This is a genomic window from Paenibacillus sp. GYB003, from assembly GCF_036577625.1.
Lineage (GTDB): Bacteria > Bacillota > Bacilli > Paenibacillales > NBRC-103111 > Paenibacillus_AB.
Map to the genome: position 1 here is coordinate 1 of NZ_JARBDC010000058.1, position 47859 is coordinate 47859.

The following is a 47859-nucleotide window of genomic DNA, read 5'->3' on the forward strand; positions in this document are numbered from 1 at the left end:
CTGGGCGCCGCCGACTTGGCCGGCCGCGGGCTCGCGGCGGGCGACGTCGTCGTCGGCATCGCGGCGAGCGGCCGCACGCCGTACGTCGTCGGCGCGCTCGAGTACGCCCGCTCGGCGGGAGCGGCGACGATCGCCCTGGCGTGCAGCCGCGGCTCTGTCATCGGCGCGCTCGCCGACCGGGCGATCGAGGTGGCGGTCGGGCCGGAGGCGCTGACCGGGTCGACACGCCTGAAGGCCGGGACCGCGCAGAAGCTCGTGCTGAACATGATCAGCACGGCGACGATGGTTCGGCTCGGCAAGGCGTACGGCAACTTCATGGTCGACATGCAGCCGAGCAACGGCAAGCTGCGCCAGCGGGCGCGGAGCATCGTCGCGATGGCGACCGGGGCCGACGAGGCGGCGGTCGAAGCGGCGATGAGCGCGACGGGCGAGCAGATGAAGGCGAGCATCGTCATGCTGCTCGCGGGCGTCTCCGCCGAGGAGGCGTTCCGCCGGCTGGAGCGCGCGGGCGGTATCGTGCGCGAGGCGCTGCGCGACTAGCTCGAAACCTTGGCGAACGTTATTTCGAGAGTAACGGCCTTCGGGGCCTCTTATTCGGTGCCGGTAGCGTTGTTTTGGCCGACCTGCTCGGAAATCAGAGTCCCGAACATCCGCTAAATGTCCGTAACACCCGATTTCCGGTAAAATAAGGGGCAGGAAGGGCCGTTATCGGCAGACGCACGAATCATCACCTTACACGTCCGTCGAACCGGACGAAACGGAGGCGTTCAATATGGCGCTCATGCGCATCACGGGATCGTGGTTCGATTTTTATCACCCGAATCCGTACGAAGGGGACTGCTGGAACTCGACGACGCAGCGGTTTACCGAAGCCGACTGGGAGCTCAAGCTGACGGAGATGGCCGAGATCGGGCTCGACACGCTCGTGCTGCTGAACGTCGCATTGCACGGGAAGGCGTTTTACCCGTCGGACATTTGGTCGTACCGGTGGGACACGGTTTGCCCGGATCCGCTGGAAGCGGTGCTGAAGGCGGGCGATAAGCTCGGGCTGACGATCTATGTCGGGAACGGCTTTTATACGACGCCGATCATGGGAAGCTTGTCGACGAGCGGCGAGACGACGGCGCTCCGGTTCGATTTCGCCAAGGAGCTGGCCGAGCGGTACGGGCACCACGCTTCGTTCGCCGGCTGGTATTTGCCGGTCGAGGCGGCGATTTTCACCCATTTTCCCGATCACTATATCGCCTACGCCAACGAAATGTGCGGCTTCCTGCGCAAGCTCGGGCCGGAGAAAGTGCTGATCGCTCCGTACGGAACCCGCTCGATTACGGGCGACGCCCGGTTCGTCGATCAGCTTCGCTCGCTGGAGGTCGACTATATCGCCTATCAGGACGAAATCGGCGTCGACCGGACGACGTTCGAGGCGGTGGACGCGACGTTCGCCAAGCTGCGGGAAGCGCACGACAAAGCCGGCAAGCCGCTGTGGTCCGACCTGGAGCTGTTCCGCTTCGCGGGCAAAGTGCTCCATCCCGGGCCGTTCGAGCGGGTGAAGCGGCAGCTCGACATTTTGTCGAAGTATTCGGACAAAGTGCTCTGCTATCAATATTTGGGCATGATGAACAAGCCGGGCAGCCCGGTGCACGCCGGACACGAAACGTCGGTGCGGCTGTACGAAGATTACACGGCTTTCCTGCGCGACAACGGGCTGTGGGACGCCGCGGGGGAAACGGGAGGCGAGCGGAGCCGATGAAGCGGCAAGTCGTATTCGGAATCGACATCGGAGGAACGAACATCAAGTCGGGCATCGTCGACAATGAGGGAACAATCCTGCACGCCGACAATACGCCGACGGACGCGCAAGCCGGGCGCGATTCGCTGATCGGCAAGCTGTACGCGATCGCCGGACGGTACAAGGAGCTGGCCGCCGCCGAAGGCTGGGAGCCGCGCGGCATGGGCGTCGCGACGGCCGGCTACGTGAATGCGCGGGAAGGACGGATCGGCTACGCGACGTCGAATTTGCCGGGCTGGACCGGCGTGCCGCTGCGGGACAATATGTCGCGGGAAACCGGCCTGCCCGTGGCGCTCGTCAACGACGCCCACGCCTTCGCCATCGGCGAAGCGTGGATCGGCACGGGCAAGCCGCTCGAAGGCTTTCTGTGCGTGACGCTCGGCACGGGCGTAGGCGGCAGCTGGGTGACGAAGCATGGCGGGACGTACTTCGGCCGCGACGGCTATGCGGGCGGCTACGGCCATATCGTCATCCGTCACGGCGGCCAGCCGTGCAACTGCGGCTTGAGCGGCTGCTGGGAGCAGTACGCCTCGGTGCGGGCGCTTATGCGCCAGGCGGCGGAAGCGGGCCTGGACGAATCGGCGACCGGCGGCTCGGCGAAGAAGCTGTTCGAGCTCGCCCGCGAAGGGCACGAGACGGCGCTCGGCGTGATCGACCGGTACGCCGAATATGTGGCGCTCGGCATGACCAACTTGATCCACATTTTGAACCCCGAATCGATCGTCGTCGGCGGCGCGATTACGGCGCAGGGCGACTTTTTGTTCGACCGGATTCGCGGCAAGGTGAAGGAGCAGATCATGCCGGCTTACGATCCGGTGCGGATCGTGGCGGCGGCGCTCGGCGAGCAGGCCGGCCTCGCCGGCGCGGCGAAGCTGGCGTGGCAGGCCGCGGACGGCCGCTGAGCCTTGCATGGTTTGCATGAGGCCGGTAACCGCAACGCCGAATGGAGCGGGCGGATTTCCCGGCTGGCCCATAAGTGAAGACGCCCGATAACCGCTGTGCGAGCGGGAATCGGGCGTTCGTTTTAACGGGGCCGGGAAATAGCGGACGTTTGGGCCCCTTATTTTCGGCTGAGTTCCGGAAACTCTTATCGCTCGGTGTAGGGGAGGGGGAGGAGCTCTTTGTACGGAAGCAGGGCTCGCGTAAACAACGAACGCGACCGGGCGGCAGCGGTTGCGGATATGGGCCTGCGCAAGAAAAACCGTCAGGGCGTCAAATTCCTTCCCCCTGACGGTCTCGCTGACCTCACCCGCTCAGAAGCGCATACTCGTCCGGCTTGATGCCTTCGTACCGGACGAACGCGCGTTTGAACGAATACGCGTTTTCGTAGCCGACCAGTTGGGCGATGCGCGGCACTTCGCCTTTGCGCTCCCGCAGCAGCTCCTTGGCCCGTTCCATCCGCAGCCGGCACAAATAGTCGTAGAAATTGATCCCCGTCACTTCCTTGAACGTTTTGGAGACGCCGGACACCGACATCTGGAACTGCTCCGCCAGCTTTTTGAGCGACATGTCGGCGTTCGTATAGTTGCGGTTGACGTACAGCAGCAAGTCGTTGCCGAGCTCCATCGCAGATTGGGAGTTGGAGTAGCGGATCCGCTCGCAGATCAGCGTGCCGACCTCGTACACATAGCCCCATAAAGCTTCGACGTTGCGCTCCCGCGCCTTGCTGGCGTACTGTCTCGCGTAAATGTCCGCATCGATGTTCAGCTCGCCGAGCACGCGCAGCATCGTCTCCATGAGCGAGGCGATCAGCTTGGAGACGCTGGACTCCGAAAGCCGCCGGCTTTCGTTTTCCGCCCGCACTTCGTCGACGATCTGCGTCCACGTGTCCAAGTTGCCGATCTTCAAATTGTTGATCAGCTGCACTTCCCAGTCGGTCGGATAATAATAGTCGATCGCGGGCGTCGGGTCGTCGGCGTCGCGCATGCCGCGCCGTACGAACAGCTTGTATTGCAGCTGCTCGCTGGCCGTGTAATACGATTTGCTGATGCCGAGCAGTCCCTGCTCGACGGTGCCGAGCAAAATGTCGAGCCGGCCGCCGCAGCACGCCCGCAGCTCCTCCTCGACCTCCGCGGCGGCCGCCCGGATCGCCCGTTCGTCGAGCGGCGCGTCGGACGACGCGATGATCGCTTTCTCCGCGTTCGTCACCTCGAACAGCTGATACTCGATCCGATGGCGGCCCATGCTTTTTTCCACGGCCATGAACGTCAAAATCTCGATGTTTTTGATCGCTTCCATGTCGGAAATCCCGTCGTACACCGCATGAAAATCGAGCAGCAGCGTGCAAAAAAAAGTGTCGTCCGTATAGCGGAGACCGAACTGCAGCAGCCGGCTCGCCTGCTGCTCCTCCTTGAAGCAGCCTTTCAGCAGCCGCAGCAGCATATTCGACCGGGCCGCGCTTTTGTAGTCGCGGACGGACTGCTGCAAAGACTCGTTCTCGCCGAGCAGACGGTCGATCGACGTTTCGATCAGGTTGTATTCCGAGACGGGGCCGCCGCCCTGCCGCGGCGGCTCGACCCGCGACATGTGGGCCAGCTTGTGGAGCAGGGCGCCGAGCGGCCGGTAGCTCAGCCGGGCGAGCGCGTAGGCGGCGGCCGCGCCGACGACGATCGAAGCGGCGGCGGCAAGCAGCGACGCCAGCATATTGGGGATGCCGATCAATCGCTCGCCGGAATAGGCGACGGCGTACGTCCATTCGCTCACCTGGGAAGGGAGGACGAACGTTTCCGCTTTCTCGCCCCGCGTCGCCGGGCCGCCGTTCCCTCCGGCGAAAACGGGCGCCCCTCCGTCCGTTACGGTTAAGGAGACGGGGCCCGTTCCGCCGACGTACTGACGGAGGTAGGACGCCATATACGAGCTGTCGATGAACAGCAGCAGCACGGCCCGGGGATTGCTCACCACCTCCAGGCTTTGAAGTACGGGGACGACCCGCTTCTCCTCGCCCCAAAGCTTCATCGCCGCCGGCGGAAGCAGCTTCATGATGTGATAGTCCGCGGCCGTCTCGGACAAAGCGCGGCGCGTCTCGGGATCGAAGGCGGCGACGGAGCCGAAAAAGTAATCGGCGCCATAAATGCCCCAAGGCGACACGACGCGCTCCTTGCCGGGATACCAGACGGCGCCGAACGTCAAAATGCCCGATCCGTACGCGGCGTTTTGAAGGTCCTTGCGGATGTCCAGCTCTTTCAGCAGGTCGAACTCGCCATCGTACACGTTCTCGTCCGGCATATACTTTTTCACCCAGGCTTCGTCCGCGAAAATTTCCCCGAGCCGCTTCAGCTCCCTCAGCTTGGCGTCCGCGCCGTCCGCGATCCGTCTCGCGTCCTCCTCGTGCCTCTCGTGCATCCGGCGCTGCTCCTCCGCGGCGCTTTTCGCCAAATTGATCGCGCAAAAAATCAAGATCGGAATGATCAAAATCGCGGTATAGGACCAAAACGTTCGGCGAAACGTGCGGCTGCCGAACCGGTTACGGGACACTGAAACTGACACTGACACTGGATCGCACCTACCTTACCCCCGGCATTCGGTTAATTGACGCTGTTGTATCGGTCGTGAAGCTGCTGGTCGATTTGGATCAGCTGGTCGAGTCCGAGCTTTTTCAGCTCGGCGATGTAGGAATCCCAGCCGTCGAGCGACTTTTGCCCGAGCGCCAGCTTCGTCGCCAGCTCGCTCGAATACGTTGTCAAGTTCGTCAAAATTTTCGTCTTCGTTTCCAGCTGCTTGTCGTCGGGAATGGCCAAATAGTTTTGATTCATGTTGACGAAATACGGCTTGTATTTCAACATGTTCAGCTCGTGCTCCGCTTTGTACGGCGGCACCTGATTCAGCTCGAATTCCAGATTGGCGAACTGCACCCGCGGAAAAACGGTATCGCCGAACAGCCGGCTACCGTTGGTCGTGCCTTTTTTGGCGATTTCCTCGTCCGTCCCCTGGTTGATAAACAGCTTCGCGCCGTTCGCGTCTTTTTTGTACGTCAGACCTTCAATGCCCCAGTATAGCAGATCGGCGTATTTCTCGGAGTAAATGATGTCGAAAAATTTGATCGCCGCCTCGGGATTTTTGGCGTCCTTCGTAATCGCATATTTTTGCCAAACGAGATGCGGCGGCTCGAGCTGCGCGGCCGGGGTAATGCCGTCGACCGCCTTGAGCGGCATCAGCGGCAAATATTCGCCGCCGCCCTTGATCGTCGGCTCCCGCGACATGCCGAGATTGTATTCGTGCGAGGAGGCGACTTTGTTTTCCGTCACCTTCTGCTGAATTTGCTCGCTCTTCGCGCCGATCAGGCTCGTATCGAGAACGCCGGCCTTGATAAGCTGCTGGATGTAGGCGAAATACTCCTTCACGCCGGGCTGGTACCAGGGGGAGACGACTTTTTTGTTTTCCACGTCGACGGCCGTAATGTCCGTGCCGAGGCCGAACCATTGGGCGATCGCCCCGCCGAAGTTGGACGGATCGTAGACGAGCACCTCGTCCGCCTGTCCGTTGCCGTTCGCGTCCCGGTCGCGGAACGCCTTCAGCGTCTCCAAATATTCCTTCGCCGTCGTCGGAACCGGCAAGTTCAGCTTTTCCAGCCAGTCTTTGCGGATCGTCATCGTGAGCGCGACCGGGGCCAGCTCCTTGTCCTTGTACGTTTTGATATGCAGGTTGCTGAACCAGTACATTTTGCCGTCCGGGGACGTCGTCGATTTTTTGGCGAACGGGAACAATTTCGTATACATGTTTTTGATGTTGCCGTTGCCGTACTTGTCGATGAGCGCGTTCAAGTCCATAAGGACGCCCTGCTTCGCCAAATTGAGCAGCGTCGTATTGTCGAGCGCCGACACGTTGACGATGTCGGGAAGCTTGCTGCCGGACGCCATCCGCGTTTTGATGACGACGTTGTACTGCTCGTTCGGCACGAGCTCGTAATCGAGCTGCAAATTCGCCTCGTTGAGCATCTTCTGCACTTCTTTCCACACCGGGTACTTCTCCCGGTCCTCGAACTTGATATATTTGTTCGCGCCGGACGGGCCGAGCATGCGCAGCTTCATCGGCTCCGCGGCGTTCGCGCCTCCGCCTTCGCCGGATTTGGCGTCTTTGTCGTTGCAGGCGGCCAGCGGCAGTATCGCGAGCGCGGCGGCTAGCGCGGCGGCGCACCATTTTTTGGTCATGGGCATAGCGGACGTTCCTCCTAAACGTGTCGTCGGCCGGAGCTATTCCTTCAGCGAGCCGAGCAAAGCTCCTTTGACGAAATATTTTTGAAAAAACGGGTACGTAAACAGCACCGGCAGCGTCGTAAATACGATGATCGCGTATTTCAGCTGAATGTTCGTCAGCATGTTGGACGCCGCGTTCCGGGCGTCTTCCATCGACAGCATTTTCAAGTCGACGGTTTGCTGCACGATGACGCGGTACAAATACATTTGCAGCGGATGCAGCTTTTCGTTCGGCAAATAGACGAGGGCGTCGAACCAGCTGTTCCAGATGCCGACGATCGTGTAAATGGCGACGACCGCCATGATCGGCTTTGAAACCGGTATCATAATTTTGAAAAGAAGCTGCAGATGGGAAGCGCCGTCCACGAACGCCGATTCCTTGAGCGATTCCGGTATCGTCTGGAAGTAAGTCCGGACGAGAATGATGTTCCAAATGCCGACGGCGCCGGGGATGATGATCGCTCCCATCGTGTTGTACAGCCCGAGCTTGTTCACGAGCAGGTAAGCCGGAATCAAGCCCCCTCCGAAGTACATCGGGACGAGCAAATAGCGGACGACCCACCGGCGCCCCGCCAAATTGCGCACCGTCAGCGGATAGGCGCCCAGCACGGCCATCAGGCAGTTGAGCGCGGTGCCGCACGATACGTAGATGATCGTGTTCAAGTACGCCCGCCACATTTTCGCGTCGCCGACGATCAGCTCGTAAGAGCCGAGGAAAAAGCCTTTCGGATACCAAAACACGTTCATCGCCGCCACCTCCATCGGCGAGCTGATCGACATGATGACGACGAAGTAGAACGGATACAGCGTAATCAAACAGATGAGGAGGGCGAGAATGTAAAAGACGGCGTCCGCTATCCGCGAGCCTTGCCGGATCGCGTTTCTCGGCTGCGGATGGCGCTGGCGCCGTAGCGCGGGAAACATAGGTTGGCGTCCTCCTTACCATAGCGCATAGTCGGTAAATTTGCGGCTTAAATAGTTCGCCCCGTACATGAGCGAGAAGTTGATGACGGCCGTGAACAGGCCGATCGCCGCGCCCGAGCTGAAATTGCCGCCGAGCAAGCCGTCGCGGTACAAATACGTGCCGATAACGTCCGCCGTCTCGTACAGCGACGGATTGTAGATGAGCATAATGAATTCGCTGTTGGCCGAAAACAGCCCCCCGATCGCGAAAATGAGCAAAATGAACACGGTCGGGCGGATCGAAGGCAGCGTAATATGAAGCATTTGCTTGAACCGGCCCGCGCCGTCCATTTTGGCCGCTTCGTACAGATGCGGATCGATCGACGACATCGACGCCAAGTACAGGATGCTGCTCCAGCCGAACGACTTCCAGATCGTCGAGATCGTATAGACGGCGGGGAAATAGTTCGGCTCGGTGTTGAACGGGATCGCCGTTCCGCCGAACCATTTGATGAAGGCGTTTACGATTCCGTCCGCGTCGATGAACGACAGCACCATGCCCGCCACGACGACGTTCGAGATGAAATGGGGCAAGTAGCTGGACGTCTGCACGAATTTTTTGAAAAAGCCGGCCCTCAGCTCGTTCAGCAGCAGTGCGAACAAAATCGGCACCCAGAAGCCGAAAATGAAATAATAGAAGCTGAGCACGAACGTATTGCGCAGCAGTCTCCCCGCATACGGCCCGTTGAAAAAGTCGATAAAATGTTTGAAGCCGACCCAGTCGACGGCTCCGTCGAACGACAGAAACGGCCGGCCGGGGAAATAGTTTTGGAAGGCGATGACGATGCCGTACATCGGAATGTAAGAGAAAATAAAAATGTGCAGCAGCACGGGCAGCATGATGAGATACAGCTGCACGTTGTCGCGCCTTCGCCTGCTCTTAAGCTTCATCGCTCCGGCGGTAGCTTTCATGATTCTCCCCTTTGCACTCGGATTTGCGGCGGCCGCCTGCATGTTCTTTCAGCATAAAAGCTGCCCGCCGCACAGGCAACAAACAAAATTTGAAGGGCGCCGCAATTTTTGCGGCCGCGTCGGACAAGCTAGCGGAAGCGCCTGTGAACCGGGGATCGCTGCCTGGAGCGCGGGCTGGCGAGGGAATAGCCGTGTTTTCCAGTCGGAGCCCTATACGTTATGATAGAAGAGAGGCTTTTCGCCGGGCGAACGAGCCGATGGACGCAAGTGGAAAGGATGACGGAACGAATGGCTAACATTGCGCAAAATTTAACCGAATTGATCGGCAATACGCCGCTGCTGGAGCTGCGCGGCTTCGCCGCCAAAGAACGGCTTTCGGCCAGGCTGCTGGCGAAGCTCGAATATTTCAATCCGGCCGGCAGCGTCAAAGACCGGACCGGCTACGCGATGATCAAGGATGCGGAAGCGAAAGGGCTGCTGCGCCCGGGCTCGGTCATCATCGAGCCGACGAGCGGCAATACCGGCATCGCGCTCGCTTTCGTGGCGGCCGCTCTCGGCTACCGGCTGATCATTACGCTGCCGGAGGCGTTCAGCGTCGAACGGAGGAAGCTGCTGAAGGCGCTCGGCGCCGAGCTCGTGCTGACGCCGGCCTCCGAAGGGATGCAGGGGGCGATCCGCAAGGCGGAGGAGCTGGCGGCCGAGCTGCCGAACGCGTTCATTCCGCAGCAGTTCGCCAATCCGGCGAACCCGGACGTGCATCGGCGGACGACGGCGGAGGAAATATGGCGCGACACGGACGGGGAAGTCGACATTTTCGTCGGCGGCGTCGGGACCGGCGGCACGATCAGCGGCGTCGGCCGGGCGCTGAAGGCGAAGAAGGCGTCCGTCCGCATCGTTGCGGTCGAGCCTTACGATTCGCCGGTGCTGTCGGGCGGGAAGCCGGGCTTCCATAAAATCCAGGGCATCGGCGCGGGCTTCGTGCCGGACGTGTACGACGCTTCGGTCGTCGACGAGATCGCGAAGGTGTACAACGAGGACGCGTTCGAGACGGCGCGCAGGCTGGCCAAGACGGAAGGGCTGCTCGTCGGCATTTCGTCCGGCGCGGCCGTTCATGCGGCCGCCGAGCTGGCGGGGCGGCCCGAGAACGCGGGCAAGACGATCGTGGCGCTGCTCCCGGACACGGGAGAGCGGTACTTGTCGACGTCGCTGTTTCAGGACGAGTAGGGCGGGGAGGCCGCCGAAGGAGTCCAACACCAAAACCTCCAACCCGAATGCGGCGTTGGAGGTTTTGGTTTGGAGCGCTAACGTTCAAAAGCACACTATCCGCCGGGCGCGAGCGCCGTTTTGGCGGAATAGTGTGCGAAAGAACGTTAACGCGCCGATCAGCAGGCCGAGCCCGCCTTAAACCGGCTCGACGACCGGCCAATCCAGCTCGATGCCGGCGCCAGCGAGCCGGTTTTGGAAGTCGCGCAGGTGCGTCTCCGTATTGCGCACGTCTCGCGGCCTGAGGCCGGTGTCGAGGCAATACGCGGCCAAATAGCCGGCCGCCTCGCCGACGTTCCATTCGACCGGATGCAGCCGGTAGCAGCCGTTCGTCAAATGCGTCACCCCGATGTTTTTGCACGCGGGAAGCAAGTTGTCGACCCGGACCGGGATCAAGCTGCCGAGCGGAATTTGGAACGGACTGACGGGAATATAGAAGCCTTCCCGCCCGCCCGTCGTCGGATGAAGGTCGATCCGGTAGCAGCCGACGCCGACCGAATCGGCGAACTTGACCGCTTCCTTCCGTCCGTGAACGGCCGGATTGACGTGCTGCTCCAAAACGGTGAATTCCGCGCGAATGCGGCGCGATTCGCGAATATACGGAGCCTTCGCCAGTCCGTCCTCCGTGCCGACGACGTCCTTGCGCAGGCGCAAGCCCGGGTAGCCTTTCCCGCCGTCCGGCCGCGGCGCCTCCGTCTGCAGCCAGTACAGCAGGCTGAGGCTCAAATTTTTGGCCCGCCGAAGGTGACGCTCCCGTTCTTCGTCGTCGACATCGATAATGTTGCCGAGCCAATAGTCGTTTTGCGGCCAGTTGACGAGCGTAATGTCGCTGGCGAACGTGCCCGGGACGAAATTCGTCTTGTCGATCGAGCGGCGGTAATCCCACAGCGGGAATACGCCCTTCTCCGGCACCCTGAACAGGCTGAACGACTTGAACGGGCTCAAGTTCGACGTCGCCCAGCTCAGCATGACGTCTTTCATGAACGGTGCGCGATACGTTTTCCAAAACTCGTAGTCGTCCGGCTTCGCGATCGTATGATCTTCGCCTTCCCGGTAATCCATCGCGAAGACGATCGTGAACGACTGCACGTCGTCCGGCTCCGAGTCGCCGTCCAGCGCGTTCGGCTCGCCGGTTTCGGCTTTCGATTCCGCGCCGGACACGTACTCGACTCCGGCGAGCGGCAGCAAATCGCCGCATTCCGTCGCGTCCAGCACGTAGGGCGCCCGAAGCAGCTCCTCTTCGCCGCTCGGCGTATGGCGAACCGTTACGCTCGTCACCCGATCGCCTTCGGACGCCGCCGCGACCGGCTTGCGGTTCAGCAAAATCGTGACGGCTCCGCTGTGCACATAAGGCGCCAGCATATCCTCCAGCACGGCCAGCGCCGCGCGAGGCTCGACGCACAGACGGCTGACGATCGCGTTGCCCGGGTTCAGCCGCGGGTTCGCCGCCGCCTCCGGCGTCAGCGGGAAATTCCGCTTGTAATACTCTCTCACCTTATCGCGGAACGTCCGGTACGTCCGCGTGCAGCCGAACTGCTCGATCCAGCGGTGCTCGTCGGGCGGGACGGCCTGACTCGTCACCTGGCCGCCGATCCAATCCGTTTCCTCGGTCAAAACGACCGATTTGCCCGATTTCGCCGCGGCGAGTGCGGCCGCGCAGCCGCCCAACCCTCCGCCGACGATCAGGATGTCGCATTCCTTAACAGTCGTCATCCGGTTTCACATCCTATTTCGTTACGGATTGCTCCAGCCACTTGCCGATCCGATCCGCGTATTTTTTCGTAATGTATTGGGGCCGGGTAATGGCGCCGCCGACGACGACGTATGCCGCTCCCGCCTCAAGCGCTTCCTCCGCCTCGGCCGGGCTCCAGATGCGCCCTTCGGCGACGAGCGTCGCCTTCGTCAGCCGCTTCGCCAGCTCGCGCACGAGCTCGAGATCGGGCCCTTCCTGCTGCGGGCTGTACGGCGTATAGCCGGACATCGTCGTCGAGACGAAGTCGGCTCCGAGCGATTCGGCGAGCAGCCCTTCCTCCAGCGTCGAAATGTCGGCCATCACCGCCACGCCCGCTTCATGGCAGTGCCGGATGAGCGGCACGACGCGCTCCATGCGGTCTTCCCGGTTCGTCATATCCATGGCGACGACGTCCGCGCCCGCTTCGATAATCGCCTGCACGTCGACGAGCTCCGGCGTGATGTAAATGTCCGAGCCGGGAATGTCGCGCTTCAGCAGCCCGATGACCGGCAAGCCGACGGCCGCCTTGATGTCGCGAATATCGTCCGGCCCGTTCGCGCGGATGCCGATCGCTCCGCCTTGCTGCGCGGCCTGCGCCATGCGGGCCATCGTCCCTTGCCAGTACAGCGGTTCGCCGGGCAGCGCCTGGCACGACACGATCAATCCTCTACGTTCGAATATCGGTTTCATGCGCAATGAACACTCCTTGTTTGTTCTAAGATGAGCGAACGGCCTCAGCTCGTCGTTCCGTCCAAATAAATGGCGCTAAGCAGCGCGGCAAACGTGGCCGCCTTGCGGAACGTCGTCGTAACCGGCGACCGCTCGGGGTCGTCGTGCTTCACTTTCGGCCGGAAATAGGCGGCGCCTTCCCGCTCCATGCCGTCCCCGATTTCCCGCAGCCGTCCCGCGACGTAAGCTTGCGCTTCGCCGATATGAGGGACGCGCGACAGGGCGAGCACGATTTCCGGCACGTTCGGCCAATCGCGGCACCACCACGGCGCCTCGTTGTCGTCGTTCGGTCCGTCCCGCAGCGCCTGCAGCACCGTATGGACGGCCTCCTCCTCGATGCGCTTCCAGCGCTCGCGAAGCGGCTCCTCCAACAGCGGCAGCAGCGTGTGGGCGAACGCGACGATCGTCACTTGGTACGCGACGCTGTTGCCCATGCCGACCGAACCGTCCCACAGCTCCGTATACGGCCACCAGCCGGGACTATGCCGCCCGAACCGGTCGGCCACGTGGGCGACGGTGCGCCGGATTTGGCTCAAATAGGCCGGATTGCCGGTTAGCTCGTAAGCCCGGCCGAGCGTATGCGCCGCGTAAATGTCGCCGTTCAGCACGTCGTGCATGCGGGCGTTCGGATTTTTATAAATGGCGCAGGGATTTTCCTCCGCCACCTGCGTCAGCAAATAATCGGCGGAACGGATCAGGCTCGTTTTCGCGGATTCGTTCCGCGTCGCCTTGTAGACGTGATAAAGGCTGTTCGCCGAAGCTCCGATTTCGGCGATGTCGACGGTACCCTGCTCGCCTTTCTTGACGTAATACGGCTGACCGAACGCTCCGCTCGGCAGCTGCCGGCGCAGCACGTCGTCGATCAGCGCGGCCGCGGTTTCCGTATCGGCTTCGCTGCCCGACGCGCCGCCCAGCATGGCGTACAGGCAGGCGGTTTCCGCCGTCGTGCAGCAGCTGGCCCGATCGCCGAGCTCATCGTCCAGCACGTACAGGTTGCCCGACTCGTCGCGGCGCAGCAAGCCGTCCATATACGATTTCAATGTCGCGGCAAGCGATAAAATAGGCTCCATCGGATACATTCTCCTCGCACGGTAGTATGGGAAAATAGAACGGCATACTACAGATTATAGCACAAGATGGAGAAAAGTTTCCTTTGAAAATCATATTGTGAAGAAAATATTCATTCGAGACAATGCCCGTAAGCACGGCGGCGGCATCCGGCCGGCGCCCGCTCCGAAGGCCTATGAATTTGGCTCCAAGCTTGAATTGCGGCGGCGAAAAAACTACAATGGATAGTAACGATGGATTGGATACAAAATCCTTTTCGACAAAATAATTTGGAATCGGATTCCATTATTGATCATGAATGGCGCAAGGACAACGCCTCCCGGTTATTGACATTGACACTGCAACCGGGCATCGGATACAATTTCGACAAGAAACGACGCAGTTCTGCTCGGCAACGAACGGAGACTGCTTCTTTTCGCGTTATCCCGTTTTTCGGGTCCGATTGCAAACGTTTCATTTTTTTCATTTACATAAGGGGGTGGGGAAGGTGGCGACCAAGCTTGCGCGGCTGTTTCAAAAAACGACGTTCAAACGGAAGCTGTACCTATACTCGCTCCTATTGTGCATTGCGCCCGTGCTGCTGCTGGGCGCCGTTTCTTCCGTCATCGCCTCCCGGATGGTGCAGGAGGAAGTCGATCACAATCATCAAATCATTTTGCGGCAAATCCAGCTGCAGGTCGATCATTTCCTGCAAGCGCTCGATAAAGCTTCGATCGATCTGGCGAACAATTCGATCATCGAGAAATCGGTCCAGCTGGGGGCCTCGATGCAGCATTTGGATACGACGCTCGACATGATCGACCTGCTGCAGCGGCAGCGCAACTTTTCCGACATTCCGTTCCACATCTCGATCCTGTACGGCAACTACGGGCAAGTCTATTCGAACCGCGACGGCCTGATGAGCCAAAACGACTTCGTCTACGCGGAAATCGCCCGCCAATTGAACGCGAAATATACCGGCCCCGTCGTCATAGCGCCCCGGACGTACCCGAATCAGGACGAGCTGCTCGTCATCCGGTCCGTGCCGCTGTTCGTCACCGACAAAGCCGACGGCTTCGTCATGCTGCACGTTCCGTCCGGCCAGCTCAGCTCGTTCGTGCAGAGCGTCCGTCTCGGCGACGGGCGGAAGCTGCTCGTCATGGACGACAAAGGCACGGTCGTGGCGAGCCACGATCCGGCGGAAATCGGCACGCGCATCAATGCATCCGGGCTGTACCGGTATTGGACCGATCCGTCTTCGGCGAACGAGGTCGAGCTGGACGGCGTTTCGTACCAAGTGTCGATGGAGCGGTCGGCGTTCAACGACTGGACTTATTTGGCGCTGACCGAGAGCTCCTTGCTGACCGGCAAAGCGAGGCGGATCGAAACGGTAACGTGGTCGTTCGCCGCCGCGCTGCTGGCGATCTGGATCGGCATCGCTTTGTTCGGCACGAACCGGCTGTACAATCCGATCCAGCGGCTGGCGAGCAAATTTTCCGGCGAAGGACGCGGCGCGCCGAACGGCCGCGACGGCTTGGAGGCGCTCGATTCGTACATCCATCATATGGCGCTGACGAACGACCGGCTGCAGCACCGGCTCGACGAGCAGCTTCCTTATATGAAGGAAACGGTATATCAGCAGCTGCTGCGCGGCGAGATGGACGACCGCGACATTCGCGAGAAAACGGAGCATTACGGCTTCCCGCTGAAGGGGAACTGGTTTTTCGTCTGCCTCGTCGATCTCGACGAGTTCGGCCGTTTCCGCGAAAGGTACAAGGACAACGACCGGTCGCTGCTCTTTTACGCCCTTCGCAAAATGTGCGAGGAGCTGTGCGAGCAGGAGCCGGAATTATCGTGCGTGACGGCGTCGCCGCTTCCCGGCCAGGTCGCGATCGTTCTCGGCGCGGACCGGGCGGACGAGGCGATCGAGCGCAAGGTGACGGAGCTGGCCGCCCAGATCAACGACAAAGTGAGACAATACTTCCCGTTTACCGTAACCGTCGCGCTCAGCCGGCCGGGCAAGGAATACCGCAGCATCGCCGAGTCGTACCAGCAGTCGCTCGAGCTGCTCAGCTACCGGCTGCTGCTCGGCCATAACCAGTTCATCACGCCGGCCGATTTGAAGCCGGCCGTTCAGCAGTCCCGCCTCGCGATCGTCAGACGGCAAAAAAAGATCGTCTCGAACATTACCCAGGGCGATCTGGAAGGAGCGGCGGCCGAGCTCCGGGAGCTCGTGCGGGACGTGCCGCAATATGTGCAAAACTCCGAGACGGTGCTCGGGCTGTTCGCCTATTTGATCGGCGAGCTGGACATGCTGCTGCAGGACATCGGGCTCGATCCGAAAGCGTTTTTCCCCGACGATCCGTATAAGGAGCTGTACGCCAAAACGAGCCTGAACGAGGTAACCTCGTGGCTGACGGACGTCATCTTCCCGTCCGTCGCGGGCCATATGGGCAGCCTGCGGATGTCGAAGCAGAAAACGACGATTCGGCAGGTACTCGCTTACATCCACGAGCGGTACGACACCGATTTGTCGCTGCAGCACGTCGCCGACCGGTTCGACCTGTCGCCGTCCCAGCTCAGCCGCCTGTTCAAGGAGGAGACCGGGATTCATTTCGGCGACTACTTGATCGAATACCGGATGGAGAAAGCGAAAGAGTTTCTCGTCCATACCGATATGCCGATCAAAGACATTTCGGAAAAGCTTTGCTACACGTCCGTGCAAAATTTCACGCGCATTTTCAAGCAAATCGTCGAAGTTCCGCCGGGCCAATACCGGAAACGGTACCGGGATGCCGAGCCGGCCGAGGCGGAGCATGCATCCTCCGACGCGTAGGAGGACAGAACCGAAAAAAGGATGAAAGAAACGTTGACGCTTCGCTTCGGAGCGTCTTTTTTCTTAACAAAATCTTTATCTTTCGATGCGTTTTGTTTATCTTTTGCGTCCCCGCAACTGATAATTGCGCTTAAAAACCGGGTGCGGGTATGCTACGGACATGGACAGGCACAGATGGGACTCGCGAAAGGGGACGAAACAACCAGATGAAAACGCACTCAGCGGTGTCGCCGCCGACCGGATCGGGCCCTTCGGCATGGTCGCGGACGAGGACCCGCATTTGGAAAGACCGCTATTTGCTGCTGCTGGGCCTGCCGGGGCTCGCCTATTTTCTCGTTTATAAGTATGCCCCGATGTTCGGCCTTTACTTGGCCTTTATCGATTTTAACCCGTTTCAGGGCATTTTCGGCAGCGATTTCGTCGGCATGGCGCATTTCAAGCGCATTTTCTCGGACAGCGAAGTGCTGCGCGTGCTGTGGAACACGCTGTACATGTCGTTTTTGCAAATCGTGTTCGCGTTTCCGATGCCGATCGTGCTGGCGCTCATGCTGAACGAGATTCGCAACCAGGTGTACAAGCGCCTCGTGCAGTCGATCATTTACTTGCCGCACTTTTTGTCGTGGGTCGTCGTCGTCGGCATCTGGATCATCTTTTTCCGCGGCGAAGGGCTCGTCAACGTCTTTTTGCGCGAGACGTTCGGCTGGCAATCGATTCCGTTCCTGACCGATCCGTCGTTTTTCAAGCCGATGATCGTTACGCAGGTCATTTGGAAGGAAGCGGGCTGGGGCACGATCATCTTCCTCGCGGCGCTCGCCGGCGTCAATCCGAGCTTGTACGAGGCGGCGGTCGTGGACGGCGCAAGCCGCTTGCGCCAAATTTGGCACATTACGCTGCCGGCGATCCGGTCGACGATCGTCATCATGCTCATTTTGCGGCTCGGTACCGTTATGGACAGCGGCTTCGAGCAGGTGTTCCTCATGCTGAACCCGTTCAACGAGGATACGCAAAACGTGCTCGATACGTTCGTTTTCTACAAAGGCATCGAGCAATCCGACTACAGCTTCGCCACCGCCGTCGGCTTGTTTAAAGGGTTCGTCGGGCTCGTGCTTGTCATGTCGGCGAACCGGCTGGCCAAAAAATTCGGCGAGGACGGCGTCTATTGACGCCGGAAGGAAAGGGGCTGCACCTGCAACCATGAAAGACAAATCGTTATCGAGCCGCGTCCTCGACGTGTTCAACTATACGTTGCTGGCGGTCATCGCGGCGCTCATGCTGTTTCCGTTTCTGTACGTAATCGCCGTATCGTTCTCGTCCTACAAAGATTACATGCAAAGCGACTTTATGCTCATTCCGAAGGAATGGGTACTGGACGCCTACCAATACATTTTCGCGTCGAAATCGTTTTTGCGCTCGCTGTGGGTGACCGCGCTCATTACGGTCATCGGCACGTTCGTCAACCTGGCGTTTACGTCGTCGTTCGCATACACGCTGTCGCGGCCCGTCTTCGGCCAAAGGCCCGTAACGTTTCTCGTTCTGTTTACGATGCTGTTCAATGCGGGCATGATTCCGACTTACCTGGTCGTCAAAGAGACCGGGCTGATGAACACGATTTGGGCGATGATCTTGCCCGTGGCGATCGCGCCGTTCAACCTGATCGTCATGCGGCAGTTTTTCCAAAGCATTCCGAGCGAGCTGCACGAGGCGGCGACGATCGACGGAGCGAACGATCTCCAGTCGTTCTGGAAAATCATTTTGCCGTTGTCCAAGCCGTCTCTGGCCGCGTTCGGCCTGTTTTACGCGGTGATGCACTGGAACAACTACTTCAGCGCCATTTTGTACATGAACGATCAGAAATGGTGGCCGATCCAAACGATTTTGCGGCAAATCGTCGTCGTCAACGAAGCGCAAAACTCGCTGGCGAACGGACAAATTTTGCTCGAAAACGCGCCGCCGGCGGAAACGATCCAGATGGCCGCGATCATCGTCGCCACGGTGCCGATTTTGATCGTGTACCCGTTTCTGCAAAAGCATTTCGCCAAGGGGGTGATGCTCGGCTCGGTGAAAGGGTAAGCTGATGCGTAAGATAAGCAGGGGAAACGTATTCGTACGACTGCAAGCGACTTATTTAACTGAAGCGAGAGGGGATCTGACCAAATGGCTATGAAGAAACTGCTGGCGGCCGGTCTTGTCGTAGCGTTGTCGGCTACGGCCGCGGCGTGCGGTTCGGCGAAACAAGAGGAGAAGCCGGCGGACGGCGCTGCGAGCGGCGGTCAATCGAATTCGGCGAAAAAACATACGATCACGATGATCGATTACCGCTACGGGGCGCTGCCTCCTTCGGACGGCAAAGGCATTCAAATGATCAACGAGAAGTTCAACGTGGACTTCAAGCCGCAATACGTCGTCCGCTCCGATTATACGCAGAAGCTGAGCGCCGTCGTCGCGTCGGGCGACATTCCGGATATCATCATTCTCGAAGCGCCGGACGCGAACTTCTACAAGTGGGCGAAGCAAGGGGCGTTCCTGCCGCTTGACGAATACATGAGCAAGTACGAATCGTTCAAGCTCATTCCGGAAAACGTGCGCAAGGCGGTCATGGTCGGCGGCAAAACGTACGCGATCCAAAAATATTTGACCGAAAACTACGACCTGACGCCGATGATCCGCACCGACTGGCTCGACAAGCTCGGCCTGAAAATGCCGACGACGTACGAAGAGCTGAAGCAAGTGGCGATCGCCTTCACGAAAAACGACCCGGACGGCAACGGCAAAGCCGACACGTACGGTCTCGCCATGGCGGAAAACATCAACCCGCAGTACGCGATGGGCACGTATTGGGATCTCAACGCCTGGTATCATAAAAACGAGCAAGGCCAGCTCATCCCGGGCTTCATCTCGAACGCCCGCAAAGATCACGTGCAATGGCTCGCCGACTTGTACAAGGAAGGCGCCATCACGAAAGACTTCGCGCTCACGAACTGGAGCAACGTCAATACGAAAGAGTTTTACGCGGGCAAAGCGGGCATTTTCATCGGTACGCCGCGCGGCATGAACCCGTCCTGGATGCAGGGGCTCGTCGACGTGAATCCGAACGCCAAGCTGGCGCCGATTCCGGCGTTCAAAGCTCCGGACGGCAGCCAAGGCTTTACGTCCTCCTCGGGCTACTACGGTCTCGTTATGCTGAGCGCCAAGCTGAAGGACGATCCGGACAAAGTGAAACGGATCATGGAAATGATCGACTTCGGCCGGAAGTTTTATCCGCTCGAGCAGCGCAACGCCGGCAACAAAGATTTCGACTGGCTGAACGGGCTCGAAAACCAAGGCTACAAAATCGTAAACGGTTCGGTGCAGCGCGAACTTGAAGAAAAAGGCATGGCTCCGATGAACTATTTGCCTGACAGCCGCATGTGGGCGCCGAGCGACGACGCGAACGGCTATTCCAAAGAATATACGGTGCCGCTGCTGCGCGACGTGGCCGCCCAATTCGAAGCGATGCACAAAAACTTGAAGCATTACGTCAACCCGGTCAACGCTGTCTTCTCCGAAACGAGAGCGACGAAAGATTCCGAGCTGAGCAAATTCCTGTACACCGAGCAAACGAAAATGATTTTCGGCGAAAAACCGATTTCCGACTGGGACAAAATGGTGAAAGAATGGATGGATAAGGGCGGCGCGCAAGTGATCAAAGAAGTGAACGACGCCCTGAAAGAATCCGGCTTCACCGGACCTCAGTGGAAGTAAGACGGTACTAGGGAAAATATGAAGAAGACCGGCCTCGTCCGGTCTTCTTTTAGTTTGTTGTCGACGGAACGAATCGTAGTATGCTTATCGGCGGAAAAAACGGTCGTTTTTCAGGCTAACGAATCCGGATATCGCTATCCAGCCCAAAAATGGAAGAAAACGATCCGGTTTGCCGGCAATAGCGATACGGGAGTTCGTAAACAAATCGAATCCCCCGCATTCAGCTCCGATAACGATTGCACGGTTCGTAAGCCGTATGACCGAGGGAATGGGGTGAGGCGGAGCGATTGCGGATTCGAAAGTAAGAAAATAACAGCATTTGCTTTCAAAAGAAAAAAAAGAAAGTGCAATATTATCGTAACGAAGTGCAAGCGGGACTGTGCTATAATCGCCAAGTACTATTGAAAACGCATCCAATTCGCAGGGAAGGGAGTCGATGAAATGGTCTGATTCGCAATCGTCGGCCGATAGGAACGAGGGCAATTCATGAGCGTTCGGGAGGCGATTTTAGCGGAAGTTTCCTTATGTCAGCGACGATCTCGGGCCGCCTGAACCTATTGTGGAATCGGCCGGGACAACCCGGTCCTTTCCCGCATGGTTCGAACCGCAACAAAAATGCGTGATGGGAGAGTGGTCATTCATGAACCGTTATGGGCGCTATTGGATGAACAACATGATACGCATTCTCGTAATCGTTTTGACATGGGGCTGTTTGTTGCCGTTTCCTTTTGTTTCCGCGGGCGTCTCGCATGCGGAAGCGGCGAATTTGGCGCCGAACGGAGGTTTCGAAATGGTTTCTCCCGCGTCGGGAGGGGGATGGACCGGTTTGGCGGCGGACGGCTGGTCGACTACCACGTTTTCCGGATCAGCCAAGATGAGCGTGGACCGGAGCGTATATCACGAAGGAACGGCTTCGCTCTCCTTCCAAGCGGAAGTTCCGACCCGCGCGGCGGTCGGCCGCGCCGTCCCGATCAGAGGAGGCGGCTACTACGACATCGGGGCGTGGGTGAAGACGGCGAACCTCGTTTCGGGCGAATTGGGGGCGACGTTCCGTCTCCAATTTTACGATGCAAGCAACGTGAATTTGAACCGCCACATCACGTTCGGCTCCATCAAAGGGACGCAGGATTGGACGCATGTCCGCAAAGTGTTTCAGGCTCCGGCGGGCGCTACTCGGGTCCTGATCGAGCTGTTTATATGGAATGCGACCGGTACCGCCTGGTTCGACGACGTGCGGCTTTCCGAAATCGGCAGCTACGTTCCCGTAACGGGCGTCGCAGCGGATTGCCGAACGAGCGGGCTTACGGTCGGGCAGCAAGTGTACATGCCGACGACGGTTCAGCCCGCCCATGCGACCGTACCGGATTTGACCTGGTCGTCTTCCAACCCGAATGTGGCAACAGTTGCGGGCGGAACGGTAACGGGGGTCGGCATCGGTACGGCAACCGTGACCGCCCAGTCGGCGGACGGCCCGAAAGCGTCCTGCACCGTGACGGTGAGCGCCGTTCCGGGGACGAACCTGATCGCGAACGGCGGCTTCGAGTCGTACACGCCGGGAACGGGCAGCGGTTGGACCGATCGGCGCGCGGACGGTTGGGGCACCGGTACGTTCACCGGCAGCGCAGTGGTCACGGTCGATACGAACATTCGCCGCGAAGGCTCGGCATCCTTGAAAATACGCGCCGATGCGCCGTTCACCCGCGCCTCCGTCAGCCGCGCCCTGTCGGTCGGGGAAAATCGCTACTATGACGTCAGCGCTTGGGTGAAGACGGAACAAATGACGGCGGATGCGACCTTTCGGCTGCAATTTCTCGACGCGGCGAACGTCAATTTGAACCAGCACATCCGTTTCGGATCGGTTAAAGGCACGCAGGATTGGACGCTGGTGAAGCAAAGAATTCAAGTGCCGGCGAGGTCCGTCCGCATGCTGTTCGAAAACTTCGTCTGGGAGACGACGGGGACGGCCTGGTTTGACGATGTCCGGGTCGTCGAAGTCGTCCCGGTGAAGGAAGTGATTCTGGACCGCAGAACCGGGGCGTTGAACGTCGGCGATCGGATCAACCTGCAGGCGACCGTTTTGCCGGATAACGCGACGAACAAGGAGCTGATCTGGCATTCCTCCGATCCGACTGTGGCGACGGTCACGTACGGAACCGTCACGGGGGTCGGCTTGGGCACGGCCCGCATTACCGCGCAGTCGGCGGACGGAAGTCCGAAGGCGACCTTCGTCGCCGCTGTCGGCGACGGAGGTTCCGACTTGCCCGACAGCCACTATACGGCGCAAACTCCCGGAGATACGCCGGTAAGCGGGACGATGGCCGAGCGCGACGGCAGCGGCAACCGATTAACGTACGAAGTTCTCGATGCGCCGGCAAACGGGGCGCTGCAGCTGGACGGCTCGGGTGCGTGGACGTATGTTCCGAACGACTACTACTCCGGAATCGACCGGTTCGCGGCCATCGTGACCAACGGACGAGGGGGCATCGCCTCCGCGACAGTTACGATCGAAGTGCTGCATGTCAACCATCCGCCGGTTGCGCAGGACATGCAGAAGCAGACGGTGAAAAATCAGTCTCTTTCCGCCAAAATGACGGCGTCCGATCCGGACGGCGACGCGTTGCGGTATGTGCTGCTGTCGCAGCCCGCGCACGGTTCGGTGACGATGGACGCGTACGGTTCGTGGACCTACGTGCCGGCAGCGAACTACATCGGGGCGGATTCGTTCCGGGTTGCGGTACGGGACGGAAACGGAGGGGAAGCGCTTGCCGGCGTGAACCTGTATGTCGTGCCGACCCGCGGCGATCTGATCGCCCGATTGAAGGAGCAGTCGCTCGGGCAGCATCCGCGGCTGATGATGAAGGCTGACGATGTGACCCGCATGCGGCAGCTTATTGCGACCGATGCCAACATGGCGAAATGGTACGGCAACGTGACGGCGAGCGCCGACAAACTATTGACGGAGCCGGTGTCGAGGTATGAGATTCCGGACGGCTTGCGGCTGTTGGCCACGTCCCGTCAAGTGCTCGGGCGCGTCCAGACGCTCGCGATGCAATATCAATTGAGCGGGGACGCGAAATATGCGGAGCGGGCCTGGCAGGAGCTTGAGGCCGCGGCGAATTTTCCGGACTGGAACCCGCGCCATTTTCTCGATACCGCCGAAATGACCAATGCTTTCGCCATCGGCTATGACTGGCTCTATTCCTATTGGACGCCCGAGCGGAAAGCCGTCATCCGCACGGCGATCGTGGAAAAGGGGCTGAAGCAGGCGCTCGGCGAATATCGCAACCCGACCTGGTGGTCGATCGCCAAGCATAACTGGAACTCGGTTGTGAACGGCGGAATCGGACTGGGCGCCTTGGCGATCGGCGACGAAAGCCCGGAGCTGGAAAACCTCGCGGGCGAAATTTTGGAGAGCGCCTTGAAGTCGCTGCCCACCATGCTGGCGGAATACGCTCCGGACGGCGGATGGCCGGAAGGTCCCGGCTATTGGGAGTACGGAACGCTGTACGCGGTATATTTGTTCGACTCGCTATTCTCCGCGCTCGGCACGGACTACGGCCTGTCCGACATGACGGGCATTTCCGAGACGTTCGGCCATTTGATGCATTTTAACGGACCGAAGGGCACTTTCAATTTCGCCGACGCGGGGTCCGGCAATATTCGTTCGAATCTCGCCCTATGGTTTGCAAAGCGCTTCAACAATCCGGAATACATCTGGTATCACCGGACGTACAACGTGAACAGCGGAGGGGTGTTCGACCTGCTGCGGTACCGCCCGGATTTATATGCGAATCCGGTGAAGCCCGCCTCCCTCGACGCCTATTACCGGCATGTGGAAGAAGTGAACATGCGCAGCGACTGGACGGATCCGAACGCGAGCTATATCGGGTTCAAAGCGGGAGACAACGCCGCGAACCACAGCCATCTCGATCTCGGGTCTTTCGTTTACGACGCGCTCGGCGTGCGTTGGGCGAACGACCTCGGCTCCGACAATTACACGTACCAGCTCGGCAGCGCGTACCGCTGGGATTATTACAGGCTGCGCGCCGAAGGGCACAATACGCTCGTCATCAATCCGGGAACGGGGCCGGATCAGCCTCCGAATGCGAAGACGGCGATGGAGCGATTCGAAACGAACGAGCAGGGGGCGCTCGCGATCGCCGATCTGACGGCGGCTTACCGCAAAGACGCGTTGTCCGTCAAACGCGGGATGATGATGTACAATATGCGGAAGGAAGTGCTTCTGCAGGATGAAATTCGCGCAAGGCAGCCATCCGACATTTGGTGGTTCATGCATATTTCGGCGCAGGCGCAGGTCGACATCGCGCAGGACGGCAAATCGGCGCTTCTGAAGCAAGGCGACAAACGGTTATGGGTGCAGCTCGTCTCGGCAGCCGATGCGCGGTTTGCCGTCATGGATGCGGCGCCGCTGCCGACTTCGCCGAATCCGACCCAGACCGCCAACGGCGGCTACAAGAAGCTGGCGCTCCACTTGAACGATGCGGTCAACGAGACGATCGCCGTCTGGATGGTGCCGCTTATGCCCGGCGAATCGCTTCCCGATTCCCCGCCGGCGCCGAGGCCTTTGCAGGAGTGGTCGCTGAACGCCTACCGGGCCCCGGTTCTTGACGGAATTCGGGTGAACGGGCTTTCCCTGAACGAGTTCGACCCGATGCGCTTCCATTATGAGGTGGAACTGCCGGCCGGAACGGATCGCATTCCGCATGTGGAAGCCTTCTCGAACGATCCCGATGTCCGGATGCACGTCGTTCAGGCGGATCTCGTCACCGGTACGGCGAAAGTGGAAGCGGCACTCGACGGGGGGGCGAAGCTCAACTACTACATCCGTTTCTATTTGCCGCCGATTTTCGGTAAACCGTCCGGCTTGGTGACCTATGCCCCAATCGGCGTCGCCGCGAGCGATGCCCAGGATCCGAACGTTCCGGCCAACACGCTGGACGACGATTGGAATACGCGCTGGTCTGCCGAAGGGGAGCAGTGGATCCGGTATGATCTCGGCGAAGCGAAACGGGTGAATGGCGTTTCCATCGCGTTCTATCAGGGCGATCTGCGATACTCGTATTTCGATATCCAGCTTTCGGCGGACGGCGCAGCCTGGACGACCGTGTTCAGCGGGCGAAGCTCCGGAAAGTCGTCCGGTCACGAAACGTTCGTATTCCCCGAAAGCATGGCCAAATACGTCCGCATCCAAGGGCACGGCAACTCGCAAAGCGGCTGGAACAGTTACCTGGAAACGGGCATCTACGGCCCGAAGCCGGTCACCGGAGTGAGCTTGAGCGAGAGCAGCCTGAAGCTGCATACGATCGTTAGGCCGCAGGCGGTGCTGACGGCGGCCGTCGCCCCGGACGATGCGACGAATCGGCGGCTGGAATGGATCAGCGGCAATCCGGGAGTGGCGACCGTTGACGAGAACGGGCGGGTGACCGCAGTCGGCAAAGGACATACCGTCATTACCGTGCGTACGTTGGACGGCGGCTATGCTGCGGAATGCGAAGTGAAAGTCAACGGACCTTCGAGAGGTTCGGAAAATGACCGCGATCTTGACGACGATGAGGACCGGGCGCTTTCATTTTGACGGCTCATCCTTGACACGGTGCTTGACTGCTCCGCCTCTTTTCCATTACAATAAAAGCAATCGAATCAAAGGGGAGTAGCTACTACAGCAAAGTCGTCATTACGGGACCGCACGTCCCCGGCTTTGTTGGCAACGGCTGACGTTGTTAGCAAGACCTTTGCCGCACAGGTAAAGGTCTTTCCGTTTGTGTGCAAACGGCCTTTACCGCCCGGGTAAGGGTCGTTTTTGTGTTTGGAAACGGGGATCGCTACGCATCCTAACCGAAACGGCGCTTATCCGACAATGAGAAGGAGGGGACTGGGATGGAGTGGTTTACCGGGGAAATGCTGTCGGCGCTGCTGATGATCATCGTCATCGACCTCGTGCTGGCCGGCGACAACGCCATCGTCATCGGCATGGCGGCGCGCAATTTGCCGAAAGAGCAGCAGAAGAAAGCCGTCATATGGGGGACGGTGGGAGCCGTCGTCATAAGGGCGGTAGCGACGCTCGCGGTCGTATGGCTGCTGGAGATTCCGGGGCTGCTGCTCGTCGGCGGGCTGTTCCTCGTATGGATTGCGCTCAAGCTGCTGACCGAGGAAAAAAGTCATGACAACGTCAAGGCGGGCTCGACGCTCGGGGCGGCGATCCGGACGATCGTCATCGCCGACGCCGTCATGGGCATCGACAACATTTTGGCCGTGGCCGGGGCTGCGCACGGCAGCTTCGCGCTCGTCGTCGTCGGGCTCGCGATCAGCGTGCCGGTGATGGTATGGGGGAGCACGCTCGTGCTGAAGCTGATCGAGAAATTCCCCGTCACGATGTATATCGGAGCGGCCGTCCTCGCCTTGACGGCAGGCAAAATGATCGTCGACGAGAAGTTCGTCAAAGCATGGGTCGGGGAAGGCGTGCTGAAATGGACGATCGTCGCCGTTGTCGTCATCGCGGTGCTTCTTGTCGGCTTGATGATCAAGAAGGCGAAAGCGAACAAAGCCGAAACGGCAAACGAAGGCGAGCGCGAGCCGTTCAAGGCGTCGTAAGCGCGGCTTCGCGGCAAGGGGCTGTCCGGAAAGCGAATCATTCGCCGATCCGGGCGGCTCTTTTTGTTTGGAAGGGGAGGTTGACGATAGGGCGGGACGTTTGGGTTCGCAAATAAGCGGTTGCAGCGCCTTGATTTGAAACTAACGAGTGTTAGCGTATTTTGTTTTCAAGAGGTGGGACGCTTTAACGACGATACCGTGCCAGCCTTGCCCAATGAAACTAACAAACGTTCGTTTTCCTTCATGAGGCGATGCGGACGCAAACGATCAAGCAGCAAAAAAGCCGGGCGGCGATCGCCCGGCTTTCGGTCGGTATCTGGGACAGCGGCGGCAACCGGCTCTACCGGATCGCCAGGCTGCCTTTTTCTTGAAGCGTCGTCAAGTCGTTCGCTTTGATCAGCCCATTGGACAACGTATACAGCGTATCTCCGACGTACAAAATCCGCTCCACATGGCGGTCGCTGTCGTACGGGCGGCTGCCGGACTTCAGCAGATCCTCCTTGGTCAGGTGGGTGATCGGGGCTTTCAGCTGGAAGCCGTTCGTCAAGTCGAGCCGGTACACGTACGCTCCCTGGAACTTGAACTGGCCGTATGCGGTCGCGTTGCCCGCGCCGGCGGCCGTTTTGTTCGGAATTTCCATGACGGTGACCGGAAACGCGAGCAGGTTGCGTTCCTTGGAGAAGAGCAGCGCCTTATGATTGCGCAGCAGCTCGGACTCGGTGCCGCGGTCGCCGATGATTTCCTTGAACATCTCGACCGGCTTCGTCACGTCGGATACGTCGAACAGCGACAGCTTCATGCCTTGATAGTAAGCGACGGTCCGGTTCGGGTCGTACGGGTCGCCCTTGAGCGGCACTTCCGTCGTTTCCTTGCCGAAGCCGATCAGATGGGTTTCGTCGTACGGGTGCAAATAGTCGCTGTAGCCCGGTATTTTCAGCGCGCCGAGCACGGCCGGCGAAGCCGGATTCGACAGGTCGATCGCGAACAGCGGGTCGGTGTTTTTAAAGGTGACCATGTAAGCGCGGCTGCCCATAAACCGGACCGAATAAATCCGTTCCCCGGGGGCGATTCCTTCCAGCTTGCCCAGCGGCTTCAACGCCTCGTCCAGCGTATATACGTTGTTTTTGGACGTATTCTCGTCCGTTCGCCACATGTCGCCCTTCGTCGTGGCGATGCGGAAAATGCCGTTATGCTCATCCATCGAAAATTGGTTGAGCGCCGTTCCCGGCACTTCGCCCTGGGCGACGAATTTCGTCTTCCCCTGCTCGAGCCGGAACTTGTAGACGACCGTAGTCGTCTCGTAGCTCGGCGGCGCGATTTTGCGCTTCATCGCGTCGGAGCCGGGCTCGGCCGGGGCCGCGCTTTCGGCGGGCCGGACGTCCAAAGGCTTGGATTTGCCGACCGCGGCGTACAAATGTTCGCCGGAGGCATATACGTTCTGCCCGGACCCGAGATAGGCGGATACGTCCATCGGCTGATCGGCGCGGTCCAAGTTGAGGCCGCCGACGAGCATGTAGTTTCGTTCCGGCGATTCCGGAAAATAGCGGATGACGTCGTAGCCGAGCGGAATCGTTTCGCCCGAAACCGCCGAATCTTTGTAAAACGGGGCGTTTTTGTTCGCTTCGTCGGCCGCTGTGCCTCCGTCCTTTTGCGCCGTATAGGCGTACCCGGCATACTTGTTCGTAATCAGATACAGAGCGGAGCCGATTTTCCGCGACGTCACGTAGCTTCCGTCCAGCTCGACTTCGCGAAGCTGCTTCGGGGCCGTTTTGTCGGCGATGTCGTAGACGATCGCTTTGACGGCGGACGTCGACGGGCCGATGACGATTTTTTTCGGCGACGTTGCCGAAGCTCCGGTAGACGCCTCCGGCATCGGCATCGGCATGGGCTCGACTTGCGCATACCGGCCGGTCGTGCCGATCACGACCAAGCGGCGATCGTCGACGTAAAGCTCGTTCGGCCGGAACGAGGAGCCGTCGAAACGGATGACGCTCGCGATCTTCATTTGGTCGGCCGGCGCCGCCTGGGCGATGACGATCCGCTCCTTGTTCACCTGGTACAAATAGTCGCCGTCCGTCTTGACGACATCGGCTTCGTCGACGCCCTCCACCTGCGTAATCGTCCGGGAGTAATCGGCGGCCGCTTCCGCCTTCTCCTTGGTCGCGACGGGTGCGCTCGGACTTTCGGCGGCGGGGGCCGAAGAGGCCGACTGGGCCGACTTGGCGTTGGTCGTGACCTGCACCGAGCTTGCCGCCGAGCCCGCATCTACGACAAACCCGCCCTGCGCCTGCCCGGCTTTCTCCAGCAGCGTCTTCAAGTTGTCGAAGCTGCCGACGACGGGCAGCGTCGGCAAACGGTCGATCGCGACGACGCGGGCGGAGCCGTCCCACGTCACGACCGTGTCGAACGATTCGCCGATAAATCGCAGCGGCACCATGACGTAGTCGCCGACGAGGCGGGGAGCGGCCTCCAGAAGCATCGGCTGGCCGTTTTTAACGGCGTCGGGCGAATCGACGACGAGACGAATCTCGGACGAGCCTTTGCGCAAGACGGCCGTGCGGGAGTCTCCGTCCCAGCTTACTTCCGCCCCGAGCGCCTCCGCGATGCCGCGCAGGGGAACCAAGGTAACGCCGTCCACGAGCAAGGGGCTCCTTTCGACGGGAAAGGGCTGGCCGAACAGCGCAATCCGGATGTCCTCGCCCTGCTCCGGCTCCTGCGCCGCCGCGGCCGCCCGCAGCGGCATGTCGGGGGACCGGCCCGAAGACAGGCCGGCAACCGCCGCGACCGACGTCAGCAGCAGAGCGGCGGCGAAAACGACTTTTTTGTTCAACGCGCATACCTCCCAACTTGTTCGTTGTTCCGTTATACGCATTAAACGAACGCCGCTGGTAAATTGTTGCAGCGCCGCCGCGAATGCGCGCAAAAAAAACCGCACGGGCCGCCGCCGTGCGGTTGCTTACGATTCGCGGAAGACCGGATCAAACCCGGACGATCCGGCTTCGCGCCGCGTCCCATCGCCAAGGGACGGAATGTCCCTGCAAATGAACGCCGCCGAACCATTCGTCGATGCCGCCTGCGCCGATCCAATCCGCTCGTCCGTTCAGGACGTCTGCCGCGAATGCCGTCAGCGCGACCCGGCATTGCCGGAATGACGGTGCCGGATCTTGGAAGGAGGGGAATGCCGTCAACCCCTCGATGCGCAGCAGCGGATGCGGACCTTGCGCCATTTTCGCCAAACAATGCCAGTAGGAGAGGTCCCCCATGCCGAGCCCGTGCAGCCGGTCGCCGACCTGCTTGAACAGGGCGTGGGGAGAGTCCGTCCCGCCCCGCACCGCTTCGAGCGTAGCTTGCTCCACGATGCCGAGACCGTCCCGGACGGACGGGAAGCGGGATAAATGAAGCAGATACGCATCCCGCGCGAACGGCAGCGCGCTAGTGTCGCCGTCGAGCAGCCGCATGAGCGCCTCCGGGTCCGGGGAGCAGTACGCCTCCCAAAATGCGGCGCCGAGCTCCAGCTCCTTCGGCCCGACCGCCTGCCACGTGCCGCGCAGCGTTTCCAGCTCGCCGACGGACAGCTGACCGAGGCCGCGGAACAGCGGATAGCCCGGGAACGCTCCGATGCACAGCAGGCTCAGCTTCGTCCGGCCGAGCTTCTGCCGCGAGAAGAAGCGGAGCAGGAAGCAAAGCATCGTCTGGTCGAACAGGTCGTGCTCGAACCAAAGCACGATTTCGTCGTACTTGCGGAAATCGGCCAGCTGCTTTTCCTGCGTTTCGCTGATCCGGACGAACGCCTCGCTCGGAATGCCCATCGTTTGTTCCAAGTAGCGCGCGCGGGCGGTACGGTTCGCCGGCTCGGACGGCTCGGCGAATACCAGACCGTCGGGATAGATTTCCCTCCAGACGAGAATGTCGCCCTGTACGACGCCCTGCCGCAGCTTATCCCCTACGGAGTCGCCGTTTACGATATGCAGCACGTTCGTTCCTCCTTCGTACAGATGATGGAACACGGAAACGAAATCGGCTACCGGAAGCGCGCCCTTCAGCTTGCCGCGGGCGTCGAACAGCCTTTTTTTCAAAGCCGGGACCGGGGTATCGAGACAGGCGGAAATGTCCGCAAGCGAATAGCCGTGGAAATAAAACAGCTGAACGGCGACCCGCATTTTCGCGGGAAGCGCGTCGACCGATTCGTACAGCTGGCGGCGCATCTCCTTTTCGACGACCAGCTCGGCCACGCCGGACCGTCCGTCCGGAGCTTGCGCGATGTCGTCGAGCGGCACCGTCGGGTGCCGTTTCCCGCGGACGAGACGGGCGCATTGGCGCACGACGATCGTTTTGAGCCAGCCGGGAAACGCGTCCGGCTCCTTCAGCTTGCGCAGATGGAGATACGCTTCCGTAAACGCCTCCTGTACGGCGTCCTCGGCCATATGGACGTCCCGCAGCTTCGCGTACGCCACCGCATAAGCCATGGCGGCGTACCGCTTCACCACGCGTTCGAACGCCTGCCGATCCCCGCGCTGCGCCGCTTCGATCCAGTGCGGTACGTTCCTTCGCCTCCTTTCGCCTTGTTCGAATACAAGTGCCGTCTCGGCGGAAAAAGGTTACGTCTGCCGGACCGGTTCGCCCTTCTAACGACGATCGGTATAATGTACGATCATATCACGCCCGTCCGGGGAAAGGAACTTCGGGGCGTTATCATTTCGATTTTTCGGCTTCGATCGTCTGATTCATCGTCTCTTCGGCTTCGCGAAGCGCCGTGTTGACATCCTGCTTGCCGGTCGTGACGTTGACGAGCGCGCTGAAAATTTTGCCGGCGGCCGTGCTCGTATACGTGCTGACGTACGACGGGGCGGCGAACGTTTCCGGCAGCATCGCCTTCGTATTTTTTCCCTTGTACATGTCCGACTGTTGGCCGAACGATTTGCGGACGGCGTCGTTTTTCAGCAGGCTGAGGAACACGCCTTTTTTCGACTTGTCGAGATGGAACGCTTCGCCGGACAAATACGCCAGCACGTCGAACGCTTCTTCCGGCGTTTTGCTCGTCGCCGTGACGAAGAAGTAGAACGGATACGCTTGCGGACCGGTTCCGGGCGCTTCCTTCAGCACGGGAAAGGAGGCGAGGTCCCAGTTCATCCCTTGAAGCTCCGCGGCCGTATGCATCGTGCTGACCGGCATCCACATGGCCGCCCGTTTTTCCTTCGTGAACAGGTCGCGCTGCTTGCCGACCTGCATGTCCGCGTTCGTCCAGTCGTAGCCCGGAATCGTATAGAAGCGGGACACGTTCGCGACGAATTTGTTCCACGCATCGTTGTTCAGCGTCGCTTTGCCGGATTGCGGATCGATCAGGTTCAGCGACAATTGGTTGCGCATCGCCAGATGGGAAGGGGACATGACGGTGCCGTAATACTGCACCCCGCCGTCCTGACGCGTCAGCTTGCGGGAAAGCTCGTACGTATCGTCCCACGTCATGCCGTCCTTCGGATAAGCGACCCCGAACTTGTCGAAAAGGTCTTTGTTGTAATAAATCGTCGCAGGCAGCGTGTACATCGGGATGCCGTACAGCTTGCCGCCCCCGATCTGCTTCAAAATATCGACGCTCGTCGCTTCGAACCGGGTCAGATCGAAGCCGCTTTTTTGGATGAGCGGCGTAAGGTCGCGCTCCATTTTCGATTTCAGCAAAAAGTTGTAAATTTGCCCGACCGACATGAACATAATGTCGACCTGCGTTCCGGTCGTGACGAGCTCGGTCACCTGGTCGGCTTTGCCGTTATATTTGATGAATTTCGGCGTAATGTGCGGGAACTTCGCCTTGATCGGCTCCCCGAATTCCTTCATGAACCGTTCTTCGTCCCAGTCCGCGCTCGGCTGGTAAAAGACGAGATCGATCGGCTTCGCCGCAGGCGCGGGCTTCGCTTCGTTGTTGCCTCCCGCCCGGCCGTCCGCTTCGGGAGCGGACGGATTGCCGCAGGCGCTTGCCAGCAGGACGGATGCGATCGCTCCCGCGAGCAGGAGCTTCTTTCTGTTTCGTTTCATTTGCCGGTATCCCCCTATATTTATCGTAGTTGTGTTTGGATCGTCTGGCTTTTGCACTACGCCTCGATCGGGCCGAACGCTTTCCACGTCCCCGGGGAGCCCGCCTCTGTGCAAATCCAGCCTCTGTGCCCGGACGGAGCGGGAGCGGTATTGTACACGATGTCCCCCGGATTCCACGAACCGGCCGCCGGTGCGGACGCGCCGTACGATTCCTTTTGCCAAAATGTCGATGCATTCGTCTTTGTGGCGATGCAGCCGCTGTCCGCGATTGTCGCCTTGGAGCCGATGCCTCCGGCGACGGCCGGCAGCCGGATCGCTTCGAGCGGGACGGTCCCTTCGAACTGCAGCTTTTGCGCGGAATTGTAAACGCCCACGTAATCGGTAACGTTCGTCGTATCGGCGCCGGCTTTCAACACGAACTCGTTGCGGAAACATTTGAAGGTGCCGCCGCCGTTCGCCCGGTCCCGGACGAAGATGAAATCGGTGACGGTCGGCGCCGAGTCCGTCAGCTCGATCGTATTGTCGGCCACGAGGCAGTCGCTTTCGAGCGAGGTCGCCAAATAAATCGGCACTTTGTTGCTGAACTGCGCCGTGCCGCTGATCGTCGTGCCGCAATCGATCAATTCGTTGTTCGTTATCGCGAGTCCCCGCACCCTGCCCAGATCGAAGAAGATGCCCGATGTCGGACAGTTGACGATTTTATTGTTTTTGATCGAGAAACGGTCGGCCAAATTCGTTTGGTTGCCGTTCTCGTAGCTGCCGATCGCGCCGAACGACTTCAAAGGAAACTTGTTGACGTAGGCGGTGCCGGTCTCCCTTTCGTACCGGATGATGTTGTTCGTGACGGCCAAATTTTCGTAAGGAATCGCCGTAGCGCCGCCGTAGATGGAAATGCCTCTGCATGCGCCGACCGGCGTGCCGAAATTGTACTGATACGGGTTGACATTGACGATATTTCCTTCGACGATCATGTTTTTGAAGCCGACCGAGGCGTTCGCGGGCGCCAGCGACTGCGACCAAATCAGGATGCCTTCCCTCGACACGTCGATCGAATTGTTCGCGCACAATTGGTTGACGGTCGTCCCGGACTGCGCGATGCCGGTCAAGTTCATGCCGATTTGGAAATTCGTTATCGTGTTGTTCGCGATGACGCAATTGGAAGCGTGCGTTTCGATCGCCGTTCTCGGGGCGAACGCCCAGCTTGTGCCTTCGAACGAGCAGCCGGTTACCGTCATCGAGTCGCAGGTGGCGTTGATGAACGATTGGTCGAAATCGTTCCCGTTGCCGTTGCCGCCCGAAATCCAGGAGCAGTTTTCGATTTTGACCGATTTGCCGGTATGGATGCCTTTCGGAAAATAAAAGCTGACGACGCCGTCGGCGTTCAGGATCGTGCAGCCCGTAATCCGAATATGGCCGTAGCCGTTCGCCGACGAATAGTTGCTGATCGTGCTGCGCAGCTGAGCCTCGTAATCGGTAAGGGAGGGGAGCACGTTGTTTTGGCGGTTGTGGTCGAATACAAGAGACTCGGCATGAAACCGGGCGAGCTCGAACGACGGATTGGACAACCCGACGATGCCTTTGTAATTGCCCGCCCCGTCCGCGACTTTAATGATCGAAGAGCTGCCTTGACCGAATATGGAAAAGGAAGCTTTGTTGCCGATCGTAACGATGTAGCCGTTGCCGGCGGCGGGGGAGACGATGTAAGTCCCCGCGGGGAAGAAGACGGCTCCGTTCGCTCCGGTCGCCGCGAACGCTTGCTGGATCGCCGCCGTATCGTTCGTCACACCGTCGCCTTTCGCGCCGAAATCTTTGACGCTGACCCATTCGCCCAATTTATCGGTGAGCGATCGGGCCGGCAGGCTCGCTCCGGGCTGGTACGATACACCGTCGGAGGAGACGGGGCCGGCCGCTTCCGTCTTCGGCAGCTTCCATAGCCCTCCGGCGACCGCCGCGACGCCGGCGAGTCCGGCAGCTGCGAGCAGCTTTCTTCGGTCAAGCATGACGCGCACCGGCGATTTTGGCTCGCGCACCTCCTTTGCCCGTTCGTTTGCTTGTCGATTGACTCCGCTGCCGGCTTGCTTGTTCGATTCCATGACGACGCCTCCTTTTTTCGACCGCTTTTCCGAAAAGCTTAAAGCGTTTTCATCCAAAAAAAAATATAGCACGGGAGCCGATACGCGTCTTGCTTCCAGCGTGTCGACATCGCCGTGCCGTTTATCCGAAATTGTTTTTTTCGCAAGCGTGAAGGAAAGCTGACTTATAACACGAATGCGCATCATCGAAAGGCTTCGATCGATCGGGAGCTTTTCTTGGCGGCCGTTCAACCGGTCAGACGAGCTTGCGGTACTGCTCGGGCGTCATCCCGACGAGCCGCTTGAAATTGCGGGAGAAATGGGTGAGCTGCTTGAAGCCCACTTCGAAGCTCACTTCCGTCACGGTCCGTTTTTTGTTGAACCGAAAAAGCAGCTTCGCCTGGCTGATTCTTCGCTTGTTCACGTATTCGAAGACGGTCATCCCGGTCAGTTCCTTGAAAATTTTCATCATGTAAAATTTGCTCAGGTGGACGTTGTCCGCGACCCGCTCCAACGTAAGCTCTTCCATGTAATGGTTCTCGATGTACGCGAGAACGTTGCGGACGTTGGATTCTTTGTTCAGCGGAGCCGTCGGCTCGTTCAGCGCCGTTTCGCCGCATTCCCAGATGAACAGCAGCAGCTCGCAAAACGCGTTGCGCAGCCGGTCGAAGCCGAGCGGGCCGGGCTGCCTCGCGAACCGGTCCAGCTTGTGCAAAATGTGCTCGACCTCCGCCCGGCGCTCGCCCGTAAGCCGCCAGCGGCGGTTGCGGATCGCGCGGAACGGCAGCAGCAGGTCGACGGAGCCGGGCGTCTCGAGAAGCGGCAGCGTGCTCGCTTCGTCGAACCGGATCATCGTCCGCACGCACGATTGCATGCCGATCGGCCCGTGCTGGCTCATGCCGTTCATAATGACGAGATCGCCGGGGGCGAGATCGATGAACGTTTCGCCGATCAAATACGTGCAGCCTCCGCCGTGGACGTAATAGATTTCGTATTCGGGATGGCTGTGGAATTTCGAGGGCATGATGTAATCGGTGCGATAGGCAAAAATATCGAGCAACGAACGGTGGGCTTCCATCGGGTGCGCTCCTCTCCGCGGGCTTGATGCAGGCGATGGACGGGGAAAAAGTAACCGCTTGCATCTTTATTGTAAGCCTAATCGATTTCGCTTTCTACAAGTACTTCGCCGTCCAGCGACGGAAAACGATCGCGAGTACGATCGTTCCCGGCACGATCGGCACCGCGCCTAGCAGGATCGGGAAGTAGACGACCCGCACCCCGCACCCCGTAACCCCCCGGACCCCCCGGACCCCCCGGACCCCCCGGACCCCCCGGACCCCCCGGAATCCGCGCGACCTCCGCGACCCGCAACCTGAACCCGCAACCCGCAACCCGAACGCACCCACCCGCAAAACGGACTAAGAACAGGAAAACATCCCGTTAATTTGCCCGCTTGGAGCTGCCGAACCGAATGAACTGGAAATTCTCCATTTAAAACTCCATAGTACCCGTGTTTTCTAGAAAAATTATCAATTTAACGGTAGGTTTTCCCGATAAAATAACGGTTCGCATGCAAATGGTTCGGTTTAGCGGGAGATTTTCCAGGTAACCCCGCGGGTGAATCGTATTGCGAAAATCAAAACGAACATGCGTTCGATTAACACAGGGCCATTATTGTTATGGAAAACGCAAAAAAGCGTACCTGTTCAGGTACGCCCGAATTCGCCCTCGACATATCGGGGTTGACCAGCGCCAGTGCCGGCTGCCGCGCCCGCAGCCAAACGCCGCGCGGCAAAAGCGCTTCATTCGCCGATGCGCCGGCCGGACGACCGGCACTCTACCGGCTTCATTAAACCTCGACCCATTCGCGCCGCAGCGCGAACAACTCTTTCAGCTCATCCGTCGACAGCTCGGTGATCCACTGCTCGCCGCCGCCGATAATTTGCCGGCTCAGCGACGCTTTGCGCTCGAGCATCTCGTCGATTTTCTCCTCGAGCGTGCCGAGCGCGATAAATTTGTGCACCTGCACGCGCTTCGTCTGGCCGATGCGGAACGCGCGGTCGGTCGCCTGATTCTCGACGGCCGGGTTCCACCAGCGGTCGTAATGGAACACGTGGCTCGCCGCCGTCAAATTAAGGCCGATTCCGCCCGCCTTGAGCGAAAGCAGGAAGACGCCGCAGTCGTCCTCCTCCTGGAAGCGGGCGATCATCCGGTCGCGCTGCGCCTTCGGCGTGCCGCCGTGGAGAAACATCGCTTCCTCGCCGAGCTTTTTGGCGACGGCCCGCTGCAGCAGGCGGCCCATCTCGACGAATTGGGTGAAGACGAGGCAACGGTCGCCCTCCTGGCGCAGCTCGCCGATCATGTCGAGCAGCCGCTCGAGCTTTTGCGACCGGCCGCTTCGGTCGGCCGGCGCCAAAGCCGCTTCCTTCGCGTAGACGGCCGGATGGTCGCATATTTGCTTCAGCTTGGTCAGCGAGGCGAGAATGAGGCCGCGCCGCTCCATCGGCGGCAGCCGGTCGAGCCGGTCGAACAGGTCGGCGATGACGTTCTCGTATAGCGTCGCCTGCTCGACCGTAAGCGAGACGTACGTTTTCGCTTCCATCTTCTCCGGCAGGTCGAGCTCGATCGCCGGATCGTTCTTCACCCGGCGCAGCAGAAACGGCTGCACGAGCCGGTGCACCTGCCCGATCAGCTCCTTGTCCTGCGTCCTCTCGATCCGGCTGGCGTACCGCTCGCTGAACGAGCGCAAGTTGCCGAGATAGCCGGGGTTGATGAAGTCGAAAATCGACCACAGCTCGGCAAGCCGGTTTTCGATCGGCGTGCCGGTCATGGCGATCCGGTGATCCGCCTCCAGCCTGCGGATCGACGTCGCCTGCTTCGTATACGCGTTTTTGATGTTTTGCGCTTCGTCGAGACAGATCGAGCTCCAGCGCACCTGCTTCAGCTCGGCCTCGTCCAGATGCGCCAGCGCGTACGACGTCAGCACGAGGTCGCGCCCCCTCAAGCTTTCGGCGAACGCGTCGCCTTTGACGCGGCCGGGGCCGTAATGGAGCAGCACGTTCAAGTTCGGCGCGAACCGCTCCAGCTCTTTTTGCCAGTTGCCGAGCACGGACGTCGGGCATATGAGCAGCGATGGCGTTTCGACCCGTTCGCGCTCCTTGACCGCGAGCAAATACGTGATCCATTGGATCGTTTTGCCGAGACCCATATCGTCGGCCAGGCAGCCGCCGAGGCCGAACCGGCGCAGAAACAGCATCCACGACGCCCCAAGCACCTGGTAATGGCGCAGCGAACCGCGGAAGCCGGTCGGCGGCTCCAGCATCGGCACCGTTTGGGCGCGCTTCAGCTGCCGGATAAAGCCGCGCAAATGCTCGTTCAATTCGATCTCGACGCGCATCGACTCCGTACGGTCGCCCGTTCCGTTGTCCGCCGCGTCTTCGTCGTCTCCGTCGGGAGAACCGAGCAGATGCATCTCCAGCACGTCGCGGAACGAAAGCCCCTTTTTCTTGCGCACTTGCTTGATCCACTGCTGCACCTGCTGCAGCACGTCCGGATCGAGCAGCACCCAGCGGCCGCGAATGCGCACGAGCTGCCTATTGTTCTCCACCAGACTGCGGAATTCGCTCTCGGCCAGCTCGGCGTCGCCGATGGCCATTCGCCAGTCGAACTGGACGATACCGCCGAGCCCGAACAGCGATTCGCCGCCTTGGCCGAAGCCCGGCCGGATTTTCGCCTTCAGGCGCGGCTTCGTTCGCCGCAGTTGCTCCCACCAAGCCGGCAGCAGCACCGTTTGGCCGAATTCGGCGAGCGCGATGCTTTTGTCGGTCAAAAAGTCCCACGCTTCCGCATAATCGATATCGGTCCGAATCGCCGGCTCCTCATCCGTTTCCGCGGCGCGAAGCCAAGGGACGACGGCGATCCACTTCGCGATCGTTTGCCGGACGCGGGGCAAATAAGCCAACCATTCCGCCGGACAATCCGCGCCCGGGGAGCCCGTTTTGTCGCATTCGGCGATCCGGTTCGGGTCGCGGCGATCCTGCAGCACGACGGCAAGCGACCACGTATCGCCCCGGTCCGCCTCCGGCTCGGACAACCGGAGCGCCGTCCGAAACGGCGTATCGTCCGGCGCCCAGCCGATCGCGACGAGCCAGTCGTCCTCGTCGGTCCACAGCGGGTCCTCCCAAAGCGACGGCGCGACGGCGGGCCGATCCTCGGACGCCTCGGCGCCATCGCCGGCGACTCTCTCGGGAGGACGCATCAAAGCCGCGCGGTGCCGGCGCTCCCCGCCCCGGCGCACGATTTCTTTGTCCGGGTGCAAACGCTCCATGACGCTCTGGACCCAGTCGTCCCAGAACGGCGGAAGCTCCGTGCCGGAAACGGCATCGCGATCCGCGATGTGGGCCCCGTCCTCCGCCCCCGCCCCCGCCTCCGCCTTGGCCGACTTCAGCTTCCAGCCCCAGCTTCCGGCTCTCCACTTGGCGAAGTCGGGGACGAGCGTATCGCTTCGCAGCGCCTCGGCGATGACGCGGGCCGTCTCGAGCATCGGCCGGGCCTCCTCGCTCCAAGCAAGCGGCGCATAGCCGTTCCACGGCGGGGAGACGAAAAAATCGACCGCTTCGGAGGCGGGCAGCAGCGCGCCTTCCTTGCCGCCCAGCTCCGCGCCGTCGATGAACGTACCGTAAAAGGAAGGCTCGTGCCAGGCGAACAGCAGCCCTTTCAACGTGCCCGCGTCGAGCGGCATGCCGCCCTGGGTGCCGTGCAGCCAGAACGATTCGGACGGCATCCATGCGCAATGAACCGTAATCGGCGCTTTCGTCGTTTTCATCGAAGCAACTTTCCTTTCATCAGTTCCTCCCGGAAGGCGCGCAGCCGCGCGTACTGCGCCGACAGCTTGCGCAGAAACAGCTCGTACCGGTCCTGCAGCCCGGCCGCGGCGTACAGGGCGGCCAGCTTTTTCATAAGCCGGATCGCTTCCTTGTAAGCGGTACGGTTTTTTTGCTGAATGCACCGTTCGATCGTTTGATGGTACAGCGGGAACACGACGGTCGGATCGTGCGTTTCCGCCGCTTTCAGGTCGGCCGGGTACAGCTCGAACACGGCGATGCGTTCCGCCAGATGGTAGTCGGTCCAGTCCCGGAACCGCCTCGTTTTGACGAGAAATTCGGTGTACACGTAATAGCTGGCCGGCAGCATCGAGACGAGCGCCTCGGCCCACTGCTCCTCCACGCCGAGCTCCTTCGCCGCGTCGCCCGCATACCCGCACAGCGTCTGGAACAAATCGCGGTCGGCTTTCCGGCATTGCGGCAGCAGCCACTGCAGCCATTGCCACAGCCGCTCCCACTGGCCGGTTTCGCGGAATTCGCTCGCGTAATACAAGCCGTCGGAAGGATGGAAGGAGGCGATTCGTCCGAGCCGGCGGCGGGCTTCGCCGTCATGTCCCGCGATGACGTCGAAATGCGCCCGGGCTTTGCCGCAGTCGGCGAGCTCGGCTTCGGTCCATAGCGCCGCCCTCGCCAACATGCCGTCGAGCCTGGCGATCTCCCGCTCTCTCCACGCCTCCCGCTGCAGCAGCCGGGACCAGAGCGGACGGTAGACGTCCATCCAGCGGACGATCGGCACGGCCGGCTTTCCCGCAAGCGCCTCGGACAGGAAATCGGCCAGATGGAGCAAATGATCCGGCCAACGGCTCGCCGCTTCGTCCGCGTCCGTTTCGCGCACCGTTTCCGCAAGCCGGCGCTCCAGCGCTTCGGCCGTCCCCTGCACGTTCGGATGGCGCTGGGCCATCGCCGGTCCTCCGGCGCCGTAATCGCGCTCCAGCTTGCGCATGGCGTACAGCAAGCCATACAGCGTGAGCAGCCTTTTCGCTCCCGGCACCCACCACGTCGAAGGGCGAATCGCCGTTTGCAGCGCCGCGCCGTAATATTCTTCGATATCGTACTTCCATATGTTATGCCGGTCCGAGAAGGCGGCGAACTCGCGCTCCACGTGCGCCATCCATTCGCCCGGCGAAGCGGTTTCCTTCAAGGCGACGGAGGCGGGCTGCGAAGACGGCAGCAGGGCGGTTTGCCGGTACAGCTTGGAGCCGCTTTTGCCGATCTGCGGCTCCTCCTCTTTCAGCTTCCACTCTTTGACGAACGCGTCCGGTCTGCCGTATACTGCGTAGGCATAGAAAAACACGGCCGCCATATGCTTGCAGTAGCCTTCGAACGGACAGCTGCATTCGCTCAGCCCGAAAAAGTCGAGATCCAGTTTGACGCTGTACGCTTCCTCGCCCTGCACCTTGGAGACGATGGACCGGTCCGCGGAGACTTCGGTATTGTACACGCAGCCTTTTTGCTGGAGCTCGAGCCCTTGAAGGGCGACGGACAGATCGAAGTGGCGCCGTATTTCTTCGCCGAGCCGTTCCAGCTCTTCGCGGGATATTTGCGTTTTCAGCATCGGGACATCAACTCCGTTATGGCGCAGCCGGCAAGCTTCGCGGGGCGGTCGCCCGAATACGAATGCCGCATCGTCGATCGGCTCGGTCGCCATCGTTATGGTAAGCTTTAATTATACCACATCCGGCGGCGAACCGCCCTCGTACACCATACAGTAGAATTCCGCGGGGCCCGTCGGCGTATTTCGGACATACGTATCGCGGATTGCGAAGCCGGCTTTGCCGTAGGCGCGAATGGCCCGTACGTTGTCGGTCATCACTTCGAGGTCGATCCGGTCGGCCGGCTTCCGCTGCATGGCCCGCGCCGTTATGGCGCGCGTAAACGACGGGCCGAACCCTTGACCGCACAAATCCGGCCGCAGGCCGAGCCCGAGACGCGTCCATCCGTCCAGCGGGAAAAATTGCGCGAATCCGCACAGCGTTCCGCCTTCATCCAATACCGACTCGAACTGCTCTTCGCGGATTTGCGGGTCGGCGAATTCCGTCGGCCCTTCCGCAAGCTCGTCCCAGGGCGACCAATCAAAGACGTCGTACGGCTCGGGATAGCGCCAAGCGCATATTTCCCTGCCGTGCGCTTCGGTCATCGGAACGAACCGCCATGTCCGCTTTTTCATCACGATGGGAGCCCCCTTTTCTTGTATTCCCATTGTACCGAAAAGTTTACGGCAATTGGAAACCATTTTTCGACTGCCTGCGTATATAACGTTAGTTTTCCGAAATGAACAGGAGGGCGCACATGGCCAGACTCGAGTATAGGCTGTTCGACGAAGAGCGAGGGTTTCCGTTATTGTACTATTACGATTTTATCGACAAGGACGAAGTATCGCTCCGTTTCGCCTGCGACTATTTGGTCAAGGACCGGGTCGTCTACGAGAAGACGTCGTGCGCCATCGAGCCGCGGGCGTACGTCATTTACGTGAAAACGGCGGAAGACGAGCAGGCGTTGGCGAGCGGAACGGAGCTTCCCGGCTACCGGGGCGGCATCCGCATCGAGCTGCGCCATTTCCGGGAGGAGGCGGCGCAGTACCCGGTCGTGCACGTCTTTCAGTTTCGGGACGACGACGATGCGCTGCTCCATTTGCAGAGCGACTATTTGCAGTGGAACGGCGTGGAATGGGAGAAAACGTCGGCGGAGGTGGACGAAGACCGGAAAGTGTACGTCTACTATGCGTCGCCGGTCGAATGACGACATTAGCGAAACAGCGAGGAGGGAACGGCAGTGGACTGGGAAAACGGCAAAACCCGCAAGCTCGTCAGTTTGTTCGTGGCGTCGGCGCTCGTCGTGGCGCCCGGCTGCGGCAGCCGGCAAGTGTCGGCGGGAGAATGCTGGGACCGGAACAATGACGGTTATTGCGACGACGACGGCAGCTCGGTGGGGAGCAGCTATCATTATGTGAACGGGAGCCGGGTTTATACGCGCAGCGGCGTGAAAAGCTCGGACGGAAGCTCCTACAAGGCTTCGTCCGGCGTATCGACCGGAACGGCGTCCAAGGGCGGCATCGGCAGCTCGTCCGGCTCCAGCAGCAGCTAGACCGGTTCGGTGCGATGACAGGAAGGAGGCTTCTTGCGTGGATTACGACGCATGGCGGGAACGGCTGTACGGGCCGCTTCGCGAAGAAGGCGTATTTACGTGGGATCGCATGTACGACGAGGAATACGCGCTGGCCGACATGCTGACGATAACCGCGCGCCGGCGCCGGGAAATCGCCGAAGCGACGGAGCGATTGGGCGCTTTGATCGTGAGGACCGTGGATGTCGTCAGACAGGGAGGCGAAGCGCTGTTCGCCGAGCTCGGTTTGCCGCCGGAAACGTGGGGGGCGGTTCGCATCGCCGTCTCCGACCGGCTGCCGACGGTTATCGGGCGGTTCGACTTCGCCTGGACGAAGCAAGGGCTCAAAATGCTTGAATTTAACGGCGACACGCCGACCGGCATCGTCGAAGCGTTTCACGTCAACGGGCGCATATGCGCCGCGTACGGCATGGCCGATCCGAACGAAGGGATGGCCGCCCATATCGGCGAGGCGTTCCGGCAGGCGGAGCGGACGTACCGCGAGCTGGGCTACCGGACGGACCGCATCGTGTTCAGCGCCCTGGACTGGCACGAGGAGGACGCGGGGACGACCCGCTATTTGATGCGGCAGTCGGGCCTTGCGGGAGCGACGTTCGCCGGGCTGTCCGAGCTGCGCGTATACGGGGACCGGCTGTGCGTGCTGCAGGACGGCGAGCATAAGCCGATCGATTTGCTGTACCGGCTTCACGCGCTCGAGAAGCTGGCGGAAGACCGGGACGAGGACGGCTATCCGACGGGAGCCCATGCGCTGCACTTGATGGCGGAGCGCAAGCTGGCGGTATTGAACCCGCCGTCCGCGCTGATCGCCCAGACGAAGGCGCTGCAGGCGCTCGTTTGGAACTTGTACGAGGCGGGGGAGTTTTATGCGGACGACGAGCGCGAAGCGATTCGGACGTACATGCTGCCGACGTATTTGGAAAACCGGTTCGCCGGCCGCAGCGCTTACGTAACGAAGCCGATTCTCGGCCGCGAAGGCGGCGGCGTGACGCTGTACGAGGCCGACGGCTCGTTCGCGGAACGGGACGGGGAGGCGCTGTACTGGGAGCAGCCGATGGTGTACCAGGAGCGGGTCGAGCTGCCGGTCGTGCCGATCCGCCATGCGGGCGGCGTCGCCGAGGCGAGACTGCTTTGGGGGTCGTTCTGGATCGGCGGCCGGGCTTCGGCCGTCGTGGCGCGCGCCGGTGGGCGAATTACCGGCAATTTTGCATATTTCGTGCCGGTCGGAATGGAGAAGGAGGATTTCCATGAATGAGCAGTTGGCGAACCTATTGAATTTTCTTACTTATTTGGGCGTGACGCTGCCGATACTCGCATTCGGCATATTCGCGTTCATGATCACGACGCCTTACAACGAATACAAGCTGATCCGCGAAGGGGCGAATACCGACGATCCGCGTAAAATCGGCGCGGCAAAGGCGGCCGCCCATGACCTCGGAGGCAAAATCATCGGGCTGTCGCTCGTGCTGGCGTCGGCCGTCTTCCATTCGGTGTCGCTGCTCGATTTGGCCATGTGGGGCATATTGGGCATCCTGTTCCAGGTCGTCGTCTTTTATTTGTTCGAGCTCGTGACGCCGTTTCGCGTCGTCTCGGAAATTCCGAACGGCAACGTGAGCGTGGGCATTTTCGCTTCCCGGCTCAGCGTGGCGACCGGATTGCTGATGGCGGCGCTGATCAGCTATTGAGGCGAGCCGGACGGCCCGCCGATTGTGAACGTACGCCGTCGGCCCCTGCTTCGCGCGACAGGCTTTTGCTACTTTCGCCCTAGGCAAAAAGCATAGAAAAGCGGCGCGCGGCATGGTATGATAAGGAAAATTGCGTATTTTTCACGGAGGGATAGTCGGATGAGCTTCAATATCGCCGGAAACCGCGTGGACGGCATTATCGTTCAAGCGATTTCGTCGGGGAAGTCCACGGCGCAGCAAGTCGTGCAGCAGCAAATTAACGAAGTCAAAAACGACCCGGCCAAAAATTTGCGCGAAATGCAGCAGCCGTCCGGACTGAGCAGTTTCCTGGATATTAAAGTATAAACGATAACCGAGAGACGCCGGGGCGAACCCCGGCGTTTTTGCACCGGCGGAAGAACATTCAAGTTGAAGAACGAGGAGCGATCACGATGGGAACGATTGTGGAATTTGGCTGGCTGGCCGAACGGTTGAACGATGCGGGCATCGTTATCGCCGACTGCCGGTTTACGCTCGGTCAGCCCGATGCGGGGCGGAACGCGTACGCCGAGGGGCATCTCCCGGGGGCCGTTTATTTCGATTTGGAGCGCGATTTGTCGGGACCGGTCGGCAAGCACGGAGGGAGGCATCCGCTTCCCGATATGGACGCCTTCGCCCAAAAAGTCGGACAAGCGGGGATCGATTCGTCGAAGACGGTAGTCGTCTATGACGATCAGGGCGGAGCGATGGCGTCGCGCCTGTGGTGGATGCTTCGTTATGCCGGCCACGACGGCGTGAAGCTGCTCGAAGGCGGTTACGGCGCGTGGAAAGCGGCGGGCTATCCGACCGAGACGGCGGTGCCGACGCCGATCGCGGCCCGGTTCGAAGCGTCGCCGCGGCCGGACATGCTGCTGTCGATGGAGGACGTGAAGGCGAGATTGGGCCGCAGCGGGACGACTTTGATCGATGCGCGCGAGCCGAGACGGTACCAAGGACTGGAGGAGCCGATCGATCCGGTGGCCGGGCACATTCCGGGCGCGATCAACCGGTTTTGGAAAGACGGGCTGGACGAAACGGGCCGATGGAAAAACGCCGCGAGGCAAAAGGCGCGCTTCGCCGGATTGAACCCGGCGGACGAAATCGTCGTTTATTGCGGCTCCGGAGTGACCGCTTGCCCGAACGTGCTGGCTTTGACGGAAGCGGGCTTCGCGAACGTGAAGCTGTACGGCGGCAGCTGGAGCGACTGGATCAGCTATGAGGGGAACCCGATCGCGACGGGGGAGGAGTAAGAACCGGGAGGCCGCGCCGGGCGCGGGTTGGAGGGCTGTGACAGGTTGCCGGGAGGCGGGCTGCTCACGGCCCTCTTTTGGGCTTTTCGTTCAACAGCTTGGATTTCTTCCCAGCTAAACGCAGTATACCGACCGCCTGCAACGCGGTAGCTTTGCGGAGCTAGCACTAGTCCGTCACCGTTATTTGTTTGTGCGTTCTGGAAGTCGTACTTGTTTTTAATCACCGTGCTATGGAAAAAGGCGCGGAGAAATGACTCCGTGCCCTTGGAATGCAATTTTTTTATCGCACCAGCGAGAAAAGATCGGCAGCCAACTGGTGAACCGGCTTTTTCGCGAATCCGTTGAGTCGATACAAAAACGAAGGCCGCGGATGCTCCGTTACGACCTTATTGACGAGTCCGTCGGTATTCAGCTCGTCCAGACGCGCGGACAGTATGCCTGGCGTCACATGCTGCAAGGCAAGTCGAATTTCCTGAAACCGCTCATATTTAAAATCGAGAGCGAGCAATACCGGCACATTCCACGCTTTGGCCGACAAACGACCATATCCGATATTCGCTTCTGCCAATTGAACCGATCTGGCCGCTTCACGGTACAAACGGCCTTTTTCCGTCAACACATACTCTGGCAGCAACGGATGTCGACGTTCGTGAGGCGATATATGCTGGATCAAGCCGGAGATGCACATCCGTTTTAAGTTGTCACTTAGTCGGGCGGGTGCTATGGCAAGTTGCTGTTGAAGCGGAGTAAAGCGACCGCCGCAGTTTTCAAGCGCTAGCAGCACAGGGATGGTCCATTGTCCGGAGAGCTCGTGGGTAATTTGAAGTATGTAATCCTCTGTTCTCAAGGTTAAGCTATTGACTCCGACAACTCCAGGCTATGTCCGTCCGGATCGGAGAATGTCGCAAATTTCACCACACCGGGCACCGTTTCTATTCCGCCCACAAAAGAGACTCCCTTCTGCTTAAGAAGCTGCACGGCCTCCTCGACGTTAGCTACTTCGAAGACGGTCGCTGAAGTGGAAGGGACAACAGCTTCAGACTCGGAAAGTCCGATGTAGCAATCTTTCACATTCGTTTGGACAACGGCCATTCCTGAGGAAACATCGTGAAATTCACTTGTAAAGCCAAGCTTTTCCGTATAAAACGCTAACGTTGCTTCCACGCTTGTTACGCTATACCATATTGTAACTCCCGATTTAAACATATCACACCTCCCCGATTGATACCGATATCATACTAGATATTATTTCGATAGTAAAGGAAAATATCGGATAATACCTGGGCTGATTTGGCCCCTAGAAACAGTTAAGTGGGTGCAAAAAAGCCGCCAAGGTTCTGGCGGCAGCGACCGGTATGGTGATACTGATGATAAAATCGAGCGATCCAAGTTTAGTCTGGGTATCCAGACGATGGAGGAGGCCAATGACGTGTTGCCAAGCCTTATCGAGAAGCACAACCGCAAGTTTGCCGTAGCGCCTCGCCTGGCCGATTCGGCGTATCTCAAGCTCCATTCCTCCGTGAATCTGGATCTTGTATTCACGGTTCGCGAGTATCGCAAACTGGGCACGGGGCATACTCTCTCGTACAACGGCAAACTGTATACGTTCGCCAAGCCGAATGACCTACGACTGGACGCAAGAACGACCGTCGAAGTCAGAGAGACGCTCGCCGGCGATGTGTTCCTCTGGTATCAGAACCAGCCCGTTGCGCTTTCTGAGACGGAAAAACCACATCGTCAGGCAACAGATGCAACAAAAAAAGCGAGTTCTGCGCCCCAACGCAAACCCGCCAGCCATCATCCGTGGAAAGCCCCGGACACCAACAAAAACAAGCGTACCACAAAATCAAGCGCCTTCCAAGAGGCTCTGTATTCCCAGCACAACACCTATCATGAGGCCTTCTGGTGACGGGCGGCCTCCACACTACAAAAAGTGACATTTTTACTGCTCAGTTAAGGTGACATTTTCACAGACGCTTGACATC

The 47859-nt window shown here is 60.0% G+C and carries 34 protein-coding genes; 17 read left to right on the forward strand and 17 right to left on the reverse strand.

The features are described 5' to 3' along the window. The 3 genes from PV407_RS19045 to PV407_RS19055 all read left to right on the forward strand — a co-directional run. Positions 1-540: N-acetylmuramic acid 6-phosphate etherase (locus PV407_RS19045; protein WP_332091552.1), on the forward strand; the 540-nt coding region annotated here is incomplete at its 5' end. Between the two features lie 232 nt (positions 541-772). Beyond that, positions 773-1750, forward strand: a complete 978-nt coding sequence (locus PV407_RS19050; RefSeq protein ID WP_332091553.1) for a DUF4434 domain-containing protein — start codon at positions 773-775, stop codon at positions 1748-1750. Beyond that, positions 1747-2691, forward strand: a complete 945-nt coding sequence (locus PV407_RS19055; RefSeq protein ID WP_332091554.1) for an ROK family protein — start codon at positions 1747-1749, stop codon at positions 2689-2691. The genes PV407_RS19050 and PV407_RS19055 overlap by 4 nt, the downstream gene beginning before the upstream one ends. A gap of 343 nt (positions 2692-3034) precedes the next feature. On the opposite strand, the gene PV407_RS19060 is transcribed toward PV407_RS19055, so the two are convergent. The 4 genes from PV407_RS19060 to PV407_RS19075 are packed head-to-tail and all read right to left on the reverse strand — an operon-like array spanning position 3035 to position 8856. Further along, positions 3035-5275, reverse strand: coding sequence for a helix-turn-helix transcriptional regulator (locus PV407_RS19060; RefSeq protein ID WP_332091555.1), 2241 nt, complete (start codon positions 5273-5275; stop codon positions 3035-3037). Positions 5276-5313: 38 nt separating this feature from the next. Beyond that, positions 5314-6942 carry an extracellular solute-binding protein gene (locus PV407_RS19065; protein ID WP_332091556.1) on the reverse strand — a complete coding sequence of 543 codons (1629 nt, stop codon included), beginning with the start codon at positions 6940-6942 and terminating at the stop codon, positions 5314-5316. A gap of 36 nt (positions 6943-6978) precedes the next feature. After that, a complete protein-coding gene (locus PV407_RS19070; protein WP_332091557.1) occupies positions 6979-7905 on the reverse strand; it encodes a carbohydrate ABC transporter permease in 927 nt (308 codons plus the stop codon). A gap of 15 nt (positions 7906-7920) precedes the next feature. Then, the gene (locus PV407_RS19075; RefSeq protein WP_332091558.1) at positions 7921-8856 is read right to left on the reverse strand and encodes an ABC transporter permease; all 936 of its coding nucleotides are present in this window, start codon (positions 8854-8856) and stop codon (positions 7921-7923) included. 288 nt (positions 8857-9144) lie between these two features. Here PV407_RS19075 and cysK point away from each other — a divergent pair, with 288 nt between their 5' ends. Then, positions 9145-10080 (forward strand): cysteine synthase A, encoded by a 936-nt coding sequence (cysK, locus tag PV407_RS19080; RefSeq protein ID WP_332091559.1) that lies wholly within the window; start codon positions 9145-9147, stop codon positions 10078-10080. A 177-nt stretch (positions 10081-10257) separates the two neighbouring features. Here the strand turns inward: cysK and PV407_RS19085 are convergent, their stop codons facing one another. From PV407_RS19085 to PV407_RS19095, 3 genes are read right to left on the reverse strand one after another with little or no spacing between them, the layout of a single operon-like run. Next, positions 10258-11832 (reverse strand): FAD-dependent oxidoreductase, encoded by a 1575-nt coding sequence (locus PV407_RS19085; protein WP_332091561.1) that lies wholly within the window; start codon positions 11830-11832, stop codon positions 10258-10260. A gap of 13 nt (positions 11833-11845) precedes the next feature. Then, on the reverse strand, positions 11846-12541 hold the full coding sequence (locus tag PV407_RS19090; protein ID WP_332091562.1) for an N-acetylmannosamine-6-phosphate 2-epimerase: 696 nt from the start codon (positions 12539-12541) through the stop codon (positions 11846-11848). 44 nt (positions 12542-12585) lie between these two features. Further along, entirely contained in the window at positions 12586-13650 is a 1065-nt protein-coding gene (locus PV407_RS19095; RefSeq protein ID WP_332091563.1) for a hypothetical protein, read from the reverse strand. A 485-nt stretch (positions 13651-14135) separates the two neighbouring features. Between PV407_RS19095 and PV407_RS19100 the strand changes: the two genes are divergently transcribed. The 6 genes from PV407_RS19100 (at position 14136) to PV407_RS19125 (ending at position 26816) form a co-directional block, all read left to right on the forward strand. Further along, the gene (locus PV407_RS19100; RefSeq protein ID WP_332091564.1) at positions 14136-16463 is read left to right on the forward strand and encodes a helix-turn-helix domain-containing protein; all 2328 of its coding nucleotides are present in this window, start codon (positions 14136-14138) and stop codon (positions 16461-16463) included. A 206-nt stretch (positions 16464-16669) separates the two neighbouring features. Then, positions 16670-17626 carry an ABC transporter permease gene (locus tag PV407_RS19105; RefSeq protein ID WP_332091565.1) on the forward strand — a complete coding sequence of 319 codons (957 nt, stop codon included), beginning with the start codon at positions 16670-16672 and terminating at the stop codon, positions 17624-17626. A 31-nt stretch (positions 17627-17657) separates the two neighbouring features. Further along, positions 17658-18533, forward strand: coding sequence for a carbohydrate ABC transporter permease (locus tag PV407_RS19110; RefSeq protein WP_332091566.1), 876 nt, complete (start codon positions 17658-17660; stop codon positions 18531-18533). Positions 18534-18617: 84 nt separating this feature from the next. Beyond that, a complete protein-coding gene (locus PV407_RS19115) occupies positions 18618-20204 on the forward strand; it encodes an extracellular solute-binding protein (RefSeq protein ID WP_332091567.1) in 1587 nt (528 codons plus the stop codon). A gap of 640 nt (positions 20205-20844) precedes the next feature. Further along, complete coding sequence (locus PV407_RS19120; protein WP_332091568.1) at positions 20845-25800, forward strand: Ig-like domain-containing protein; 4956 nt, start codon at positions 20845-20847, stop codon at positions 25798-25800. 302 nt (positions 25801-26102) lie between these two features. Next, positions 26103-26816, forward strand: a complete 714-nt coding sequence (locus tag PV407_RS19125) for a TerC family protein (protein WP_332091570.1) — start codon at positions 26103-26105, stop codon at positions 26814-26816. A gap of 340 nt (positions 26817-27156) precedes the next feature. Here PV407_RS19125 and PV407_RS19130 read toward each other — a convergent pair whose 3' ends face one another. The 8 genes from PV407_RS19130 to PV407_RS19165 form a co-directional block, all read right to left on the reverse strand. Further along, positions 27157-29646 carry a beta-propeller domain-containing protein gene (locus PV407_RS19130; RefSeq protein WP_332091571.1) on the reverse strand — a complete coding sequence of 830 codons (2490 nt, stop codon included), beginning with the start codon at positions 29644-29646 and terminating at the stop codon, positions 27157-27159. Positions 29647-29794: 148 nt separating this feature from the next. Further along, complete coding sequence (locus tag PV407_RS19135; protein WP_332091572.1) at positions 29795-31303, reverse strand: sigma-70 family RNA polymerase sigma factor; 1509 nt, start codon at positions 31301-31303, stop codon at positions 29795-29797. Positions 31304-31508: 205 nt separating this feature from the next. After that, positions 31509-32846, reverse strand: coding sequence for an ABC transporter substrate-binding protein (locus PV407_RS19140; protein WP_332091573.1), 1338 nt, complete (start codon positions 32844-32846; stop codon positions 31509-31511). 56 nt (positions 32847-32902) lie between these two features. Then, positions 32903-34939: a glycosyl hydrolase family 28-related protein gene (locus PV407_RS19145; protein WP_332091575.1), complete on the reverse strand. Its 2037-nt coding sequence runs from the start codon at positions 34937-34939 to the stop codon at positions 32903-32905. Positions 34940-35174: 235 nt separating this feature from the next. Then, positions 35175-35996, reverse strand: a complete 822-nt coding sequence (locus PV407_RS19150) for a helix-turn-helix transcriptional regulator (RefSeq protein ID WP_332091576.1) — start codon at positions 35994-35996, stop codon at positions 35175-35177. A gap of 771 nt (positions 35997-36767) precedes the next feature. Further along, entirely contained in the window at positions 36768-39743 is a 2976-nt protein-coding gene (locus PV407_RS19155; protein ID WP_332091577.1) for a DEAD/DEAH box helicase, read from the reverse strand. Then, positions 39740-41356, reverse strand: a complete 1617-nt coding sequence (locus tag PV407_RS19160; RefSeq protein WP_332091578.1) for an SWIM zinc finger family protein — start codon at positions 41354-41356, stop codon at positions 39740-39742. The genes PV407_RS19155 and PV407_RS19160 overlap by 4 nt, the downstream gene beginning before the upstream one ends. 111 nt (positions 41357-41467) lie before the next feature. Further along, positions 41468-41968, reverse strand: a complete 501-nt coding sequence (locus PV407_RS19165) for a GNAT family N-acetyltransferase (RefSeq protein WP_332091590.1) — start codon at positions 41966-41968, stop codon at positions 41468-41470. A 122-nt stretch (positions 41969-42090) separates the two neighbouring features. On the opposite strand from PV407_RS19165, the gene PV407_RS19170 reads away from it, so the two are divergent. The 6 genes from PV407_RS19170 to PV407_RS19195 all read left to right on the forward strand — a co-directional run bounded on the left by PV407_RS19170 (position 42091) and on the right by PV407_RS19195 (position 45874). Then, positions 42091-42540: a hypothetical protein gene (locus PV407_RS19170; RefSeq protein WP_332091579.1), complete on the forward strand. Its 450-nt coding sequence runs from the start codon at positions 42091-42093 to the stop codon at positions 42538-42540. Between the two features lie 33 nt (positions 42541-42573). Then, positions 42574-42885, forward strand: coding sequence for a hypothetical protein (locus tag PV407_RS19175; RefSeq protein ID WP_332091581.1), 312 nt, complete (start codon positions 42574-42576; stop codon positions 42883-42885). A gap of 37 nt (positions 42886-42922) precedes the next feature. Further along, positions 42923-44176, forward strand: a complete 1254-nt coding sequence (locus PV407_RS19180; protein ID WP_332091582.1) for a glutathionylspermidine synthase family protein — start codon at positions 42923-42925, stop codon at positions 44174-44176. Further along, a complete protein-coding gene (locus tag PV407_RS19185) occupies positions 44169-44606 on the forward strand; it encodes a DUF350 domain-containing protein (protein ID WP_332091583.1) in 438 nt (145 codons plus the stop codon). The genes PV407_RS19180 and PV407_RS19185 overlap by 8 nt, the downstream gene beginning before the upstream one ends. Before the next feature lie 159 nt (positions 44607-44765). Next, on the forward strand, positions 44766-44951 hold the full coding sequence (locus PV407_RS19190) for a hypothetical protein (protein ID WP_332091584.1): 186 nt from the start codon (positions 44766-44768) through the stop codon (positions 44949-44951). A gap of 86 nt (positions 44952-45037) precedes the next feature. Then, positions 45038-45874, forward strand: coding sequence for a sulfurtransferase (locus PV407_RS19195; RefSeq protein ID WP_332091585.1), 837 nt, complete (start codon positions 45038-45040; stop codon positions 45872-45874). Positions 45875-46154: 280 nt separating this feature from the next. Here PV407_RS19195 and PV407_RS19200 read toward each other — a convergent pair whose 3' ends face one another. Next, complete coding sequence (locus tag PV407_RS19200; protein ID WP_332091587.1) at positions 46155-46721, reverse strand: winged helix-turn-helix transcriptional regulator; 567 nt, start codon at positions 46719-46721, stop codon at positions 46155-46157. Between the two features lie 2 nt (positions 46722-46723). Beyond that, positions 46724-47080, reverse strand: coding sequence for a VOC family protein (locus tag PV407_RS19205; RefSeq protein ID WP_332091588.1), 357 nt, complete (start codon positions 47078-47080; stop codon positions 46724-46726). A gap of 109 nt (positions 47081-47189) precedes the next feature. Here PV407_RS19205 and PV407_RS19210 point away from each other — a divergent pair, with 109 nt between their 5' ends. Next, complete coding sequence (locus PV407_RS19210; protein WP_332091589.1) at positions 47190-47783, forward strand: hypothetical protein; 594 nt, start codon at positions 47190-47192, stop codon at positions 47781-47783. The last annotated feature ends 76 nt before the right edge of the window (positions 47784-47859 follow it).

Coding starts and splice junctions, on each gene's coding strand:
- PV407_RS19055 (WP_332091554.1), top strand. CDS start 1,747: ATGAAGCGGCAAGTCGTATTCGGAATCGACATCGGAGGAACGAACATC.
- PV407_RS19095 (WP_332091563.1), bottom strand. CDS start 13,650: ATGGAGCCTATTTTATCGCTTGCCGCGACATTGAAATCGTATATGGAC.
- cysK (WP_332091559.1), top strand. CDS start 9,145: ATGGCTAACATTGCGCAAAATTTAACCGAATTGATCGGCAATACGCCG.
- PV407_RS19190 (WP_332091584.1), top strand. CDS start 44,766: ATGAGCTTCAATATCGCCGGAAACCGCGTGGACGGCATTATCGTTCAA.
- PV407_RS19120 (WP_332091568.1), top strand. CDS start 20,845: ATGAACCGTTATGGGCGCTATTGGATGAACAACATGATACGCATTCTC.
- PV407_RS19150 (WP_332091576.1), bottom strand. CDS start 35,996: ATGGAAGCCCACCGTTCGTTGCTCGATATTTTTGCCTATCGCACCGAT.
- PV407_RS19160 (WP_332091578.1), bottom strand. CDS start 41,356: ATGCTGAAAACGCAAATATCCCGCGAAGAGCTGGAACGGCTCGGCGAA.
- PV407_RS19140 (WP_332091573.1), bottom strand. CDS start 32,846: ATGAAACGAAACAGAAAGAAGCTCCTGCTCGCGGGAGCGATCGCATCC.
- PV407_RS19065 (WP_332091556.1), bottom strand. CDS start 6,942: ATGCCCATGACCAAAAAATGGTGCGCCGCCGCGCTAGCCGCCGCGCTC.
- PV407_RS19050 (WP_332091553.1), top strand. CDS start 773: ATGGCGCTCATGCGCATCACGGGATCGTGGTTCGATTTTTATCACCCG.
- PV407_RS19110 (WP_332091566.1), top strand. CDS start 17,658: ATGAAAGACAAATCGTTATCGAGCCGCGTCCTCGACGTGTTCAACTAT.
- PV407_RS19185 (WP_332091583.1), top strand. CDS start 44,169: ATGAATGAGCAGTTGGCGAACCTATTGAATTTTCTTACTTATTTGGGC.
- PV407_RS19090 (WP_332091562.1), bottom strand. CDS start 12,541: ATGAAACCGATATTCGAACGTAGAGGATTGATCGTGTCGTGCCAGGCG.
- PV407_RS19165 (WP_332091590.1), bottom strand. CDS start 41,968: ATGAAAAAGCGGACATGGCGGTTCGTTCCGATGACCGAAGCGCACGGC.
- PV407_RS19115 (WP_332091567.1), top strand. CDS start 18,618: ATGGCTATGAAGAAACTGCTGGCGGCCGGTCTTGTCGTAGCGTTGTCG.
- PV407_RS19125 (WP_332091570.1), top strand. CDS start 26,103: ATGGAGTGGTTTACCGGGGAAATGCTGTCGGCGCTGCTGATGATCATC.
- PV407_RS19155 (WP_332091577.1), bottom strand. CDS start 39,743: ATGAAAACGACGAAAGCGCCGATTACGGTTCATTGCGCATGGATGCCG.
- PV407_RS19205 (WP_332091588.1), bottom strand. CDS start 47,080: ATGTTTAAATCGGGAGTTACAATATGGTATAGCGTAACAAGCGTGGAA.
- PV407_RS19075 (WP_332091558.1), bottom strand. CDS start 8,856: ATGAAAGCTACCGCCGGAGCGATGAAGCTTAAGAGCAGGCGAAGGCGC.
- PV407_RS19170 (WP_332091579.1), top strand. CDS start 42,091: ATGGCCAGACTCGAGTATAGGCTGTTCGACGAAGAGCGAGGGTTTCCG.
- PV407_RS19105 (WP_332091565.1), top strand. CDS start 16,670: ATGAAAACGCACTCAGCGGTGTCGCCGCCGACCGGATCGGGCCCTTCG.
- PV407_RS19195 (WP_332091585.1), top strand. CDS start 45,038: ATGGGAACGATTGTGGAATTTGGCTGGCTGGCCGAACGGTTGAACGAT.
- PV407_RS19145 (WP_332091575.1), bottom strand. CDS start 34,939: ATGGAATCGAACAAGCAAGCCGGCAGCGGAGTCAATCGACAAGCAAAC.
- PV407_RS19070 (WP_332091557.1), bottom strand. CDS start 7,905: ATGTTTCCCGCGCTACGGCGCCAGCGCCATCCGCAGCCGAGAAACGCG.
- PV407_RS19085 (WP_332091561.1), bottom strand. CDS start 11,832: ATGACGACTGTTAAGGAATGCGACATCCTGATCGTCGGCGGAGGGTTG.